The 53,569-nt window shown below is 35.0% G+C and carries 59 protein-coding genes; 3 read left to right on the plus strand and 56 right to left on the minus strand.

The window, feature by feature from the left end; genetic code table 11:
* Positions 1-364 precede the first annotated feature (364 nt).
* From DVW83_RS07845 to DVW83_RS08015, 35 genes are all read right to left on the minus strand, one after another.
* The gene (locus DVW83_RS07845; protein ID WP_104662118.1) at positions 365-1,981 is read right to left on the minus strand and encodes a hypothetical protein; all 1,617 of its coding nucleotides are present in this window, start codon (positions 1,979-1,981) and stop codon (positions 365-367) included.
* Between the two features lie 398 nt (positions 1,982-2,379).
* Positions 2,380-2,559, minus strand: coding sequence for a hypothetical protein (locus DVW83_RS07850; protein ID WP_104662116.1), 180 nt, complete (start codon positions 2,557-2,559; stop codon positions 2,380-2,382).
* A gap of 15 nt (positions 2,560-2,574) precedes the next feature.
* Entirely contained in the window at positions 2,575-2,775 is a 201-nt protein-coding gene (locus DVW83_RS15965; RefSeq protein ID WP_002338055.1) for a hypothetical protein, read from the minus strand.
* A gap of 163 nt (positions 2,776-2,938) precedes the next feature.
* The gene (locus DVW83_RS07860) at positions 2,939-3,646 is read right to left on the minus strand and encodes a hypothetical protein (RefSeq protein WP_137239233.1); all 708 of its coding nucleotides are present in this window, start codon (positions 3,644-3,646) and stop codon (positions 2,939-2,941) included.
* Positions 3,639-4,076: a hypothetical protein gene (locus DVW83_RS07865; RefSeq protein ID WP_002332738.1), complete on the minus strand. Its 438-nt coding sequence runs from the start codon at positions 4,074-4,076 to the stop codon at positions 3,639-3,641. The genes DVW83_RS07860 and DVW83_RS07865 overlap by 8 nt, the downstream gene beginning before the upstream one ends.
* A gap of 15 nt (positions 4,077-4,091) precedes the next feature.
* On the minus strand, positions 4,092-4,295 hold the full coding sequence (locus DVW83_RS07870; protein ID WP_104662115.1) for a hypothetical protein: 204 nt from the start codon (positions 4,293-4,295) through the stop codon (positions 4,092-4,094).
* Positions 4,296-4,315: 20 nt separating this feature from the next.
* A complete protein-coding gene (locus DVW83_RS07875; RefSeq protein WP_002325537.1) occupies positions 4,316-4,522 on the minus strand; it encodes a hypothetical protein in 207 nt (68 codons plus the stop codon).
* Between the two features lie 444 nt (positions 4,523-4,966).
* On the minus strand, positions 4,967-5,227 hold the full coding sequence (locus DVW83_RS07880; protein WP_002296240.1) for a hypothetical protein: 261 nt from the start codon (positions 5,225-5,227) through the stop codon (positions 4,967-4,969).
* Between the two features lie 365 nt (positions 5,228-5,592).
* Positions 5,593-6,090: a single-stranded DNA-binding protein gene (gene ssb, locus DVW83_RS07885; protein ID WP_137239235.1), complete on the minus strand. Its 498-nt coding sequence runs from the start codon at positions 6,088-6,090 to the stop codon at positions 5,593-5,595.
* A gap of 2 nt (positions 6,091-6,092) precedes the next feature.
* Positions 6,093-6,992 (minus strand): nucleotidyl transferase AbiEii/AbiGii toxin family protein, encoded by a 900-nt coding sequence (locus DVW83_RS07890; protein WP_002326884.1) that lies wholly within the window; start codon positions 6,990-6,992, stop codon positions 6,093-6,095.
* 12 nt (positions 6,993-7,004) lie between these two features.
* Positions 7,005-7,598 carry a type IV toxin-antitoxin system AbiEi family antitoxin domain-containing protein gene (locus DVW83_RS07895; RefSeq protein WP_002326883.1) on the minus strand — a complete coding sequence of 198 codons (594 nt, stop codon included), beginning with the start codon at positions 7,596-7,598 and terminating at the stop codon, positions 7,005-7,007.
* 75 nt (positions 7,599-7,673) lie between these two features.
* On the minus strand, positions 7,674-7,823 hold the full coding sequence (locus tag DVW83_RS15225) for a hypothetical protein (protein ID WP_002295632.1): 150 nt from the start codon (positions 7,821-7,823) through the stop codon (positions 7,674-7,676).
* Positions 7,824-7,838: 15 nt separating this feature from the next.
* Complete coding sequence (locus DVW83_RS07900) at positions 7,839-10,043, minus strand: type IA DNA topoisomerase (RefSeq protein ID WP_002326882.1); 2,205 nt, start codon at positions 10,041-10,043, stop codon at positions 7,839-7,841.
* 10 nt (positions 10,044-10,053) lie between these two features.
* A complete protein-coding gene (locus DVW83_RS07905; protein WP_010729212.1) occupies positions 10,054-11,514 on the minus strand; it encodes a toprim domain-containing protein in 1,461 nt (486 codons plus the stop codon).
* Positions 11,515-11,574: 60 nt separating this feature from the next.
* The gene (locus DVW83_RS07915; RefSeq protein ID WP_174784268.1) at positions 11,575-14,265 is read right to left on the minus strand and encodes an ArdC-like ssDNA-binding domain-containing protein; all 2,691 of its coding nucleotides are present in this window, start codon (positions 14,263-14,265) and stop codon (positions 11,575-11,577) included.
* Between the two features lie 12 nt (positions 14,266-14,277).
* Entirely contained in the window at positions 14,278-14,472 is a 195-nt protein-coding gene (locus tag DVW83_RS07920) for a hypothetical protein (protein WP_010729215.1), read from the minus strand.
* Positions 14,473-14,652: 180 nt separating this feature from the next.
* Complete coding sequence (locus tag DVW83_RS07925; RefSeq protein WP_002351395.1) at positions 14,653-15,048, minus strand: hypothetical protein; 396 nt, start codon at positions 15,046-15,048, stop codon at positions 14,653-14,655.
* Entirely contained in the window at positions 15,049-15,384 is a 336-nt protein-coding gene (locus tag DVW83_RS07930; RefSeq protein WP_137239238.1) for a hypothetical protein, read from the minus strand.
* 11 nt (positions 15,385-15,395) lie between these two features.
* Positions 15,396-16,988 carry a MobP2 family relaxase gene (gene mobP2, locus DVW83_RS07935; RefSeq protein ID WP_081129242.1) on the minus strand — a complete coding sequence of 531 codons (1,593 nt, stop codon included), beginning with the start codon at positions 16,986-16,988 and terminating at the stop codon, positions 15,396-15,398.
* 19 nt (positions 16,989-17,007) lie between these two features.
* Positions 17,008-17,430 (minus strand): hypothetical protein, encoded by a 423-nt coding sequence (locus DVW83_RS07940; protein ID WP_002332779.1) that lies wholly within the window; start codon positions 17,428-17,430, stop codon positions 17,008-17,010.
* A 17-nt stretch (positions 17,431-17,447) separates the two neighbouring features.
* Positions 17,448-17,726: a hypothetical protein gene (locus tag DVW83_RS07945; RefSeq protein ID WP_002332780.1), complete on the minus strand. Its 279-nt coding sequence runs from the start codon at positions 17,724-17,726 to the stop codon at positions 17,448-17,450.
* A gap of 256 nt (positions 17,727-17,982) precedes the next feature.
* Positions 17,983-19,044: a hypothetical protein gene (locus DVW83_RS07950; RefSeq protein ID WP_174784269.1), complete on the minus strand. Its 1,062-nt coding sequence runs from the start codon at positions 19,042-19,044 to the stop codon at positions 17,983-17,985.
* A gap of 17 nt (positions 19,045-19,061) precedes the next feature.
* Entirely contained in the window at positions 19,062-19,292 is a 231-nt protein-coding gene (locus DVW83_RS07955) for a hypothetical protein (protein WP_063627757.1), read from the minus strand.
* 22 nt (positions 19,293-19,314) lie between these two features.
* On the minus strand, positions 19,315-20,121 hold the full coding sequence (locus DVW83_RS07960; protein ID WP_137239240.1) for a hypothetical protein: 807 nt from the start codon (positions 20,119-20,121) through the stop codon (positions 19,315-19,317).
* Positions 20,122-20,131: 10 nt separating this feature from the next.
* Positions 20,132-20,776 carry a hypothetical protein gene (locus DVW83_RS07965; protein ID WP_098379753.1) on the minus strand — a complete coding sequence of 215 codons (645 nt, stop codon included), beginning with the start codon at positions 20,774-20,776 and terminating at the stop codon, positions 20,132-20,134.
* A 16-nt stretch (positions 20,777-20,792) separates the two neighbouring features.
* Positions 20,793-21,998, minus strand: coding sequence for a glucosaminidase domain-containing protein (locus DVW83_RS07970; RefSeq protein WP_098379752.1), 1,206 nt, complete (start codon positions 21,996-21,998; stop codon positions 20,793-20,795).
* On the minus strand, positions 21,998-24,022 hold the full coding sequence (locus tag DVW83_RS07975) for a VirB4 family type IV secretion system protein (protein WP_137239242.1): 2,025 nt from the start codon (positions 24,020-24,022) through the stop codon (positions 21,998-22,000). The genes DVW83_RS07970 and DVW83_RS07975 overlap by 1 nt, the downstream gene beginning before the upstream one ends.
* A gap of 21 nt (positions 24,023-24,043) precedes the next feature.
* Complete coding sequence (locus tag DVW83_RS07980; protein WP_137239244.1) at positions 24,044-24,637, minus strand: hypothetical protein; 594 nt, start codon at positions 24,635-24,637, stop codon at positions 24,044-24,046.
* Positions 24,638-24,970, minus strand: a complete 333-nt coding sequence (locus DVW83_RS07985; RefSeq protein ID WP_137239246.1) for a hypothetical protein — start codon at positions 24,968-24,970, stop codon at positions 24,638-24,640. It lies immediately after the preceding gene.
* Between the two features lie 50 nt (positions 24,971-25,020).
* A complete protein-coding gene (locus tag DVW83_RS07990) occupies positions 25,021-27,402 on the minus strand; it encodes a pLS20_p028 family conjugation system transmembrane protein (protein WP_137239248.1) in 2,382 nt (793 codons plus the stop codon).
* The gene (locus DVW83_RS07995) at positions 27,399-30,014 is read right to left on the minus strand and encodes a VirD4-like conjugal transfer protein, CD1115 family (RefSeq protein ID WP_137239250.1); all 2,616 of its coding nucleotides are present in this window, start codon (positions 30,012-30,014) and stop codon (positions 27,399-27,401) included. Before DVW83_RS07995 ends, DVW83_RS07990 begins: the two co-directional genes overlap by 4 nt.
* Entirely contained in the window at positions 30,014-32,077 is a 2,064-nt protein-coding gene (locus DVW83_RS08000; protein WP_137239252.1) for a hypothetical protein, read from the minus strand. Before DVW83_RS08000 ends, DVW83_RS07995 begins: the two co-directional genes overlap by 1 nt.
* A gap of 70 nt (positions 32,078-32,147) precedes the next feature.
* On the minus strand, positions 32,148-32,450 hold the full coding sequence (locus DVW83_RS08005) for a hypothetical protein (RefSeq protein ID WP_137239255.1): 303 nt from the start codon (positions 32,448-32,450) through the stop codon (positions 32,148-32,150).
* Between the two features lie 17 nt (positions 32,451-32,467).
* Positions 32,468-32,710 (minus strand): DUF5415 family protein, encoded by a 243-nt coding sequence (locus DVW83_RS08010; RefSeq protein WP_137239257.1) that lies wholly within the window; start codon positions 32,708-32,710, stop codon positions 32,468-32,470.
* The gene (locus DVW83_RS08015; protein WP_137239259.1) at positions 32,707-33,171 is read right to left on the minus strand and encodes a hypothetical protein; all 465 of its coding nucleotides are present in this window, start codon (positions 33,169-33,171) and stop codon (positions 32,707-32,709) included. Before DVW83_RS08015 ends, DVW83_RS08010 begins: the two co-directional genes overlap by 4 nt.
* A gap of 186 nt (positions 33,172-33,357) precedes the next feature.
* Here DVW83_RS08015 and DVW83_RS08020 point away from each other — a divergent pair, with 186 nt between their 5' ends.
* Positions 33,358-33,564: a hypothetical protein gene (locus tag DVW83_RS08020; protein WP_137239261.1), complete on the plus strand. Its 207-nt coding sequence runs from the start codon at positions 33,358-33,360 to the stop codon at positions 33,562-33,564.
* A 139-nt stretch (positions 33,565-33,703) separates the two neighbouring features.
* Positions 33,704-35,761 (plus strand): CAP domain-containing protein, encoded by a 2,058-nt coding sequence (locus DVW83_RS08025; RefSeq protein ID WP_137239263.1) that lies wholly within the window; start codon positions 33,704-33,706, stop codon positions 35,759-35,761.
* Positions 35,762-35,799: 38 nt separating this feature from the next.
* On the opposite strand, the gene DVW83_RS08030 is transcribed toward DVW83_RS08025, so the two are convergent.
* The 20 genes from DVW83_RS08030 to DVW83_RS08125 form a co-directional block, all read right to left on the minus strand.
* Positions 35,800-36,108, minus strand: coding sequence for a hypothetical protein (locus DVW83_RS08030; RefSeq protein WP_137239265.1), 309 nt, complete (start codon positions 36,106-36,108; stop codon positions 35,800-35,802).
* 189 nt (positions 36,109-36,297) lie between these two features.
* Positions 36,298-38,361, minus strand: coding sequence for an isopeptide-forming domain-containing fimbrial protein (locus DVW83_RS08035; protein WP_137239267.1), 2,064 nt, complete (start codon positions 38,359-38,361; stop codon positions 36,298-36,300).
* Positions 38,358-38,618 carry a hypothetical protein gene (locus DVW83_RS08040; protein WP_113842329.1) on the minus strand — a complete coding sequence of 87 codons (261 nt, stop codon included), beginning with the start codon at positions 38,616-38,618 and terminating at the stop codon, positions 38,358-38,360. Before DVW83_RS08040 ends, DVW83_RS08035 begins: the two co-directional genes overlap by 4 nt.
* Before the next feature lie 12 nt (positions 38,619-38,630).
* Entirely contained in the window at positions 38,631-39,392 is a 762-nt protein-coding gene (locus tag DVW83_RS08045; RefSeq protein WP_137239269.1) for a pilin N-terminal domain-containing protein, read from the minus strand.
* Positions 39,393-39,407: 15 nt separating this feature from the next.
* Positions 39,408-40,160: a class C sortase gene (locus DVW83_RS08050; RefSeq protein ID WP_113842327.1), complete on the minus strand. Its 753-nt coding sequence runs from the start codon at positions 40,158-40,160 to the stop codon at positions 39,408-39,410.
* Between the two features lie 14 nt (positions 40,161-40,174).
* Positions 40,175-42,151: a pilin N-terminal domain-containing protein gene (locus tag DVW83_RS08055; protein WP_113842326.1), complete on the minus strand. Its 1,977-nt coding sequence runs from the start codon at positions 42,149-42,151 to the stop codon at positions 40,175-40,177.
* A gap of 52 nt (positions 42,152-42,203) precedes the next feature.
* On the minus strand, positions 42,204-42,875 hold the full coding sequence (locus DVW83_RS08060) for a class A sortase (RefSeq protein WP_113842325.1): 672 nt from the start codon (positions 42,873-42,875) through the stop codon (positions 42,204-42,206).
* A gap of 85 nt (positions 42,876-42,960) precedes the next feature.
* Entirely contained in the window at positions 42,961-43,143 is a 183-nt protein-coding gene (locus DVW83_RS08065) for a hypothetical protein (RefSeq protein ID WP_113842324.1), read from the minus strand.
* 36 nt (positions 43,144-43,179) lie between these two features.
* Positions 43,180-43,419 carry a hypothetical protein gene (locus tag DVW83_RS08070; protein ID WP_113842323.1) on the minus strand — a complete coding sequence of 80 codons (240 nt, stop codon included), beginning with the start codon at positions 43,417-43,419 and terminating at the stop codon, positions 43,180-43,182.
* Between the two features lie 208 nt (positions 43,420-43,627).
* Complete coding sequence (locus DVW83_RS08075) at positions 43,628-43,918, minus strand: hypothetical protein (RefSeq protein ID WP_113842322.1); 291 nt, start codon at positions 43,916-43,918, stop codon at positions 43,628-43,630.
* 18 nt (positions 43,919-43,936) lie between these two features.
* Positions 43,937-44,278, minus strand: a complete 342-nt coding sequence (locus tag DVW83_RS08080; RefSeq protein ID WP_113842321.1) for a DUF5406 family protein — start codon at positions 44,276-44,278, stop codon at positions 43,937-43,939.
* Between the two features lie 617 nt (positions 44,279-44,895).
* Positions 44,896-45,228 carry a type IV conjugative transfer system protein TraE gene (gene traE / locus DVW83_RS08085; protein WP_113842320.1) on the minus strand — a complete coding sequence of 111 codons (333 nt, stop codon included), beginning with the start codon at positions 45,226-45,228 and terminating at the stop codon, positions 44,896-44,898.
* 852 nt (positions 45,229-46,080) lie between these two features.
* The gene (locus tag DVW83_RS08090) at positions 46,081-47,124 is read right to left on the minus strand and encodes a replication initiator protein A (RefSeq protein ID WP_137239271.1); all 1,044 of its coding nucleotides are present in this window, start codon (positions 47,122-47,124) and stop codon (positions 46,081-46,083) included.
* Positions 47,125-47,474: 350 nt separating this feature from the next.
* Entirely contained in the window at positions 47,475-47,801 is a 327-nt protein-coding gene (locus tag DVW83_RS08095) for a hypothetical protein (RefSeq protein ID WP_113842318.1), read from the minus strand.
* Positions 47,788-48,576, minus strand: a complete 789-nt coding sequence (locus DVW83_RS08100) for a ParA family protein (protein ID WP_113842317.1) — start codon at positions 48,574-48,576, stop codon at positions 47,788-47,790. The genes DVW83_RS08095 and DVW83_RS08100 overlap by 14 nt, the downstream gene beginning before the upstream one ends.
* Positions 48,577-48,946: 370 nt before the next feature.
* On the minus strand, positions 48,947-49,237 hold the full coding sequence (locus DVW83_RS08105; protein WP_000026576.1) for a hypothetical protein: 291 nt from the start codon (positions 49,235-49,237) through the stop codon (positions 48,947-48,949).
* A 135-nt stretch (positions 49,238-49,372) separates the two neighbouring features.
* Positions 49,373-49,552 carry a hypothetical protein gene (locus DVW83_RS08110; protein ID WP_002300101.1) on the minus strand — a complete coding sequence of 60 codons (180 nt, stop codon included), beginning with the start codon at positions 49,550-49,552 and terminating at the stop codon, positions 49,373-49,375.
* On the minus strand, positions 49,549-49,899 hold the full coding sequence (locus DVW83_RS08115) for a hypothetical protein (RefSeq protein ID WP_002303114.1): 351 nt from the start codon (positions 49,897-49,899) through the stop codon (positions 49,549-49,551). Before DVW83_RS08115 ends, DVW83_RS08110 begins: the two co-directional genes overlap by 4 nt.
* Entirely contained in the window at positions 49,892-51,217 is a 1,326-nt protein-coding gene (locus tag DVW83_RS08120) for a Y-family DNA polymerase (protein ID WP_113842332.1), read from the minus strand. The genes DVW83_RS08115 and DVW83_RS08120 overlap by 8 nt, the downstream gene beginning before the upstream one ends.
* A gap of 461 nt (positions 51,218-51,678) precedes the next feature.
* Positions 51,679-52,110 carry a helix-turn-helix domain-containing protein gene (locus tag DVW83_RS08125; RefSeq protein ID WP_231437208.1) on the minus strand — a complete coding sequence of 144 codons (432 nt, stop codon included), beginning with the start codon at positions 52,108-52,110 and terminating at the stop codon, positions 51,679-51,681.
* 177 nt (positions 52,111-52,287) lie between these two features.
* Here DVW83_RS08125 and DVW83_RS08130 point away from each other — a divergent pair, with 177 nt between their 5' ends.
* The gene (locus DVW83_RS08130) at positions 52,288-52,890 is read left to right on the plus strand and encodes a recombinase family protein (RefSeq protein ID WP_113842333.1); all 603 of its coding nucleotides are present in this window, start codon (positions 52,288-52,290) and stop codon (positions 52,888-52,890) included.
* Here DVW83_RS08130 and DVW83_RS08135 read toward each other — a convergent pair.
* Positions 52,887-53,453: a hypothetical protein gene (locus DVW83_RS08135; RefSeq protein WP_137239274.1), complete on the minus strand. Its 567-nt coding sequence runs from the start codon at positions 53,451-53,453 to the stop codon at positions 52,887-52,889. The genes DVW83_RS08130 and DVW83_RS08135 overlap by 4 nt on opposite strands.
* Positions 53,454-53,569: the final 116 nt, after the last annotated feature.

Here is a 53,569-nt window from a genome sequence, read left to right on the forward strand (position 1 = left end):
TTGTGGTTAAAAACATTGTACCGTAAAAGGGCTGTTACATGGCCTTTTATCTTTTACACAATTATATGGACTTTATCCTTTATTTTCTGTCCATCTGTAAACTTAATCATTTTTCTACCTCTTTTTTATAAAATTATAATACCCGCTCTGAAATGATATTCAATAAATGTTGGTTTGTAACTCTTATTTATTCTTTTGTATTTAATTTCTGTATTTAGTAGATCATTTTTCTTAATTAAGAATACTCTGTTGCATTAACTAGTTGACCTTGTAACTTTGTTTAATATCATATCATAAAAAAAGTCCAACAGGGTATACCCTGTTGGGATTTAAAAATCAGATTTCTATTTACTGAGTTAGTAATTTATTTTTTATTTTTTTCATAAAGCACATATTTTAAAGTATTCCCTTCACGATCTTGGACATGAACAGCGATCGGGTGATAGTTCCAGTGCAACCATGGTGTTCCAAATTTGTTTACATCTTCATTCAGCTTGAGCCCAGCAACTATATAATCCGTTTTCTTTTCTTCTACATATTTATTTTGTTGATCCATACTCTCTTGATAAACGTTGTATGGGATATTTATGTTCATAAAATACTTAACATTTGGAACAATATTTGGGATTACTGAAAATCCATAATCAACAAACTGATAATTCAACAGAGTTACATTTTTCTTTCCTTTCAAATACTTAGCAAACTCCAGCTGGGCAGGGACTTTAGCATTTGGATTTGTATTTTCAGCATTTTTTATTTGGATACTTGGTCGATCAGTAAAAAATCTCATATCTCTAAAAGTATCATTTGAATTAAACATTAATACAATTCCCAAAATAATAACACCTGATAATAGAAAATTAGTTACAATAGGCCTTCGAATTTTATATCGAATCATTAAGTCTCTTAACAAAACACAAAATCCTAAAAATCCAACCATCAATACGACTAAATCTAACAAAATATAGTAGTTCAATGGTATACCACCATAGAAAATAAAATAATTAGTGCATATAAATATAAATATCCATAATACTTTAAAAATAATTTGCTTAAAGACTACCTTGGTAAATAAAAGATAGACAGATCCTATAATTAAAATAGACATAATAATTTTGTTTGGCCACATTAATGTAGCAAATATCTTCAATGTGTTAAAAAAACGACTAAATATATTTATATTATTCCCTTGATCAACTAATTGTGGATATAACATCATGTTAAACTTAAAATAAACAAAATACATTTCATGTAAAGCATGGTTAATTATAAAATACAAAAGAATTGGGATACTCACTAACAAAAATCCTAGTAGACTACAAATCACTGCTTTAATTACTTGTTGATAGTCTTTCTTTAATAGATAATATATTCCGAAAAAAATAAAAAAACCTATCCACGGACTAATCAACGTATACTTTATCCAAAATACACACCCCATAAGCAATCCTTGAATAAAAAATTGTTTACCTTTTATTTTTCCGCCAGTATTAGAGATAGATATAATTAAATACAATAACCCAAGCACAAAAGGAAAAACAAATTCTTCTGCACTATCTCCTGCACGGAAATAGTCCTTATTTAACAAAATTAGTGGAGTCAAACAAGTGGTAACACAGGATATTTTTTCTGAAAAATAATAATTGCAAATTTTAAAAAATAAAATCATCGAAAACGCAAATGAAATACTTTCTAACAAGTAGACACCAAAAAAGGAAGTTGCACTCATTTTATAAGCAATTGCATGAATGAAATACAAAAGTATACCTTTTTGTTCAAATAAATCTTTATACGGTACCTGACCGTGTACTATTCCTTTTCCAACTGAGAAAAAAGCATTAGCATCTACCCAATCGTTTATGAAATAAAGTGGAGAAGACTTAGAAAATATTAATATGATAAAAAAACTAAACAAGGTAAGGAACATATAGTACTTTTTTTTCCACAATTTATGATTGTTTATTTTGTATAAGATCTCCATAATTCTCCTTTCAAATTTATTTTTAGAACACAAATTTGATTATTTTCTTTTTATAAACTGTAATTAGCAAAATACATCAGTAATAAACCAAACACTAAAAAAGCAATGCAACCTAACAATAAGAAAATTGGTATAAATACTGAAACCCAACTGATATTCACTTTACCTTTAATTTTTAATAATGCTGACACTATGCTTATTACAAAAGGAACAGCTATAACTAGGAATATTATGGTAAAAAATATTGACATTAACAAAACCTACTTTTCTATTTTTATAGATATAATGGCGTTACTATAATTATACCATCATTATTATTGTAGAAACTTTTTCTTTGAATAACATTGTATAAAATAATAAAGTGATGTCACTTTGATCAATGTGGAAGAAAAGTGATATCACTTTCTTAATACTGGAATCTCAAAGCCTGCTTTTTCTTGCTCAACAAGCATGTCTAAAGCTATACACATAATTTTTGACTCACTTTTATTATATTTCTTCTTGAGTCGTTGTAATTCTTTTTGTCTCTTTTCATCTAATGTCACGGGTAACCGTTTATTTCCTATTGCAATTGGCATTAGTACTCTCTCCTTTCATCGAAATAACCCTATGAAAAATATGGCTGCAATCAACTTGAATATTAGACTCACAAGGGCTAACACAAAGCGCCAAAAGATCAAACAAAATATCAGTATTCCTAAGAATACTACGAAGTTTAAATGTACAGCTGCACCATGACGCATAAGTATCTCGCCAATACACAGTACGAACAACAGAGGAATGATTTTATTCATATGGATCTCCTTCTTTCTCTTAGGTTATCGGGCTTTGCCCGCTTATTTCGCACCACCTAAGCGGCGGGGGCGGTTGGAGCGATTGGTGCGAAATAAGAACCATTCCCTTAATTTCAAGGTTTTTGTTCTTATTTCACACATTCTCACTTTTCGGTATAAATGATTATTGCCTTTTTTTCCTTTCAAATCGTTGATATGGCATTCGTTTACGGTCAAGTTCATTTTGGATTTCTTCTGTATCGTCGTAAGTGTAGGTATCTAAAAAATCAGTTAAAGTCGTGTACCAGTCGTCGCCTGGGTTATCTACTTCTTCTACATATTCCCTCAAAAATACTTCGGGTACAGCGAGTTCATAATCCATTCCCATTAACACGATAGATTCCGTCCCACACGTCAAAAATCTAGTAAATACAAGATAATAATCGTCTATCGTCGCATTTTTGCTGTTTAGCTCTTCCATTTCTTCTTCCATTAATTCCATGCTCTCAAAAATTGAATAATATTCTGATTCTGAGTAATAGTGTTTCCTGCAAATCGTGCAGCTGACAAAGTTTTCGACCAGTTCACTCCTTTCTAGGTAAACATTCATGATGTATTTTTCTGTTTCTAGTCGTAGAAGCTCCGTTCCTTTTTTTACCGTTTCAGGACGATGTTTATACACGTCTAAATAATTATTGCTGACTGTGACCTTCGTTTGACTCGTTTCACTTTCCAAATACAATTGTTCTTCGACTCTTTGAATAAAGTACTTCATTTCTTCCATACAACTAAAGTCTTTTTGAATCCGTCTGATTACTTCATTCAAATGTTCTTTGTTTGTTAAAAAGTGTGACACATCTTCCGTTGTTAGTTGATAAATCACCTTATTCATTTTCGTTGTCCTCCTTTTTCATGGTGTAATAGGCGCCATACTTATTGATATTTTCAAAATAATCTAACCATTCACTTGAAACAGTCTTGGCTTTTTTCGTTTCGACAAATTTCCCATACGTTAGTTCTAAAGCTTGATATTCAGAAGGTTTAATAGTGCTTGGTTTGACACCTACTTCCAAGCATAGTAAGGCTTGGAAAAACCATTTTGCATTTTGTTTTTTCAGTTCTTCCAGTGTTCGATAGTACGTCGCAATGAGATTCATTTCGACACCTGATTCAATCATTTCTTCCACAGCTACCGACAATCTTTCCTTATAATGTTTTTTTGGAACACGTGTCTCATGGTATAGGAATGTCATATCCTCCATTTTTTGTGCCATTTTATCCAAAGGTAATTTGACAAATTCGTCATAGTAATTTTGAGCCATATTTTTTTCTCCTTTTTAGTTCTCTAATTTGGTTAACCAATATTCGTTTTCATAAGTTTCCATGTTTTCTTGATAATGCAGTTCATATCCTGCAATCTTCACTAGGTCTTCAAATAGCATAGTCGGTGCATCCTCTACTAAAGGGGTTTCTATCGTCCAGTACCGCGGAATAAGTAAAGCTTCTGCTACTTTTTCAGAAATGACTTCTTTTACAGTCAATAATTTATGTTATGTTTTCATCAGCGTTTCTTTCCTTTCTCATCAATCAAAATATAATCGCCATAAGACAAGGTGTATTTTTTTCCGCATGTTGGACATTGATACAAACGATAGCTTTTGATACATTTCGCTCTTTGTCCACAATCGCATTCGACAGTATGTGGTGCATGATAGTTTGGGAATAATTCGCTGAAGGGAACACCCCAATAATCAAATTTCTTTCGCATGATTGATTCTGCCTCCTCTTAGGAAAGGTTTTACTTCCTTTCGTTAGTTCTTTCTTTATTGATTTGTTGGCCAGAATGAATCAACGAAAAGCGACAAGGACAAGGGCGCGCAGCGTGCCATTTACCCTTGTCCTTGTCGCTTTTTGGTGATAAAAGGCAACTTGTTGCCGGTCTGGCAAATCAATAAAGAGATAACGAACAGGAACGAACCTTTTGGTGAGAGGAAGTTTTTTCTATTTTGTCTTGCTTTGCAAGACCCTTTATCTTAGTGAACGTGCAACGTTCACTTCCTTTCTTCTCGAACGGCGGTGGCGGTTGGAGTGAGAGAGGTTTTTCAATTGAGAAGGCGCTCGCGCCTTCCTAAAAAGGCCTTTTCATTTTTCTTGTTTCTATGTAAAACAAAAAGAGCTGCAGTCCTACATTAGGATTGCAACTCTTCTTTTTTTATATGCCCATCGATCGCGTAAAATGATCGGGATTTCTAACATACATGCTAGCAATAACTAGCTGATTTCGTTTATTGAAGTGACCTGTGACGGCAATATTGTATTTTCCATCATCCATAATTAGCAATTTATCGATAATTTCAATATCTGCAACTACACAATTAATCGATTCATGAATCGTTTGTAAAGTAAAGCGAACCAATAACGGTTGCGTTTTTATTACTCGGATTTTATCAAGCAAACCAACATATTTGTTCATCACAATCACCTCGCTAAAATTATAGCAAAAATCCAATCATTTGGATATTTCAATTATGCTATAATAGTCTTGCTGTCTGCTACCCCGGCCTAATCTGGCAAGGGGAGGAGGTTATAGGTTTGAAAATTCTTTTTGATTTTGTTTTTGCAATCATGGCAGAAGTAGCCGCGCACTATATCTGCAAATGGCTTGATTGTAAATTTGCCAAGAAAGACAGTAAGCCTACCCGTTAATTCTTATAATAGAAACGTAAAAGAAAACCACTAGCCCGCCAGCTAGTGGTTTTTGGTTATAGATTGAAAATTCTTTTTGTTGACTAAATTATAACATAAACCGTAGCAAATGCAACCAATAGAAAATGCTACTTAGAACGGTAGATCATCATCGCTAATATCGATTGATTGTCCACCAAATGGATTCCCAAATGGATTCTGTAAAGCGTTCAATCCATTGTTATTAGGCGTCGCTGTATCCCGTTGTTCAAAAGTGGTGGTGCTTGGACTGGTGGACGATTGATCAGCGTGCGCACGTCTTTCTGTCGCTGCTTTGCTTTCTAATAGTTGGAAATTATCGGCCACAACTTCTGTCACATACACACGTTGTCCTTGCTGGTTGTCATAAGTCCGCGTTTGAATCCGCCCAACTACACCAATCAAACTACCTTTTTTAGCTAATGTCGCCATTGTTTCTGCTGGTTTGCGCCAAATCACACAGTTAATAAAATCAGCTTCTCGATTGCCGTTTTGATTCGTGAAATTTCGGTTGACAGCTAGGGTAAAAGTCGCTACTGCAGTACCACTCGCGGTATAACGTAAATCTGGATCTTTGGTTAAGCGTCCTACTAAAGTTACATTATTGATCATCTTTATCTCTCCATTTCTTGATTCATTTGTTGTGATCTTTTAAACTGCCGTTTTCTTTCTTGATTTTCAATTTTGATCACACTTTTCATTAGGTGATCAATTTCGTTGACTGTATCTGTAAATGAAATGGAATTCGCAAACGTGTTAACTGAGCGATATTTTTCCCACTGCTTTTCCAAATAGTCATTTCCTCTGATCTTATCCATTTCTCTTTCATAATAAAAGGACAACGGTTTTGTATCCCCACGTTTTGTAAATGTATTTCGAACACTTTTGTATAACTCTTTCGTATCGATATTTTCTAGTTTCGGAATGGTAAATAAGTCGTAGTAATCTTTTGCTCTCGAATTATCTGTGCCAAAGCTGAACGTAGCACTTAGCTTTTCTGCAATAATTTGTGCTGTTGGATAAGCTGGAATCTCCACTTTTTTATCTTCAAACATTAATTGGTGATAGTGTGTATCTACTTCAGGATAAATAGAATCTCCTGTTGTCACGTCCATTTTAAATGGCACACGTACTTTCTCTAAATTAGCCACCAATTTAATTTGAAATCCAGGATAAAAATCGGCTTCTCTTGTTTCCTTCATTCCTTGAATAGAGAAAACAATACCTTCTTTCGTGGGTTTCCTAGTTAAATCATTAAAAATACTCTTCAATTTTTCTTCAGTTAATTTGCTATTTCTAAATGTCGTGTCGATATCAATTGTCGTCCTTCTATCGATTCCATATTTTGATCCTAATAAAAAGCCACCTTTCAAAATGAAATCATTTTTATACTTAGATTCAGAAATTTGTTCAATTAAACGATCCATCATAAAATGCCGTTGTACTAACTGTGCATTTAATCCTGTCCTCTTTGCTAAATTTCTTGTTTTTGCTGCAAATTGTGTCGGTGTCATCTTTTTCCTCCATCAATATAAGCTTTGCATATGGTATTTCATTTCTTTTTCTACATGTAGTTTTGTCATATAATCTCTTAATTTGCTTGGATCTCTCAATGGATCTCCCATGTACTCCTTTAATGCTTCTAATTTCATTTCGTATTCAATTTCATATCTCGGATTCCAAATATCACAAAGTGTACGCTCTTTATCATACATAGTGATAGGATTTCCTTGAAAGGAAGTTCCCTCCACTTTTCCTAGCTCGTAAACTTCTTTCTTCACGAAATGAAATTGTAACTGCTGCTCTTTTGTAATTGAACGATCAACGTTATATCCATGGGGAAAAGTTAAGTGAATGAATTTCGGCATATTCGTAGAAAGCTGGTAAATATCTAAAGTCGTTTCATGAGAGAAGATTCCCCTGGAAAATCGTTGCTGAAGCCAAAATAAATCATCTATTCCATGACCATCCTCTACATAGTAACCACGATCAACTTTGATCAATTTTCCTTGATTCACCAATCTTTGTACAGTGGTTGCTGCGATTCCAAATTTTCTGGCTTCCTTCATAGATAAATTTCCATCGCGAATAGCCAACAACTCTTTCAGTTTATCTTGCATTTACTTCCCCTCCTTTCGTTACAAATACACTACATTAAATATATCATGATAGTGTATTTGTAACAAGGTTAATGTCTATCGATCTAATTCAATTTCTTTTTGAATCCGCTGCTGGTTCTTTAATTGCTGCAGTCTTCGTTTGCTGGCACGCATTTTTTCCTGTTCTGAACGAATTTTGGCTTTTTGATTTTCGATTTCTTGTTGTTTGTGTGTTGTATTACGCATAAGATTAACCCTCCATTATTTTGTAGTGCGTCGTGTTCTTTTCTTGAAGTTCGTTTTTTTCTTTTCAGAAAATTCAAAGCCTGTAGTGAAGTCTTCTTTTAAAACGATCGTTGCTTCAAACGAACCCTTCTGACCTTTTAACCCTTTCACTGGTTGGCTTGTTCGGCCATTTTGAATGATCTCCTTCAGCTGTGTCGCTGTGAGTTTTTTTTTCGCAATCGTTGTCCAACATTTAAAATCACAGGCTTCAGACGTACAAGCTGCCACCTTTTGATAGAGTAAGACTTCTTGTTCCTGGCATTTTGGACAAATTCCTAAATGACGCGCGGCTTCTTGCTTTTCACTGGCTGCTTTCACTTCTTGTAACGTCGATCCAAAATCAATGGATTGGATTTGTCCTGGGACGACTTCCAATAAGTGAGAGACAAATTTTTGGATATTGGCTAGAAAAGTGGTTTGTGTTCCTTTTCGTTCACCGATCTTTAACAAGTAGCTTTCCCATTTGGCGGTCATTTCGGCACTCGTAAGCAGCGGCTCTTTTTCCACGGCTTGGCAAAGCAAAACCCCTTTATTCGTCACCACGAGCTTATTTTTCTCTACCTTGATATATTCCTTTTGTTTCAAGGTTTCAATAATATTCGCCCGTGTCGCTTCTGTACCGATTCCTTCCACTTCTTTCAATATGGATTGCGCTTCTTCACTATCCACGGTTTTCCCAGCTGTTTTCATCGCAGTGATCAACGTACCTTCGGTATAAGGTTGTGGTGGCTTGGTTTCTTTCTCAAGGACTTGTAAATCTACCGTCACCATTTCTCCTTTTGTCACTTTAGGAAGTAGCGGCTCTTCTTCCTTCTCTTTTCCGTCGCTCTCTTTGCCAAATAACTTCTTCCAACCTAGATCTATCGGTACTTTTCCGATTGCCTTTAACTGAAGCTGCTGAACTTGCGTCAAGATTGTTGTTTCTTCATAGGTATATTTTTCCGCAAACATCGCCACGGTTGTTTTTAACACTTGTTCATAAATAGCCTGCTGCAGTGGACTTAGTTGTTCAAAAGCCGCTGCTGTCATAACTGTTTTTGTAGGAATGATTGCGTAATGTTCCTGGACTTTCTTATCGTTCACATACCGACTATTCGGCGTATGAATAGGGGTTGGAATTTCTTCAGCCCTCAAAAAATGCTTGTATTCGTCTAAGTGATCCAACAGATACGCATATTCCCCTTCCGTAATATAAGGGGTATCCGTTCGCGGATAGCTTAGATATTTCCCTTCATACAAGCCTTGCATGGCTTCCAAAGTGTCTTTGGCACTAGCTTTCATGAGTTGATTCATTTTAGACTGAAGGCTAGATAGAGAAAAAAGACGTGGACTTGCCGCGCTTTTTTTCTCGGTTTCAACTTGGCGAATCATGCCTGGCTGTTTTCCCAATTGAACCCCCTTTTCTTTTAAATAATCTTCAAATGCTTCTTGCGTCGCTTGGGTTTCATTCGGATCAAGCTTCGCATCAAATGCGCCATTTTGAGCGATTACTTCGGCTTTTCCTTCAAAATAAGGTTCTTTCTTGAAATTTCTAATCTTTTCCTGCAATTGATAAATCATGTAAAGCGTTGGGGTTTGGACTCTGCCTAAGGAAAAACTTCCTGGTATGCCTTTTTGCTGCAAGAGTAAACTATACAGTGGGCTGCCGTTCATGCCGATCAACCAATCAGCGATCTGGCGTGCTTGTGCTTCTTCAAATTTCGGATAGGTTTCTCCTGCGTCTCTTAACTGCTGAAATCCTTGATAAATAGCTTCTTTTTCTAAGGAGTTGATCCAAAGTCTTTTAAAGGTCTTTCCCTGCTCTGCGCCTGCTTGTTGAATGATCGTCCAAGCGATCAGTTCCCCTTCACGATCGCTATCTGTCGCAATAATAATGGTGTCGGCCGATTGAAGTTGCTGTTTCACCACCTTGAATTGCTTTTTCTTATCTTTAGGAACATGATAGTGATAATGTGTAGGGAAAATAGGCAAATGTTCTAATGACCATTGTTTCCAATTTTCATCGTACATATCGGGCGAATCTAATTCGACTAAATGACCAAAACCATACGTGATCACAGTTTCACCAGGAAACAATCGATCTTGGATTTCAAAATACCCGTCTTTTCGAGTGGCTTTAGAGAAGCTATCGGCATAAGCTTTCGCTTGTGACGGCTTTTCTGCTAAAATAACGGTTTTCATCATGACGATTTCACTCCCTTTCTTGTTGTCTGCCTTGTTGAAACAACATGGCACGTTTTTGCTTTCTGATTTCTTGTTGCTGGATCTCATGCTTCAATTGATCGTTCCAGTCCTTTTTTACTTCAGGTACAAATTCATGTTCATGATTTTTATAGCCTTTGTAGTATTGTTCTGCTTTATAAGAGAAAAGAATCTGCGCATTAATATCCCCTTTTTCTTGATAAAAACGATCAAAATCGTACGTACCATCCACGCGTTCACAAACTTTTAATTCTTTTGCGACTTCTCTACAAATATCTTTCAAATTAATGGCTTCTATTGAATCGTTAACAGAAAGCTGCTGGCCAAAAGACGCATTTACTTTGTGAGCGGAAACCAGTTGATTCGTTAATTGCAGATTGTTTTCTGTCTTGTGTATGGCCATAATAGCTTCTGGTGTGACCTTTTCTTCTTTTGCGACTTCTTCATAAATGATTTTGTATTCTTTTGGCACTTGCCAATCATTAGCGATTCCTCGTTCACAACGTACTTTCTGATTCGTAAATGGATCGACTGCGCCCATTAATTGTTCTTTTTCGTAGAAAATATGTCCTGCACGGTCATTATCCACACAAATCTCGATGGATTGAGGAAAGGCTTGTTTCTTTCTCAATTCAGATACTGCCTCACCAAAATAATGACTAATCACATGGTGTTTTAACCCTTCCATAGAGACTAACCACGTATCGTTTAACTGATCACGATTCAGTGCAGCATAGCTAAGTAAATCAATACTACTCTCAAAAAATTTTAACTGTTTAGGGTTACCGATCTTTAGGTTAAATCCATGATTCGCTGTCGAATTTTTATCTATATGCTTATATGTGCCTCTCTCACCAAAACGTTCATAATCAATGAACGTTCCTTGATAACTAGCCCCTACTGTCTCTTTTGTCTGTGGATCTTTCCATAAAAAGGCGACCGCATGATCTAAACGATCGTCTCGAACTAAGAAATTTTGCCGTTCATGTTTTGGCTTTAGTTCGGCAATCAATCCTTCTTTTTCTGCATAATCAATCAACCAATCGGGCAGTTTTCGTTCTTCCTTCAGATAATTCCTTCCTTTTTCTGTGAGTGGTTGATAATCAACGGGGTGATCTTTGTACTTTTCTGTCTCAAAATGAAGATTTTCCACTCGTTCTGTTTTGTCTTCATTCTTTAGAATAAAATCAGTAGCTGCTTTAAATTGTTGCTTAGGATCTTGAATCTCTTTGTCTATGAAAAAAAGTTTAGCTAATTCAATAATGTCGCCACTAATATTTTGACTGTTCCAATAAAAACGTTGTTTTCTTCGATCAAAAACAAATGAATCATGGTCTTCTAAGCGATAGTCTCGTCCTTTATTGACTACAGCCATTCCATTGTTTCGAGCAAAATCCACTATATCGATCTGTTTACATCGATCAATGAGACTCATTTTTTTCTCGGTCATTTTCAAACCTCCCAAAAGAAAAAAGACTATCCGTTTTTCAGATAGTCTTTTTTACTTGTTTTATACGCGTTCTTTTTGTGACAATTGTTGTTCATAATAGATTTCATTTTTTCGTTTGGCCACTTCTGACACTGTTTCAAGTGAAAATCGGAATGGATTTCCTAGCGCAAACTCTTCTGAAGATAACGCCGTTTGGATCTCTTTTCCATAACTTTTTCCTTTTAAAATCACTTGATTATGCTGAGGATCTTCAATAAACGCCGCTTCCTTCAGGTGTAATGTTCGACCTGTATTTTCTTCCATGACTTTTCCATCTTTTTTATCAATCCATAGAGTACCTATTTTGACTATTTTCTCCTTCTCTATTTCTGATCTATCTTTAAGTTTCTCAAATACAGGAACTTCCATTCTATTTCTAAAATAGTATTGACTTATATTATCACTTACTACATATAAAGCATCTTCCGAAGAATGATTGTCGTAATGGTTTAATTGTTCTGTAATTGCTAAAGCTTCCTTTTTCTCTCCTAAGTTTTCTTTTGTCAGTACCTGTTGATTCTCTTTATAGACCGTCAATAGTTTTTCAAACTCTTTTATTAAAATCGGACGTGTTTCTTCATGATCTGAAAACCAATGTCGGTAAGTTGAGACAACCACTCCTGCTTGTTTTTGTAGTTCTTTTGTTGCATTATCCAGTTCTATATTACCGCTTTGTGGTCGTTTTTTTTCTTGGTCATATTCTTTTTCTCTGTATTGATTGATTTCCGTAGAAATGGTTTGAATGAATTCATTTGCGACACGGCTGACATCATTCATGATTTTCCCACGTTCCGCGGCTTCCTTATCATCCAAAGTCTGACCATTCTTCGTCCATGCTGCAATGTAAGGAATAGCCTTTTCCGACGTGTCCATTCCAAAATGTTTGCATACAATATAAGAAGTCATTTCTGCCTGCAGTTCTTTGGTTGCGGTGTCTAATTCTGAAAATTTGTGCATTCTAGCATGTGCTAATTCGTGAATACTTGTCGCTAAATGCTGCGTAGGAGTATTTCGAGTATTCATGACGATTTCTTCTTCGCCAGTAAATTCGTTACGAACGTACGCCCCACGTGCTTGTCCTAATTCTCTTTGATAGATTTCACTCTCTGACATGTCTCGAATTTGTATCCCAATATTGTTGGCTACCGCTTGAATCCCAGCTTGAAGTTCTGACTGTCCTTTAGTATCTAATTGAAAGTCAAAGACACGGTTCGGGAAGATTTTCGGATAGTCTTCAGGTTTCAACTGTGTTTGTGTGATATCAAACACTTTTTCAATCGTGTAGTAAGGTTTTTTGATCACTTCGATTTGACCACTTTCGATTCGTTTTTTATCTTCTGGTGTAGCCTCTGTTTCTCGAACAAAGCCGCGTCCTTTCTCATAAAATCCTTTGACCGTTTTTCTGACAAAGATCTTGTTTCCTTGTTCCCCTTTTTTGATATAGATTCCTTCTTTTTTCAACGCGGCACGACCTAAACAAGCCGTTGCACCTGGAAATTGTTCCTCAATCAATAATTGATTTCTAAAGGATCGTTCTGGAAAACGAGACATAAAGTTCAGAAGTTCTTTGACGTCTTCAGGAGAATGAGTGTGCTTTTTCACCGCATCCAGTGCCTGTTGCGAAAGGGATTTAACTTCTTGTTTAATCTCTTCTGCCGTTCGTTTTTGATAGCCCTTTTGTTTTGTTTTTGTTTCTTTCGACTGCATTTGTTCTTTCGTAATAGGTTCATTTTTAACCGTTTGTTTTTGTTCCTTCTCAGGTACTTGTTCGCACAATTTTGCTAACTCTAAATAGATCGGTTGATTACTGTTGACGCCATCCCCTAGATCCATTCGGATCTGATCTACTACTTCTCCGTTCTTCACTTCTTCAAAATAGAATTTATAATAACCTGCTTCTGCACCGTATTGGTTATCCAACGTTTTAAGTTGATCGATCAATTCGAATGTTACGATCTCCCCACCATAACTTTTCAATCCTTTTTCTGGATCATTTTCGTTGAATTCTACTCGATAGAAATGATCGTTTTCTTTCTCCTTCAGAGAATCAGTTGGCGCAGCCTCTTCAAGTAATTCACGAATAGCTGCTTTTTCCTCTTCCGACGTGGCTTGGTATTTTTTTGATTCCTCAAATTCCCCGTTTTCATTCAGTTCTAAAGCGACTTTTCGATAGCCTTTCAGAAAATAAATGGTCGGATTTTTTTTCCATTGCGTTACTCGTCCGCTGTCAATGATCGCTTGTACTTCAGGGAGGATATTTTCTTTTCCTTTTACTGATTTTTCTTTCAGCTGTTCTAATGTTTCCAACTTCCGTTGATATTTTCGGATCGTGGCGGCTGAAAAAGACGATTCACCTTTTTCAAAGCGTTCGATTTCTTCTCTGATTCTTGGAATATTCTCGATCGTCATATCCAGTCCGCCGTACTTGTTATAGCCCATTTCCTTTAGCTCTTCTTGTCTTTCAAGTTTTTCTACCTGTTTTTCTTGTTGCTTGATCTCTTCTCTCAGACTATGCACTTTATTTTCGATTCGCTCTTGTTGCCTAAACCAAGAACGCCCATTTCTCTTATCGTTCATTGGTTGACCGTTGGTCTTTCTTTGGTGTTCAACCATCTTTTCGATTTGTTCGTTTAATTCATTTTGCAATCGTACTAATTTTCTTTTGGATTTTCCCAATCGACTATTGTCTAGTGGTTCTTTTTCTTCTGCCATGTCCGTTTCCTCCTAAACAAATGGATAATCTTCTGCCGCATCGACGAACGTCTTCGTAGTCAGATTTAACGTTAAAATATCGCCACTTTGATACGCTTTTGCAGCTTTGTCTGTGACTACAAAAGCTCTATCTGTTTGAATTTCTGTCACAAAAACGAGATTGTCTCTGCTTTTTTCAACAACGACACCAATAGTTGAATGAGTCATTTCTTCTTCCTCCCTTCCCTTTGGAATCTCACTTCCATTTGATATAATAAAATTGGAAACCGCACCACTCAGTGAACTGGCGGAAAACAATTCACTGAAAAAAGAGTCCTAGACAAATTATGTTCAGGACTCTTTACTTCTTTTATTCAATTAACATTCCGTAAGTAGAACAATTTTCTTTTACTTTAGTAGATTCCCTCTGACCCAGTCGATTAAGATATGTGCTAAGGTTAAGCCGATATATCCTATAATGAAAGCGAGTAGAAATAGCGCGATCCACATAACAAAATAAAGCGGACTGTGAGTTAACATTTGGAAATAGTGTTGCAGCTCTTTTGATTCTTGAATTTGTTTTTGGTAACCTCCAAAGCTTTTAAACACTGAAAAGAATTCCACAATAAAAAAGAGAATTGCCCCAATGCTCCCTTTTAAAAAGTATTTCCCTTTTGTCTTAGGAAACAAATATTTTTCAGTGACAAAATAAAATTTGTCTATAAATTTTTCTTGTTTTTCTGTTAATTTGTTTTCAATCATTACTTTTCCTCCATCTATTTCAAGCCTCTTCTTTTTATCCAATTAGCATTCCGTGAATGACATAGATTCTTTAATGCTTTTACATGGGAAGTTATTGATCCCCTCTTCATTCATTTCCCAGGTGGTATAATAAGGAACTAATTTTTCCTCATATTCTTGAATGATAAAATATTTTTCACCATTTACATGATTACAACAGTACACGCCAGTAGCTGGGTACTCAACAACTAAAAATTGATTTGGATCAAACTGTTCGTTTCTCAACATTTCTCTTATCTGAAACAAATGCTCTTTTTCCAAACAATCGGGAAGTTGTTCGATTCGTTCTTTTTTTAGTGATCCTTCTATGACTTTCCATTGATTCAAATATTGTTTCATTGCTATTCCTCCTACTGTCTTTCTTGTTCCATTTGAATTCTTCGTTGTTGCTCTTCGTATGCTTTACTTGCATGGTATTTTTCTTCATGGGCATTAATCGTTCGATTTAATTGACGCAAACTCCGCTGCGTGACAACTCTTTGTTGGAATTGTTTCCTGCGCTTCATGAATTCTTCGTAACTATATTTGTATTCATTCGTTGGCAATTGTTTAAGCGTTCGAAAGGATCGTTCATTGTAAATAGATTGCATCTGATTGACACCTTCTATTAATGGTTTTATTTGACTATCCTGTCTCTTCAGTTCTGTTAGGATGGCATTTCCTGTGCGCTTTTTTAAATCAAAGAGGGCGTTTTTTTCTGCATCCTTTGATTCTCTCTTGCTTTCCCCATAAAGACTTTTTGCTTCTTCTTTCAATGCTTTTGAAATCTGTATATATTCTTGGTATTCAGGTTCTTTTGTTAACACATATTGGGTTAACTCATCGAGTTTCTCTCTTGTGTATGGTGAAAGTTTGGTTCGTTTTTCATCCCCGTAATTCCATTCCGAACGTTTGTCAGGTAGGGTTTTATATACTTCATTTAATAAGTTCATTGCGTGTCGATCGTAACGCGCTGGCTCTTTTACCACTTTTGTTAAGGTGTTACGCAAATCACTTTTCCGCGTCAATAAATTTCGTTTCTCCATACCAATCATTCGATCCTTTTCATAAGAAAAACGTTCTAACTCATGTACATAATTGGTCTTCATTGCGTCTAATGTTGCTTGTCTTCTCTTACCCTTCGGTACGATATAACTCACACCATTTTCAACCTCCGTGTAAGGTTTACGCGTATTTTCTTTTTCAACAACTGCAAAATGAATATGGATATGTTTGGTATTACGGTGAATCGTTGCCATCCAGTAGCCTGTTTCGTTCAGTTGCTCTTTCTCGAATAATGTCTCCATCATTTTTCTTCCAGCTACTTTTAATCCTTCTTCATCTAAAGTATCTGTTTTGGGATCGTACAATCCTATTTTTTCAAGATACGAATTATCATGAGAGACAACATCTTGATAAATGATTGAGCCTTTTTGTTGTCCTCTTTGGAAGATTTGCTTAATCTCCTTCAGATCACTTCCTTTCACTTCGTCTGAAGCCATAGAAAAAACTCCAGGAAGGTTTCCTGAAGCCTTTTTGTGTGGCTCTGTTTGATATTTTTTTATTGCTTGGTTCAAGCGTTGGTATTCTTTTTGTTCACTTTGCGTCAGTTCTTTCTTTTGTTCTAACGCATAGTGACGGGTCATATAAGAAAGATATTTGGTAAAATCTTGTTCCTCTAACTTGTCAAAGTTGATTCCATTTTCCATCAACGATTGAGCTTCATTCGACGTTTCGCTGAATTCTTTATCCGTCTTACTCTCCGAAAAAGTTTCTCCTTCAGGAATATAAAAATCCTCTAAAGCATTCTTGATTCGTTGCAGTTCCTGTTCTTCGTCGGGCGTGCGTCGTTCCTTTTCTTCCAGCGCTTTTTCTCTTGTCATATAATCAATGTATGTTGAAAAAGATTTTTTATTGGGCAAGGTAAATTGACAAGTGAGAATGACTGCAGGCGATTTATTCATCATGTTCCCCTTCTACTTTTTATCTTTTTAAAAACTTTGTTGGATCAAACGGGTCTACTCTGGCATGAACAGATTCATTTATTGGTTTCTTGATCTTAGGAGAATACTTTTTCGTTTGATTCGCTTTTATTTTCCCTTCCACACGCTCTTTTGCTTCTTGATAGACAGTTGAATTTGTACCAATTAGTATTCCTGTATCTTTCAAATGAAGATCCGCAAACTCTGAAACCATTTCGGTTAAAATAGAAATTTCCTTTCCCATTGCATTCAACTTTGCGTTCGTCATATTATTATTTTTTTCAATTTCTGGATCGTAATTCATACATAAAAATCGAATGGCTTCAGAATAATTTTTTACCGTAGGTTGAGTTTCCATAATATGTTTTAAAACTTCATCGTGCGCTTCATAAAATGTAATATGCTTTTCTATCGCTTTAACCATAGAACATTATCTCCTTCCTAATGTGTGATTAATATTTCAATTAAGTTCTTGACCTCGTTCGTGTATGCTTCCAAAACTTTTGTATTATGCAGCTGAACATCTGTAAATTTTTCCAATAAACGATCAAATTGATCTTTCTTGTAGTCCATTAAAGGACGCTCAAAGTCGTTTTCAATCAATAATTTTAAGTAGTCATTTCTGCTCCATTTTGAGTCTGTTTTTGTCCTTAACTCTTCACAACGTTTATCAATTTCATTAATGTACTTGGTATTAATATCTCTGATAATGATATCCATATGATTCTCCTTTTTACATTATGGATAGTCTATGGATGGTATCCATAAGCTATCCATAATATGGTTTTTTGCTATCCATAGACTATCCATGAAACTCAATTTTTGATATCAGATTTTTCCCTTAGAAACGTGGTAGGCACAGCCTACCTAGCACCTTTCGTAAGAAAGTGATATCACGTTTCCTTATGCTCTTTAAAAAATAAGAAAAACTTGCTGTTAAATCATTTGTAAGGAATAGCTGCTACAATTTTTCTGATTACCTGAAGTTCTTGTTCATCTGGTTTTGTAGAATATGACTTCCATCTAGCCACACTTTTCCGATACCATACCGTAGGAACGCTTCGACTTCATAAAAATTGTAGACCTCTTTTCTTCGGTCAATAAACTTCCTTTTTTGCTCTCCTTGAATAGAGTCTTTGATTTCCTTATTCGTAAATTCTTGAATACTCGTGTGAACAGTATTCGTATGAAGCAACCCATCATACTTCCCATAGTCAACATAGTACTCATAACCAAAAAGTGTTGGTATCAAATCAATATCTATTTCTTTTTCAATTGAACGTTTAATGAATTTTGTAGAAACATACCCGATTAATGCAAGAACACAACCAAACACAAATAAATACATATATTCATTAATAAATTGAATGAACGTTGTCAGAAAGTCCTTCAATCCCTCTATCGTTCTTCCTGAGTGATCTATACATTCTATTAGAGCCGTTAGAATACTTCCTAAAACAATGAAGTCAAATAAACTTTTAAAAAGTTTGCTCATTGTTAATTTTTGTTTGATAATTTGTAGAAGTAAGTGACTTAAAATAAACGCGAATACTATAACAATCGATGTCATTAGCACTGTAAAAATATCTGACGGCGAAATCCAATTTGGATCTCTTATCAGGTAATAGGTTGTTCCAAATATCCCAAACAAGTAAATAGCTAAATCGAAAACAAGACGAGCAACATAACTACAAATTTTTCCAAATGGCCATAATTGTAATGTCCAAAATTCTTTTCGCTTGATATTCGATTTCAATGAAAACCAAGTGTGTTCCATCCAGTCATTGGATCGTATTTCAATTTCTTCTTTAAATTCCTTCTTCATTTCTTGCCAATGTGACGGCATAAATTTGCGGATCTTTAAACATGAAATCATCAACACAATGCACGATAGGAAACTCATAAACAAAAATGATAAATCTTTATTGATAAACCAAAAGAAAATTGGAACGACAATCACAGCGAGACTAAAGAAAAAACCAGCTATACCTACGGTGATATAGCTGATCCATAAACATTTTTGATATACTTTTTTCACATAAAATCCTCCTGTTTTTATTTACTGTCAGCTGTAAAATATTTTTTTGCAGCTAAATATAGAGTTTCAAATGATCTGAATTTTAATGTGTCTAAACTCTTTCTACCATTCTTCAACTCAGATATTGTTGTGTTAGATAAATTCACTTCTTGACAAATGTCTTTAGCTTTTACAACTTTTAGATAGGCTTTAATCAACACTTTCTGCTCAGCGAAAGTATCTTTTCCGACCAAATTCACTCGCTTCATTTCTTTCACTCCACCTGTTTTACTAAATATTTTCTTTTATCATACGATCAATTTTTTCTTGAAGTTTTTGAATGATCTCTTCTTGATCTTTCATTTGCGTTTTCGATGTTTCAATTTCTTGCTGATAACCATTAATCTTGTTTTCAGTATTTTCCTGATCCTCTGCGATTTGATAAGTCAATTGATCTTTTAATTTCTTCACTAATTCTTCATTTAAATCAATGGTTGCTTGGAAGGATTCAATTTGTTTTTTTGCTGCTTGTTGTTCTTTCTTGTATCCTTTCACTTTGTAATTGATCGCATGTTGTTCATAATCCTCATCTTTCACTCGATCTTTGACCTTATCTTCGTGAACATAATAAATCAGATCTTGCGGTTCCTGCATATCTACTTTTGGATCAATTTTCTCAGGAATAATGGTTAAACGCATAGCGATATATTCTTCTGGTACATGCGTTAACTTCACAACAAAATAATCATCAGACACCTTTATTACTTTTACTTTTATTGCTTGATAATCGCCTTTTGCTGTCTTTACTTCTACCTGATAATTAAGATTAGCCAGTTCTTTTAACAAGCTTTGATCTTCATCATCGATCGCAAATTCAAAAACTAATTGCTGGTTCGCTCCTTTTTCTTTCGATACCATTGTCAGTTCTTTCGTGTTTAAAAATGCGTTCGTGCTTACCTCATCTGGTATGTCTACCTTCTTGTGCGTATAAATCGGACTAGCAAGAATCAAAAAGCCGAGAATCATAAAGATTCCCAGCCATTTAAGATAACTTTTCCGTTTTTTGAAACGTTGTCTTGCTCCTTTTTTCTTACTCATTTTCTTCCTCCTAACGAGTGAAATAACTAAAGTCTGTGACTTTCCATTGATCATCTATTTGTTTTTCAGTGACAGTTAATCCACCTTTTATTTTTTGTGGTTTGACATCTTTGAATTGAGGATTGCCGATTGTATAATCAACAAATACAACAAAATTTTGTTCCTCTTTTACACTGCTTGTTTGAGCGTAAGTTTGCACGTCACCTAATGTAAAGGAGTAACTTCCGTAATCATCATGTTGGTGATCATCGTCTGCAGGACTTAATTTGTCGATCACTTCTTGAGTTGCGACATCTTTTAGTTTTTCCGTTAATTCATTTCTACTTAATGATTTATCAATGGCCAATTGACCAAACTCTTCTGCCATCTTTCTTTGTGATTCAGTTACTTCCTCTTTTGCTTTTGTGCCATCTTGTTGCTTCAGCTGATCGATTTCTTGGTTTTTCTCATTGATGGTTTGATTTAACTTGTCGATCTTTGCCTGTGCCTCAGAGGAATTTTTTTTGAGCTTCTCAGACGCGTTTTTAGCCACTTCTTCAATTTTATAGGTATTTGTTGTCTGTTCTTCTTTAAGCTGCCAAAACAATGCGATATTGCCGATTAAACTAATACTAATTGCACTTATTAAGATGATTTTTAACGTTTTATTTTCCATTGTTTTTTCTCCTGATCTATTTTTTACTTCTATTCAAAAATGGTAATGGATCAATCCACGTACCATCATCAATGAATGCGTGACCTTGTGCTTGACGCCAATCCATTCGCGTAAATCCTAAATGCAAGTGTTCCGTATCTCTAACTGCAATTACTTGACCAACTTTCACTTGATCTCCAACCTTCACACGAGAATTTCCTGTACTATTCGCAAATTCTTGATACACCATATTTAAACCGTCATAATTAATCACAATCACACAGGCCCCTAAACCTGAAATACCAGGATTGCCAACGTACACGACTTTTCCTCCATGCACCGCGTGAATTTCACTTCCTGGATGATCGACTGAACCAAAATCTAATCCATCATGGAAACCATTTGGTCGGAACTCTCCCCCTGGATTCGTTCCAAATAATTGACCACCGCTAAAGGAACTTTTATCTAAACTGCTGCCAGGGAATGGATTCGTCCATTCACCAGTAATTGTTCCGTTACTATTACCACCTTCACCCCAATGTTTGATGGCGAATTCATCATATTCAGTTAGTTTATTGGTATTAATAATAGACATACAATTTTTATAATACGCACTGTCTTCTGTAATTCCTGCGGCGGCATAACCCCCTCGTCCTAAGATCAACAAGCTTGCACCAGGACTTTTATTTCCTACGCAGGCATTAAAATTGGACTGTGTGGCTACCATGAATCCATAGTACGAAAATGCTGCTTTTGAGTTGGGAAACTTCATGTACCAGCCGCCTTCAATCCCACCAACTCCACGTGCAGTTCCCTTTGGGAACAAGCAACCATCAAACCAGGTGATCCCGAAAAAATTTAAGTCGTTTTTAGCAGATAATGACGTTCCAAATGCCGACTCATACCCGTATTGGGAAAGGATTACACTTGGTAATAATTTATATTTCACTGCTGCTCCTACGGCATATTGCGCAATCTCATCAGAAAAAGGGCCTCTTCCTTTGATTTCTTTATAAATGGGTAATCCTTCCGAATATTCTCCTGTAAAAGCTTCGCCACCAGTACTTGAATCTGAATCAGAATTATCAATCGACCCCGCCGCAAGTATTAGAAAAAGGGTCACAAACACAGTGATCAAAATAGTCATCAGACCTGCAGAAGTACCAAACAACCATAAAAATAAGCGCCGCTTTGCACGACGCTTGACATACTGCTTGATTAAACTTTCATTTTGGTTTTCCATTATTTTCCTCCATCAAACAATTTTAATTGACGTTTATTCGGACTAAAATGAACACGAATGGTTTCTTTTGATCCAAAATTGATCACAGCGTCTCCTTGATTTTGTTGAGGAATCGATTCTAATTCTGAGTTCGTCATTGATTTACCAACTAACCCTTCTATATGACGTAAAATAGATTCATCCATACGCATAAAGATCTTCGTAGAAGAAAATTCAAAGACTTTCTTCAGTTTCGAGAAGTTATCGGAAGACATGTTTTCTGGTACCATCTCTTGTGGGGATTGTGTAGCTAAAACAGTCATTGCTTCTACTTTACGCATTTCTCGTTGAAAGTTTGTGACATAGTTTACCGTCTCAATGAAATCTGGATTAATCGCATTATGGCACTCATCAATCATCGCCAAGAAGCGTTTGAAGTCTTGTTCTTCCATTTGTTTTTCTTTAATTAAGCGTCGTTGTCTTCGTCCTTGAATCAATGCCTGATTCCAAATCAACGTCATCGCCATGTACATTTGACATTGTTGTACCCCACGATCTAAGCCTGTAATAGAGTCAATGTCAAAAAAGACCAACTGTTGTTGGTCAAGGTGTTGAATCGTACTATGACCATCAAAAATCATGCCATACGTCTCACATAAGGATTCTACGATGGATTCCATTTCTTCTTTTCGATTCTTTTTCTCTTGGGAAGCACCTGGTAATTCCAGTTGTCCTAAAAAGTCTAAAAATTCTTTGAACGTCGGATAATCTTCTGGATCCTTACCTGTTACTTGCGTCTCAGTATTTGAACGCGCATTCGAAGAAGTAAAGCCGCGTGGTACTGTTCCATACTCTTCATAAAAACGATTTAAGTAGGTCTTAAATTCTGCTTTCATCGTTCCTTTTAGCTGAGGACTCACTAACTGTACCTGATAGACCACTTTGTCTAAGTGCGTTTGATAGGACGCTGCTTCATTGATCTTCAAATCTTTGACTGATCCATCGTCATATAAACTGGATGCTTCATCATACGTCCGTGTGGCAAATATCTCTAAAGGATTGATCATCCCGTCAGATCCGTCTAAACGCACCATAATGCCATTATATTCCTTTAAGAAAGGAATAAAGTCTTTTCCCTTTTCAAAGCCCCAAATAAAGTCTCCTGCAGCTAAATGGGCTTCCGCGATCATTTTAAGAACGGTCGATTTACCAGCTCCCATCATTCCTAGAAGCAAGGTATTAGTAGACAACCGTACACTATTTTTATACGTCGCATTCCAGACAAATGGGCCGCCTGTCATGGTTTCCCCATATTGTGTACCTCCTGGATCTTTTAACGTTTGGTGGTGGAACGGGAAACCTCCGCCAATGTTTAACGATGGTAGTGATTGTCCTTTGATATTTCCGAACCATTCAGCTTGTTCATCGAACATGGTAAACATCGATTGCCAATCTCGTTTGGTTTTATGCAGATAAGTCACCGCACGATAATCCATCCCTTTGAGATTTTCGATCAGTTCCTGCGCTCGTTCATCTACTTCTTGAATCGTGTTTCCGTAAACATGTACTCTCACTTTGACTTGTTTAGAAATTTCACCATTAGAAGTCAATTTTCGAGCATATTCCGCTAGTTCCAGGTATTCTTCTGCGCTTTTATTTCGGTCAGTCGCTTTTCGTTCATTATCTGATCGATCATTTAATTCATCTAATGCGCGGTTAATTTGATCAATCACTTTTTGCTTTTCATCTGTGCTAACATCTAGTGTCGCCACGGTATGAGGATTGTTCATGAGATTCGCCAGCCAAAAGAGGGTTGGGTTTTTCGTGTAATGGTAAACTGTCACGCATCGTGAGTATCCATTGCCATACGTCACGTATTCCTCATCAAAATTTAAACCACCTTGTGGCATCACTTGTTTTAAAAAATCTAAATCATAACCTTTAGATTTTAGAATTTCTATTTCACGATTTCCTAGTTGCTTTAATGGATCAATCACCTTTTGATTACTTTGCGGTGAAAAAGCTGTTTTTATCACATCTAGCATGAATCATTTCCTCCATCTTTTTTATTCGTCATTCATGTTGTTCATTCGATAAAGAATTTTGATCAATTCTTTTTTGTAGAGCGGTTTTAATCCTAGAACGCCACTAGATCGCATTAACTGACGATTTCTGGTTTGTAAATCCTTGATTGTCTTACCTTCAATAACGAAAAAGAAGCTTAGGTCAGGGCGTTCTTGTTCGGCGCGTTTCAATTCTTGAATTTCTTCTACTAATTTCTTTTCATATTTTCTTAACCGCTGTAGATTTCTTCCTAATGATTGTTCCATACGATTTTTGTCTAATAACTGTCTCTTTGATACAATTTGTTCCGTTAAATCCGTCTCCGTGGTCAAACTAACTAATTTAATCGTTGGCACATACGTACGCATGACAGTGGTTAACTGATTCATTCGTTCCAGTTTCTCTTGTTCATTTAATCCTTCCACATCAGTGGAAACCACACGATAATAACGCTGAAAACGATCTTCTTTAGTAATTAAGACGCCCTCTTCTGTACAAGATTTATAAGGAAATAAGTCCAAGATAGATCGTTCCTCTGGCTTTCCAAACTGCAAGATGGATTTCTTATCAACTAAATTTTGTCCTTTGACTCGCATTTATTCGTCCTCCTTATGCGTACCATGATAATTTCTGTTAGGATCTAAGGCATGGTAATGATTTTTATCCGTAAAAAAAATGGATTCTATAATCGCAAAAATCTGTCTTTGACCCGGATTGTTATAGGGACGCCAAACAATCACTAAGCCTATTGCAAGCCATAATCCATAATTCAAAAGGGCAAAAAAGAGTGGTAAATGGACAAGATTATTGACCATTTTTGCCCAAAAAAAGCAACCACCAAGTGTTAATAGATCGATAAAGAAAAATGCGAAAAACTTCCATTCTCCACTAAATCTTGGAGGATTTTTCATATTAATATATTTATCCATAAATTTTTCTCCTTTTCATACATAGAAAAAAAGCCTAACTCGTAGGCCTTTTATGGTTTGATATCCTTCAATAGCTGTTCTTTCAATTCATTGTTTCTATTTTTTGTTTCTCTTGTTACATTTATTTTTGTTGGTGCAGTAAATGCCACGTTTGCTGGTTTGTAACCCGTATGAACTTTTTGAATAGGTTGTGGTGCAGCATCTCCTGAAACGATATTTTGAACGGACGGATTTCCTGCCTCAGTGCTATCAGATAAATTATAAGAAACAGTTGTTAGATTCCCGTTTTCAGGTAATCGACTTGGTTTCATTTGAACATTACCTGCAGTTGATTGGTGAACAAAACTTCGATCATTCTCATTAAATTGATTCAAACGACTATCTTTCGTTGGTAAATTTTGTGTCTTAGGCAAATCAAATTTCGTTGATTTGCCAGATCCAACTTCGATTCCGTTATCATTTGGCAGATCGATCGAATCCTCATCCGTTTGTAATTCTTGATTTCGTTTTGGTAAATCTGAAATTCGTTTTTCGTTTTCAGGCTTAACAGATTTATAGCGATATTGCTCTGGATCTGTTTTAGGTAACAAGCCATTTTCCCCTTCTTCTGAATGTTTTTCTTCTAGTGAATTTCCATTAGAATGCAACGCTTCTTGGTGATCTTTGACTGAAGGAATCGCTACACCTTCTTTATTTTCTTTTTCGGTTGTTGTATTAGCTTTTACTGCTGCATTGACTTGTCCTTCACCATACGCATCTTTCAATCCTTCTTTGATTTCTGAAGCTTTTTCTTTTTGTTTCTCTAGTGCTTCGGATGGATTTTTCACAGTTTCAGCCAATTCTTTGGCTCTCGTGCCGTCTAATTTCTCTTCTAAGGTGTCTTTGGCTTTTTCTGTAAGATCTTCAGCTGTTCCTTTTAACCCACGTTCATTGACGTAACCAAGACCTTCTGCGGCTTTAGAAACACCATTCTTCGCTTTCCCGAACATTTCGGAAACTGTCTTTTTACTATTAGGCACTGTTGTAGCTTTATCGTCTGGTTGTTCTTCCCCGTTATCAGCTGTAACATCTTTTCGATTACTAAATCCATTTTTACGAATATCATTTAAATTGCTTAAACCACTCTTACCAGCACTTGAAAGGTTTTTAGCCCCGCTACCCACATTTTTCGCAATGTTTCCTAAGGCAAACATGCTAAGAAGAGAATTGCTACCATTTTTCAGACTCGTATCAACACCGAAAATCTTCGTAACAGATTGAGATCCTTTGAATAGCGCAATGGTTAATACAATTAGGGCAACTACATACAAGAATCCGTTGATTTTTCCTGCCGCATGTAAATCTCCGACACCGGATAGCATTAAGGTATAGATGCGTAATTCTAAAATAGTGAATGCCAATAATAAGAAGGATTCGGAAATATCATATATCGCCGTTTTCATCCGTTGCCCCGTCTCAAAGTCCGTTGAGGCGGCAATCACTAAATAGAATTTTTTAAATACCAGCTCAATAATGCAAGTAACAATCGTAAATAAGATAAATAAATAGGCCACCGTCAAAGAAGATTCACCAGCTAAAATAATTCCTGGTTTACTAATATATCGACGATAACCTGATGTATACACATGTTTTGCTAACCCTTCATCACTAATCTCCACAGGTATTTCTTTCCCATTATCATCTAGTTCCAGTCGATATTGTAATGCCTTTAGTCGATCTCTTTGTATGTCTGATAACCCACTTTTATCATTCCCAGCCATCTCAGCGACTTTCTTAGGAATAATCACTGAATTAATATTCGCTGTTTTAAAATTTTTAGCAGTCAAGGCATTTCTTTTGTCTGTTGGTAGGGATTCTACTTTATTGGGATCAGTTGCTAGTAATGTACTTACATCGATCACATTATTTTGAATAATTTGAAAAGCGGGTGAGCTAGTTTTATCTGCTTTATTTGCTGCAGTTACGTCTCCATAAAAGCTTTTACTAATATTTAATCCTTCATCGATTAAAGAACTACCACCAAAAATCAAAATCATGGCCATGACTAAATTCACCAAAATATTTTTAGGCTTTGGTGGATGTTTACTCATAAAAAATTTTAGGCCTAAATAGATTAATGTGACAACACAAAAAAGCCCCAAAACCTTACTAATCAAACTTTGAAACAGTTCATTCACACCAGCAGCGTTCAATAAGCCTTTTAAATCGAAACTTTGATAAATCGTTTTTTCTAGTAAAATATTTAGATTATATAACCCTTTAATCAATCCCCATAAAAAAGTGTTACAGATCCAACTAAATACATCTTGATATTGCAGATAGTTTCCGTAATCTTGCAGGACTTTAGTGACAGTTTTTGGACTGGCATCACCTTCTCCAAATAAGCCTGACCACCAATCAGAAACGTCGGAAAAAATTCCTCCAATAATCATCCTTCCACCGCCTTTTCAGCTTCCAATAACAATCGTTTCCCAATCATTTCTGAAATTTCTTGATTCTTGATCAACTTTTCAACATATTCTTGAAGACGATCCGTCTCTTGTTCTTCATAAAATTGAATTAACAATTTTTTGGACGTCTCATTCTCAAGAGACTGAACGATTTTATAAAACATATTTTCTTCGTTTTTTTCTTCCAATTGTTCATGTAGTCCATGATAAAGATCTTTAGCATATTCATCTGGTAAAAAATAATCATAATCAATCTGCAATTCATTCAAATCTAGATCTGCGTGAGTACAATAAATATCGATATCATGAATGGTTCGTCCTAAGGTATCGAAATCTTCAAGATACTGATAAGCATAAGGACTATTTGTTTTTTCAGAATTAAAAATAGGATAGGGTCTTATTTTGTTCCCTTTCAAATCTTTTCTCTTCAATGGAGCTAGTACAATCGTTTCCCCTTCTAAGAAGGTTGAAATACGTTCAGGTGTTAAAATACGATCAGAATCAACATTGCGATTGATATGAGTATTCATACCTAACGCATTAATCGTACTATTTTCCTGTTCAACAGTTTTATTTCCAACCTTCTTAGAAAATTCTTCAATGGTATTATCGTCTGTCGACATAATGTAGAGATGTGTCTGACAGTTTTCCTTGATAATCGCTGCATTTTGTTCCCCATATTTTGCAGTTAACTGTTGATAGGATTGAATAAACAGATCCCACAACATGTTTCGCCCAGCTGTAACCGTCATGATTCCTTCCATATTATCCATTGGTGGCATATTCCCAAATTCATCTAAAATAAAGTGAATTCTACGGTGACATTCGTCTCCTTTAGTTTTGACACATTGCGTGGACAATTCTTTATATAACTGACTAAGAAAAATACTAACAATGATATGGTTAGATGGATCATAATCAGGAGTTAACATAAAAATAGCCATTGGTTTATCGGTATAATGCATCCGAATTGATTCTACTAGTAAGTTACTTTTGCTTTCATCCAGTGTGAGAACCGCTTCTTTTTCCCATTCTGGCAAATGAGTTTCTCCTCGTTTTTTCCGATAGACGATTCTTCCAGTTTCATCTTTCAATACTTTTTGAGAGAACTCATACCAGGCCACATATTCTTTTCCTTGATGATTATATTTTAAGCAAACTTGATCCCCTTGCTCTAAATGACAATCAAAATTGATTTCACAAAATCCTTTATAACCTACCTTGACACGTTCTTCATGAAATTTCGTACCCTTATGATAAAACTCTATGCTAATTCGTTGATTTAATAGACTTTCATGTAATTTAAGATCCAAATATTTTGGAAAGCCGACTGACTTATAGTCGATAGTTGATTGTGAAGTCATTTTCGCAATTTTTGTTAGGGTAAATGGATTCAATCCTGTGATAGCTGTCGATAAAATATTCCCTTTCGCTTTATCAGATCCAATTTTCGTCGCTCCATATTGTTTTTTTGCTAAATTTCCAGGTGGCAACTGGTTCATAAATTCATCTAAGGCATTTAACTGTTTGAATTCATTGTCTGGATCTGGATAATAATTAAAACCGCCAATCTCAGAAAGAAGCTCAACGAGATTATTGGGGGTTAATTTGGAATAATCCCCTGTCTGATCTGCTTGTTCTAACAGCGCAAAAATAAGCGCATTGACAGCCTTCTGCGCGTTTTCATTAAAGTATTTGTTGTCTGAAGCATTGGCGTCATAGTAAATTGTATTGGTAAATGTATTGGCTAGCTGCGTTGCGGTATCTACGTCACCTCGTTGCCAATATTTCACAATTAGAGCCAACGGATTATCACTCATTGACTGTAACGGTTCAGTCAGATTATAAGCATACACATCATAGCCTCTCGCTTCCAATTCATCTTTGCTGGCTACATACAACTCATTTTTAGGATCATTGACAACCATTGAACTTTGTCTTTCTGCACGAGACAAATTATCAATAGTCGCTAAAACTTCAATCTGTCCTTTACCTGATCGAGAAGTACCAACAATACAAGTGTTAACAGTATCTGTTTGGATATACCAGTACTTTTTATAGTGAGTGATAGGAATGCCACCATAGCCAGGAAAAGAACCTTTCGTATCCGGTATCTGAGGATAGATCTGTTGGATTTCTTTTAGTGTCATTAATCGATTATCCCCTTTTTGTCCATCTGCTAACGGGCGAAACCACATGTCCATTTTCAATCCCATAAGTACAGCTGGAACAACACAAATAGTGGAAACAACTAATCGTGTTCCTAAACTTGTTGTTGGCGTCAAAGGATTCCAAAAACCAGCTGAATCAAAATGAAAGATCTGCGGCATTTCCTGTAACTGAAAAATATTCATGCCTTGTAGGCTTCCTTGAATAATCTCAAATCGATTGAAAGCTTCAGGTATTCTTGTCACTAAGTAATCTAAAGGAAGATAGATTAAACCACTATACATTAGTTTTTGTTTGACTCGCTTATCATGCTTACCGGGTAATCTTTCACCTGCTGGTGCATATCGATAAAAATGTGATAGATATTTCTTTTTTTCTAGATTAAAAGGTTTGTCTTTTCGTTTCGTTGTTTCTCTAACACGCATTATTTCACCTCATTTGTTTTTGAACTCTCGGAAGTGTTTGATTGTACAGTTGAATTGCTTGATCTTTCTTTGGTCTTACTAGAGTCACTTTCTTTGCTGCTTTCCATGCTTGACTCTGTTGTTGACTGATTGGTACGATTCAATAATTCTTTTAATTGTTGTTCATACTCTTTTCTTGCTTGTTCCTGAGCTTCTTCCTTGATTGACGCCGTTGTGGCTACAGAATCAGCCTGTGAAGATTGATTGATATGATTAAAAGCAAATACTGTTCCTCCACCTAAAAGCAAGCTTAAACTTGCAATACATCCCACCATCCATCCGTTAAAGGAACGCTGTGATGAAAAAGTTGGATTTGTTTGGTTGTTCACTGGCGTTTGAACAGTAGCTACTGAAGGCGTAGGTTGAGGTTGTGATAGATAATTTAACTGTGCTTGTCGCAATATATCCATTTGTTCTTGACGTTCCTTACGAGCAGCTGCTTCTTTTTCCTTTTCTTGCTCTAACCGTTGTTTTTCTATTGCTATTTTTTGTTCAGCAAGATCCTGTTCACGTTTTTTTAGTTCTAATTGTTCGCGTTCTTTTTCTTTTTGCCGTTCTTTTTCTTCTTGTTCTTTCAATTCTTGTTGATGGATTTCATACTCTTTTTTCCATTTTGGAATTTGTGTTTGTAATTCTTGCTGGATCTGCTCGTGTCTTTCCATAAGAACTTCAATTGTTGTTTGATAGAGTTTATTCAATTGCTCATTTAATTCTTTGCTAATCTTTAGCTTATCTGTACGCAAGCCTCGGTAAAATTCTTCTTTTCGTTCTCTTATACGTTCTTTTAATAAGTTTTCTTTTTCTTTCGATAATGCTTCTTGATTCGTCTGAGTAAAATTATTAATTTTTTCGACACACAAGGCATACGCATTATCGCGTTTCTTTTCATAACGTTCTTTAATTTTTTGTACTTCTTCTTCAATCACTCGCTGTTCTTCTTTGTTTAGTTCTTCTTTTGCTTTCTCCCAATTAGACGACTGTTCCGTCGCATACTCATTAATTTCTTGATCCGTTTCCTGTTGACGTTCTTCAAAGATGGCTAATAAATCTTCTTGTGCAAGCTCATGCCAATTTGTTGATTGGACAGACTCTAACTGTTCTAAAAGCGTGCCTTTCCCTTGTGAGATTAATTCTTCTTTACTCTCTAGAAAAGCTTGATAGGTTTGAGGTAATTGATACTTCGAATAAAGCTCATTCAAAAATAATTTATTTTTTTCTTTCATCCATTCATGTTCTGGTGGATATTGATCCAAAATATAATCAAACACAGTAGCCTTTTGTATCTCTGTTTCGTTTTTCTCTACTTCTTTACTAATAAGTGGTTCAATATACTCCTGAGAATCTCCTTCAGTCCATGTTGGCTCCTCAATAGCTTCAACTGGATCAATTTCTACTTTGGCCGTCTCTTCATCCTGCATTGTTTCTTCAAAGGGATCGTCATCCAACTGATTCATCACATCGATTTCTTCTTCAAATATCGATTCCTGAATCGGAATGTCAGCTTGTTCGCCATCATTTACTGGCTCTTTTTCTTTTGGTTCATCTTTTGGAAAGATTGGCCGTTCCCATGGTGCTTCTTCATTTACCTCGCTTTTACTTACTTGACTATCTTTCAGTTGGTCTCTCTCTAACTCTTCTTCTAAAACTTGTAGAAGTTTTTCATTTCGATAAGATTCTTCTACACTCATGGTTTCATCTGTTTCTTTAAACACATCAAGACGGATTAAATCCATCAATGTAGGATAGAAACCTTCTGAAATTTGATAATCCATTGGGCCAAAAACATATTCTGTACCAGCTTTCTCTATTTTTCCTTCTGTATCATGTAACGTGAGGCTCAAATTAACAGAAGACTGATTTTCTTGTTCCAGTACTTTCCCTAACACATGTAGCTGTTCTTCCGTTTCAATAACAGAATATTTAATAGTTTTCGGTAAAAAAGAAGTACGCTTTCCTACTTCCTTCGTGGCTTTTTTTATTAGCTCCTTATCCATTTTGGTATTGCCTACAATCGTAAAGTACATGAATATTCTCCTTTCATAAAAGAAGGAGTAAAAAGTAGGATTGTACTTTTTACTCCTTTGATTTGTTTTTTTACAGTCCTTGTGGAGTTTGTCCAAACATCCCAAATAATGAAACCACTATAGAAGCAGCAGCTAAAATAACTCCTACCCCCATCAAGACATACCCGACGTGCATCTTCCCATTTTCAGCTCCTCTTCGCCCAAAGAAGAAGAAAATACCCCCAAGAACAATAGAGGCAACGGCCGCAACAGCCGCAAAGATCATCAGATTGTTTTTTAAACTAGTTGCTGCACTTTGTAATGCTCTAAAAATATCAACCGCAGCTACTACTTTCGGTTGAGTTAAAAAATTCATTGTGATTGATTCAAACATAAGATTGTTCGCTCCTTTTAATGTTTAATAATTTCATCGAATACAAGTTTTTCACGTTCACGTTGATAGATATATCCTTCTAGTTCCTTATCTTTTCCTCGCAACAGATCAAATTGTACTTTTTCAAGAACTTCTTGTTTCCACTGTGTTTCAGAGATACCACGACGCTCTAAGATTTTAGACGCAGCTTTTTCAAATGGTGTTTTAGCTTTAGCCACTATGACTCCTCCTTTAGGGTAAATAAAAAGACCAGCAATCACTCGCTAGTCTTTTGTAACTTATATTTATTTAACTCTGATCCATCATGAATTAACTTCTCTTTTGTTCGCTTTTCATCCTTGCTAGATCCAAGCAAAATCATTTTTTGTACGCCATCTTTCTCATAAGGAACAACAATAAAAAGATAATCTGGTTTATTGATAAATTCGCTGACACCTCCAGAATCTACCACTTTGTATCTCTCTAATCCTTGATAATCTTTTTGTTTTTCTACGCTTACCTGTACAGGTTCAGGATTCATTTCTTCAGAATATTCCCAAGTAGTATCATCTATTATTTTTAGCTTATACCAAAATCCACCTATTTTTCTTTTCCAAACAGTTCCTGGTTGCAATAAACTATTATCTTCTTTAGCTTCAGAATTCTTGTTACTTGAACATCCACTTAAAATAATAAAAAATATTGCAAACATAGAGACAAACCATAGTTGCTTTTTCTTCATTTCATTCCTTCTTTCGTTGTTTATTTTTAGTATATCAAATAACGAAAGTAGCAACAAACCACATTTTTGCACACGGGGAACGGATACTCATAATTTTCCACCTTTCTATAGAAATTTTTTCTCTTGATATTGTGGTTTATTACAAAAAAGAGCTATAATAAAGAAAAATCAAGAGGGAGGATTGCAATGTACGCTGATAAAAATGAAATCGAATGGTTATTATTTGAAAGTGGAATCTCCGTTAAAGATATATATACAGAATCAGGTGTCGCGCGCACTACAGTTATTGACTTGATTAATAAAACCTCCTCAATCGATAAAATGCGTTTTGATAATGCAATCAAACTCACTAAAATGGCGATAATACGAAAAAAATTATATGAAAATCAATAATAAAAAACCAATACTGTTAAATAAGTATTGGTTTTTTATTGCATTTTAATCGGTACACCGTCATTTTTTGTTGACTTTGTCGGTATACCGTCATACAATTAGCTTGTAAAAACATTTAATTTATTTAGGAGTTGAAAATATGAAACTATTAAACCTAAAAACCGTTATAGCTATTGGAACATTTGCTGCCACACTTGGTCTTGCTGGATCTGTTGACGCTGCTTCAACTAACGTCATGTATCGACTTTATAATCCAAATAACCATGAACATTTTTACACCTCTAGCACAAAAGAACGTGATCACCTAGTGAAAATTAAGTGGGGTAATTATGAAGGCCCCGCTTGGGAAGCACCGACTAGCGGTGGCTACCTTGTCTATCGTTTATACAATAATGGCCTTCGTGATCATCACTACACAGCTAGTTGGGATGAAGTGAAATGGTTGACCAAAAATTACGGCTGGACTTATGAAGGGCCTGCATGGCGTTCTGCCGAAAAAAATAATAAACCGATCTACCGCCTTTTCCTTCCTGGCGTAAAATCTGGTTCACATCATTACACAGCCAGTTGGAAAGAAGTACAATGGTTAACCAAAGACTACGGTTGGAAATACGAAGGAATCGGTTGGTATGGCGCTGACACCTCTACACCCAAAGTGAATAAATCAGCTTTAGAAGCCCTTTATACGAGCGTTAAGGGAACTAAAAAAGGTGAGTATACCGACAATACCTGGAACGTATTTCAAAACGCTTTAAACAACGCTAAGAAAGTATTAAATGACTCTAAAGCGACTCAAAAGCAAGTGGATAGTGCCAAAAATACATTAGATTCTGCTTACAAGGAATTAAAGAAAAAACCAGCTCCTACAGTGAACAAAGCGGAATTACAAACCTTGTACAACCAAGTAAAATCAACTGCTAAAGGTGATTTTACAGAAGGATCTTGGAATAATTTTCAGACTGCTTTATCCAATGCTAAAAAAGTACTAGACGATTCTAAGGCTTCTCAAACCCAAGTAAATAATGCTAAAAATAGTCTTGATTCTGCATTTAAAGGATTACAACACAAACCTAAACCTTCAGAATATGCGGTAACCGTCCGTCATATGAATCGACAAACTGGAACGCTGCTAAAAGAAGAACATGTCTCAGTAAAAGCTGGTACAAGTTACACTGCAAAAGCTAGAACCGACTTGACTAACTTTGAAGCACCACAGTACCAAGTAAATGGGAATGAAACACAAACACAAACGATTAACACAAATACCACATTTACTTTTTACTATGACGAAGTCTTTCTAGTTGAAGTGAAAGCTCGTCCAAATAAAGTGTCAGATACTGATCCAAATATCCAAGAACTCTATAATTACAGTAAGAGTTATCCCGTCGTTTATGGACAAAACATCACAATTGAAGCACCTACGTTCACTAATTTTGTTCTTGACCCTAGAGAAAGCTCTAGCAACACTGTGACTTTAAACAACGTTACAAGCAACCAAGGAATCAATTTTTCCTATACTCATCAATATAACGTCACTGTGAACCATATAAACATTGACACCAACGCTGTTTTATCTACTGAAACACAAACGGTTTACGAGGGAGACAATTTCTCAACTCCTTGGAAAAATATGACCGATCAAAACTACTTCTTGTGTAGAAATGACGATTCATCTGTTACCGTTGATAAAAATGGACAACGTGTAATCAATAATGTTGACCAAAATCGAACAATCACTTTCAAATACAAAAATATCTCATTAAGTGATTTAAACAATTATGTGCGTCAAAAAGAACTTGCTTGGTTAAATAGCTACCGTCAACAAAACGGTGTTGCTCCAATGCAATTTAACGACGTCGTACAAAAAGCTGCTGATATACGTGCAAAAGAATTGCAAGTAAGCTTCAGTCACTATCGACCTGGTGGTGGTACATTCCAAGATCTACTTGAAAGCCTAGGTTGTTATGGCGGTAAAGGTGAAAATATCAATAGTTTCTACCTTTACGTTGACGATATCCTTTCAGATACGGGAGCACTGAATGCCATGATTATGTGGAAAGACAGCCCTGCTCATAACGCAAACTTGCTTTACAACAATCAAAGCATCGTTGGTTTATCCCATGCTTATGAAGTTTCTGCAGACGGATCACTTTCTTCAGACAACGTATTTATTAGTGCCAACCCAATTTTCAAATAGAAAAACAAGGCTGATTTTCAGCCTTGTTTTTTGCTTAATTAAATAAAAATTTTATTTTTTATAGTAAAAGGACAGGCTCTATAAAACAATTCTTGTGCCAAAAATTGATATTCTGTCTTAATATTTTTTCTAAATTCATCAAAAAGTTCTGAAATACTTTTATGAGGATCAAAAAAAGTTTTTTCTATATCTTTAAAAAACGGGTCAACAACGATTCCTCTATAAACAAAGAAACTAGCTTGATTGACCTCTCTTAAATACTGAATCATCATGTCTTCGTCATAAAAGATAATATGATCTTCAAGATATTCATTATCAAAAAATTTTTGAACAATATATAATCGCATGTTATTCCTCCTAAAAAAACAGCCCTATTCCTTAGAATAAGACTGTTTTTGGATCATTATAATCATGTTCCTTCAAAAAATGATTCAAATGAAAAAAATTCAAATACTCTAAATCTGAAGAAATAGTTTCTGATTTATCAAGTATAAATGGTTTTTCTCCCAGAAAAACTTCTAAAACTGAAAAGGAAGCTACTTAAGAACCACATAACTAAAAGTAGCTAACACAAGTAATAGTAAGCTGACCACTAAAGTTGTTACTAAATGTGTAGAACCTGTTTTAGGAACAATAACTTGTGGCAAGTTAGGATCAACACCAATTGTCACAACGTTTGTTTTATTAGAAACATTATCTACTGCTACTACGGCTTGGTTATCAATATTTTTTTCTGATTGTAGTGGGGTTCTAGCTGTAAATATCAGTTGAATTTCTCGTCCGTCTAAAAGATTGTTACTTAAGAAATCAGCAGAAGCTTCCCACTTTAGTGTTCTTGAATTGCTATCATAGGTTAGTGTGCCTTCAGAAGTAATATCTTTACCTGTACTCTTATCTATTACTTGCGCAGATCCTTCTTTATACGTCAAACGAGCTTCAATCGGATCTTGAATACTAAATTGCTTGTAGTGATCTGACGCAGCGTCTACGCCTTTTGTATGCCATTTTTGTGTGACTAAATATTGTACTTCAGACCCTGCATTTAAAGGAGCTGTCGGTGTACCCTTCTTACCGTCATTTCGTCCGTTTACGTCTTTTCCATCTTGTTGCACTTCTTTCACTGGAATTTTAGGGAAATAAACGGTAATGATATTTGTATCCTTTTCTACTTTATTAATGATCGACGTTCCCTGATTTTTAGCCACACTATTTTGATTGGCCAATTCATTGACTTTTACATTGATCACCAATTCGTAAGTTTCGCCGTTATACTTAATTCGATTTTTTAATGTATCAGCATTCGCTACATATTTTACCTGGTGTTTTGTTTTGTCATAGGTTACTTCACCAGAGATATCGAACTTTTTATTTGAATCACTTTCTACATGTGCATCGATGTAATCTACCTCTTTTGGTAAATTATCAATTAATTCAAATCGATCATAAACTTCTAGTAAGTCCACTCCCAATCGATTCACCTTCTGTTTGATTCGATATTGAATCGTGTCTCCTACTTGTAACATCTTTTCATTTACATTGTTTCCATCTTTATCAATCCCTGTTTTTTCAGGTTGATCAGGAACAACACTAAAAAGAGTTGCAGATGATAAACTTGACCATGTAGCAAAATTTCCACCTACAACAAATAAAGGATTCGATCCTTTTATTCGGAAAGATACTGTCGCTTGATTGAACTTTTCACTTCCTAATTCATCATAATGATCATTCCAATAAAGCCCTTTATCAAATGGAGCCTTGTTATTTCCACCAACTACAGTCAAATTATTGTAATAGGATTTCTGTTCAGTTAACACGGTATCTTTCGTTACATACCAATCAGAATTATTCATACCATGATAGTAAGCGTATTCCCCTCTTTGAGTATTATTTGAATTTTTCGCAATTGGATTTAAAGAATTAAAGCTAATAAACGTATCTCCATCAAATATTACTGGTGAACCGTCATCATGTGTAACTACTAGTTGTACGTTCATTTGTGAAGCATGATAATGAAACCCACTATATAGATTATCTGAGATATAGAATAGTAGTCTTTTTTTGCTTTTACTAATCGAACTATTCGCATTATTAAACGCTGCTTTATAAGGATTACCTAAAGTGGCAAAAGGAAATTCATCAGATAACAGTTTAATATCAGAAAAAACAAGCTTTACATTAACCTTTTCTCCTTTATATGTTGCAATTTTTCCGTAATCTGCTTCAATTCGAGTTTTTGAGGTCACATTATCAATAATTAATGAAGTTTGTCCATAATTCTTTTGAAAAGAAGGATAACGCGTGTTTAGAGCAACATTATTATCAGTTAAATAGTTGATATTACCCCAAGCATTGCCCTGATTTGCTGCTAAATGCTTTTTCTGAACAGATCCTGAATCATAGACTTTGATTGTTGTGTTAGTATTCGGTACATCTTTTGGAATAATAAAATTATTCTTTACGTTCTGAATTGGATTTGACGGATCGACAATAACTTTTTCAGCAAAGACATTGGCTGTTTTTAACCCAAACAATGTACCTAACATCATCATTATGGGAAATATATATTTTAACCGTCTGGTCCACAAGTGTTTAAAATTCATCTCCTCATCTCCTCTTTTTTATAAATGACTAGTGAAATTCCGATAACAACGATCAAATTGATCGTAGTAAATAATGGATTCCTAATGAGCTTTCCCATAATATCTAGCGGCATAGAAGCCGCTGGTATGTTTAACATCCTCATTAGGTAGGGTTGATAACTTGGTAAAATAGATAGTTGAGAAAACAATAAACCGCAGTACAATAAGACTGCGGTTAAACAAGAAAGATTGAATAATAATAATTTAATCAGTTTCATCTTATTTCTTCCTTAATCTCTAGAAAACAAGTGAGTAACAAAATCCCAACAATTCTCAAAGAAGTTTTTCTTTACGCCAGTAGAAACGATTTTTTTTACTTCTTCTTTAGGTTGCGAAGCTTCTGATTTAGGATAGATCCACACATCCTTTAAGAATTCACCGTTTTTATCAGAAACAGGTGTTAATAGCAAAATATCCTCGCTATTAGAAATGTTTTCAGGACTTGATTCATTGACAATATAATAAGCTTGTTTCTGATTAGCCTGTACTTCTACCGAGAATTCAAAGACACCAGCTTGTTGATCAATTGTTTTTGTTTCTCCATTAGAAACTAGCTTCAATTGATCACTGGATAGTTTTTTCACTCGATCTTTTAATTGGGATTCAATTTGATCAGTTGAGAGATCCTTAACATCCATCTTTTGTAAAATGTCCGATACATCATAAACAGAAAACTTCGCGCCATTTACTCCTTCTTGTTTTTCAAGCTTTTGCCCCTGGTTGTCTAATTGTTCTGAAGAAATAATCTTTTGAACGTGAATGGTCTGTTTGACTATTTGATCGTCTTCAGCAATTTTAGGTTCTTCTGAAGAATCAACTGTTGACGAATCGACGGTTTCATCGCTGCTTTGAATAGTGCTGCTATCTGACATTTGGATTGTTTGTTCTGTGCTATCCGTGCTTTCTTGACTGTCTGCAACCGTGAACTGTGTGTAGGCAGTGGAAGAAAAAAGAGCGGCTGCACAAACAAATAGCCATTTTCGTTTTCTCATGTTGGTTCCCCTCCTTTATTTTTTCTTTTTATAAACAAATAACGAACCAATAATCATGACTGAAAGAAAAACAGTACTTCCTAAAAGCCATTTCCAAGATAATTTTTGTTTCTTATTTTCTTCATCTTTTAATTCTGATTTTGTAAAGGTTACTCGTTTCCCATACACTAGGAAACGGTGTGTGTTGATTCCTTTAGGTGTACATGTCATTAGCGTTACTCGATCTTCATTGGGATTTGGTTCTAAGTAAGTGACAAAGTTTCTTTGTAGTTCGTCTTTTTGCACTTCCTCAATCCGATCGATTTGATAAGCGTGTTGCTCACCATCAACTTTTATATAAAACTTTTCTCCTTTTTTTACTGAAGGTAAATCATCAAAAAGATTATCTTTATACAATCCGCTATGTCCTGCGATTAAAGGATTTTTACCGTTTCCTCCTGTAATATCACCCGTTCCTTCCGTAATACCTACACCATTTTCTAAAATTTTGTCAGACGTTCCGTCATAAATTGGTAGTTTTAAAGAAATACTTGGAATGGTAAGAATACCAACGGGATCGCCTAACTCAATCTTAGCAACATCCAAAGAAGAATCCGTGTCTGCTGCCGTTCCTGTTCGATCGATTGCGGCAATCTGCTGATTTTGCTGGTATTTCGCTACGCTCGCTTCAGCAGGCATCAAAAGTAAGACACCTGCAGCTGAAAGTAACCAGAAAGCAATGATCCATTTACCCATGATTCGCTTTTTCTTAGGCTTCCTGATAATCATTGGTTTTGATCCTTCTAAGCTTTCTTCTTAAAGTAAACAACTGCAGAAAGTGCCCCTGCTCCTAGCAACAAGCAAGAGACCAATACATACGTTTGAAAACCGTTGCTACCAGTCATTGGTACGGAAGCTTTTTGATTGTTTTTGATCGTGATTCGGTTTTCTTCTTTGTATGAATCTTTGTCTACTTTGAAAGAGATCTCTTTCGTTAATTTTTGATAGTTTTCAGGCGCTTTTGTTTCTTCCAGTGAATATTCACCCTCAGTTAAACCAGTGATTTCAAAGTGACCTTCTTTATCTGATTTTAGGATCGCTGCATTTGCTACATCGTCCACCCATACTGCTTCTTTGACACCGTCTTTATCCGTATCAACTAATCCACCATAATATTTTCCTTCTGCGTTTTTAGCAGCAAATTCTGCGCCTTCAAGCGGTGTTGCTTTGATTCCTGTTCCAAATAGTCCGCTATCGACTTTTAAGAATTTTGCACCATAAGTCACAACGTCAGCTTTCGTTTTTTCGTGGTGTTCTTCCTGATTAAATGGATTGTTGTTATAAACGAAATCCACGCTATTTGTTAATGGATTGGCAACAGCTGCGCTGTCATTTACATACATGTTATAAGTCATTTGAAGATCTTGTCCGTGTAAACTTGCGACAGTATCACTTACTTGGCCATTATTCACGATAAAATCGATCACAAAGCTATTTTCTGAATTTTGGATCTTATAATCTGTATTTTCTTTTAATACCACTGATCCATCTTTATTTGTTACTTTGATATTTGCTTTAGCAGCGACATAAGAAAGTCCTTGTCCTGCTGTATCCCCCCATTTAAATACACTGTAAGGAGAAGTTTCGCTTTTCACGCCGTTTACTGTGATACCGTCTGCTCCGCCTGCAATGTCTGTTGGGATATGAATCGTTCCTTGATAATTTACTGCGTCACCAATTTGGAAAGAATGTTCTTGTCCTGTTCCATTTGTTACTGTTTTATCGATCACTGGTGCTTTATAGTTTACGTATGAAGCTTTTAAGTCACTTGTCACGCCATCATTCGTAATTTCAAAGGTTAATTTATTGTGCGCATCGTTGCGAGCGTCTGCGCCTAATAAATATTGATCTGCTGTTGGTTCTTTATCTGATCCCACTACAACTTCTGAAGGAACTTCTACAAAATAGTATTTTCCTAACGTCAAATCATTAGCAGTCAGCTTTCCTTGATCATCCGATACAAGATCTCCTAATTTTGTTCCTTTTCCAGGTTCGCCCTTGTATAACTCAAATTTTGCCCCTTTTAAAGGTGTTTGTTTGCTTTGAGCTGTGCCATCGTCACCAAATTTCGTTAATTCAAAACTCAACTTAGAAACAATATTTTTAGGATATAAGTGAATGTCTTTTAAAAAACCTGAACCTGTATTATCAGTCATTGGCGCAATCACAACCATTGGTTTTGCTTTTTGTGTGACTAATCCAGCAGCGGATTTACTTTCATAAACCACATATACATTCCCTTTGGAATTGACATAGGCTGGTTGATCAGCAAAAGTGATCTCACCATTTTCATCTACAGCTGAAGTAATTTTGTTGGTTGCATTCTTGACGTATTCACTGTTAGATCCCTTGTCTTCTACATCTTTAACGATTTCGTCCACTTTCGCGTTGGTTAGATCAGAATCTTCAGTCGGTAATACTTGATCCGTAATATTTCCTAACGTAAACTCAACATCACCATAATCTGCCTTGTTGTATTTCGTTACACCTGTAGGATATTGATCGTGCGTATAACCATCGTTTTTGATCCCGTCAATATCAACATTCAATTGCGTTCCTTGATCGTACATTAATTTATGAACCGTGATATTGACCTTCTCTGGTGGCGTTTTTTGCGTGACATCTTCTGCATGTGCTTGATACCCCTGAAAGCAGCTTGCAATGATTCCTAACATTCCAACAAGCATTCCAGCTTTTTTTACATACCGATTTATTGCCATTTTTTTATCTCCTCATTTCATATTTCAACGACTCGCGTTGATTAAAACCTTGTTATTGTAGCTCTCCCTGTACCACGTATCTTTCTTTTCCTTGTGACGTATAAACACAAGTAAACAACGTTAATAAGGGTTTCTCTCCTTTCTTTGGCAAAGACAAGAAAGAGTTCTCTTCAGGAACGCCATCGATTAATTTAAAGTACTCAGGTACGATAAATTTACGCGTTACCTTGTAACGATAGACGCCATCGTTACTAACTAAGTCCATCACCTCCCCTAATGACAACTTTTGAATATCAGAAAATAAAACACCTGGCATTTCCATGTTATGACCTGCTAGGACATAGTTTCCTTTGCCCATTTCAGCATCTTCATAAAAATAAGTAGCCGCTCCAAGACTCAAAGTGTATTGATTTGCCCCTTTAAAAATTGGCAATGCTAAACCAAGTGCAGGAATCTGAATTTGTGCAAATACTTGTTTATTGACGCCCATGTTGATTGCTTCTTGTTGTATGGACAACATTTGCCCCAAAGACATATCATTATTGACGTTCGTTGCATCCTCCTTATAACTCTTTGCATGTGTATTGATTTGATCTACGGGAATCTTTTTTTCGATATTTTGTTTAAACACCTCTCCTTCATGTTTTTGATAGCTAATATAGCCAAACACACTGCAAGCAGCGATTAAAGCAACTCCTAATAAACCGATCAACCATTTTTTCATTCCTCTACCTCCTTTCAGACAAAACAAAAAATCTTTTTCTCATTTCCATAGAAAAAGATTTAAAAATGAATTCTATTAATGAATGTCATGAGACTTCTAACAATAGTTGACAATTAGAACTTGTTTTCACATAAGTTCGACTCAACTGTTCAAAGTTTTTCATTGAACCTAACAAACAAGCTTTCTCTTTTCCTGTTATCTGCATATCATTGATATATTGCATGACAGATAATCTTTTAAGGTGTTTTTGTTTCATCGTTTTTAGCAAAAATAAAAAAGCCTATGATCACATACGCTCTACACTTCAGTCTTCAGTTATCTTTTTCTTTCGTTTAATTACTGGCCGTGCTGGTTTCAAATCCTTGATTCCATTATGGGTTCTCCAATAATCGAATTCTTTTCGTAATCTTTCTTTTTCCATATCCGTTCCTTTAGATAGGGATTTGAATACATCTTTAGGTGAATAACCACGAGCTAACAGCTGTACATACCTTTCTTTTGTCAAAGTATCCATATCCATCGCCTCTAAAACTGGTCGCGCCATCTATTTTGCCTCCTAAATAAATTCCTTACTCAATGTCTAAGGTAATACTACCTTTTTATTAATCGTCGTGATTCCTTCTAAGCCTTTATCTGTAAAATCGAATTTGTAAAAAGATAAATGTTCATTGGCTATTTTCTAAGTAATTGGCCTGAGAGTCATTACCAAATTTCTTTTTACTTTGAAACACAATCATCGAATCTTGGATCTATTAAACCAATGTAGAATCAATGCTTAATACACAAGATTTTTGTTCATCAATAATTGTAAAAATGTCTCTTGTAGCTTCCTCCATACCGATTGGTTGTAACGTTTCTTCACTAATTGTTTTCGCATTCTTTTGTATTGCTTCATTTCGATTTAACTCATGCAAACATCGAATAAATTCTTCGTGATCCTCGATATCTGCTACTACTTGTTCATACAATTCTGCACAGTCTTCTTCATTCTTTGCTGCGATTAACGCATAATAGTATGGTGATTTTACTTCGAAAAATTTCATAATTTATTCCTCCAGTTTTTATTCTTCTTTATCCGCTACAAAGTCAATGATTTCAACGCTGACAATATAATCACTCAAATATGACCAAATATCTTCAACAGATAATTCGTCTCCATTATCATTCATAAGCGTCATTTTAAACCATTCATTACCTTCATCATCTTCAGGTAGCAAGCCGAATCCAATTGGATTATCAGTCAATTTTTGATCGTATAAATCATCCTCGTCTAATGCTAAAACATCTAATCCTTTACAATTTCCGCCTCTTCTAAACGTCACAAATCCTTTGTAATCCCAACGTTGGAAAGAAACCTTAATAGTATGTGTGCCAAATCGTATATTCGGATCATAATTTTTCATTTGTCATTCCTCCATTACGTAAATTTCATTTTCTCTATGTTTTATATCAATTTTTTCACTTTATTCAGGACTCGTTCATATTTTATCGTTTTTCGTTTACTTAAAAATACATAAAAAATATCGACTCGTTTATGGCGTCCGAAACGAGAAACCCTAGTAGAAATCGGTAAATGCTCGATTGATCCAATGACCAACGTCCTCGCAAGTATCTACATGTACTGCAGCACACGACACAATTTCTTGTGCGTCCTCCCCATTACGAGAAGACCTACTCCTTATTCCATGAGTTTGCGTCAAAGCCTAGATCCCTTAGTAGCTGCTCATGATTAATCTAGGCGCTATTCTAACTTGTCTAACTTCTAAATTCCCTCTTGTTTACTCTGTGCATATTATTTACACAAATTCATTTCACCACTATCCAAACAAGGGCATTTACTCGATTGACCAATTTTTTACGTTACCAATCGTAAAAACCTACCCCGTCCCCCCCGAAAGGAATTGTTGATAGATCAAGTCTACTCCTTATTTTTCTAGTGATTCTAAGTTCTTTTAGAAGTCTCGACAATATTTTCAAGCAAGCGAAAAACGATAAAATACAAGTTATGAGAATGATCAATTCAGCTGATTAAACGCCCCATCCCTTTTGCGGTACAACGCAAGACTCCATTTTTTCTTCGACCAATCAGTACACCGTTTTGGTCATAAACATGTTTGATGGTTGGATATAGCTCTTTTAAAGGGATAGAATCTTTTAAAATTATTTGCTTGCGTTTCCCAATGTAATAAATCATTTCTTCTGAGACTTTGTCTTTCTGGATTATATATTTCTTACACTGCACAACGGTTTTACTTTGGCCTGTTGATAGTTTCTTCGTGATTTTCTCTGTAGCGGTACACCGTTTACCGTAGTGACAAATATCTTCGAGACTCAAAATTCCTGTATATGACATAGAATACTTCTCTCACTTTCTTTAAATATTCTTAACAAGTTTTTTTGTTATTTTTCTAAAATAGTGAATTGATTTCCGTTCTTGACAAACAAAAAAGAGGGAACGCATGTTTGTATGCGTTCCCTCATATTTCAGTGTTTATCACACGGCAAAGAGCCACACAGACTTTTATCTAACACTATGCTTGGCATAGATTCATTGTAATATCACGTATTTTTAACTTTTACAAGTTCAAAAAAAGTGGTATCACTTTTGAATATCTGTTATACTAAAGTCCGTTGCGGGTCATACCGTAACACTGAAAGGTAAACGCATTAAGGGATTAAAGGGTTTCTTAATGCCACCTGTGGACGTCGACGAAGGTTACCAGCCTTCCGAGTCTCACAGGGCCTTTCTTTTTTTGTATTTTCAATTGTCCAAATTTATCGTCCAAAAGTGCAGAACGAAAATCAATTCATCACAAGCATAGCAGACAATTAAATTTAAAACAACTAAAATTATACAAAAAAATGTAAATGAATATTAGCAACACTGCCTGAAAAGAAGTAATATCAGGCTTTTCAGCTTAGGTAAATAAATGAATTACCTCTTTTCACGAATTATTATAACTCAAAAAAACGTAAATGCAAACACTTGTTCCCTTTTTTTGAGGTGAAAATAACCATTTAAGTTTACGATTATGACTTTAAAATCTACGATTGTGATTCTTTTCGTAATTTTTTAATCTAAAAACTACGTAATAACAATTAATTTATTGTAACATTTGTAATAAAATTAAAATTATAAAAAAAATCTAATTTGGTGTTATATTTTTTGAATATACTTCAACTAAAAAATTACCTTAACGCATATTTAGACTACATCGGTTGTCCAATCGTTTAAAGAGACTTTCGGTAATTCTTGGCTTGATTCAGCTTGTTGTTTTGCAGCAATCGGGTTTTCCATAAACCAGTTCTTAACATAAACAAAGATTAAATTTTGAATGTTTTCGACTTTTTCTGTCTTCTGTTTTTGATAGGCTTTTAAAAGTGTTTGATATAATTCTTGTTCAGCATGAATACCGTAAATATCAATCTCTTCAAAAATAATTTTAGTTTGAGTATCTTTTTCTGCTTTTACTTTTGCGTTATGAATTGTCTGAACTGTCTTTTGAGCTTCACTATAACTAGCCGAAAATGTTTTAATCAAACTTAGTACTCGTTCAGGAACAAAGGTAGCAATGCTATTGTCTTTCATAATTGTTTCAAAATTATCTAGTAATACTTGTTCCTGTAACTGATCTTTTTCAGTGTCTATATTGTGTCTATTAGTGTCTAAAGAATTAGAAGAATAGAATAGATTGTCTGCGATTTTCGCAATTACGGTTGAGTCCTTGTTATGACTGGCTTTTACCGTATTTGCGATTTCCGCAATTACGGTGGGATCATTGATTTCTTGCGGTTTCACCGTATTTGCGATTTTCGCAATTACGGTAAGATCATTATTGTCTTCATCTTCTATGATTTTAAAAACGTCTTGAGTCGTAACTTCTGGCTTGCCTAAGTACAATAAATTAGGCATAGATTCAATCTTACCGTCACGTTTATTTACTCTTCCTCTTTTCTGTTTCAGAAGACCTGCTTTTTCTAACTCCTTTTTGATTTTAGATACTTTACCTTCACGGCATTGTAACAATTTCATTAATTCTTCAACTGTGAATATGAAGAATATATTATCATCAGAATCTACCCAGTTATTTTTAACTGAATAATCAAAGCGATCTTTAAGTAGCATATATGCAATTTTTGCATCATTTGATAGATCCATGTATTTTTCGTTAGTAAAAAATACCTTAGGCATTTGATAATATTTTTCACGATAAATTTCTTTTGATTTGTAATAATTAAAATCATTCATAGCTAATCCTCTTTCTGTAGGATAGCGTTTTGTTTAAAACTGTGGTACAATGAATTAAACAAATATATCTATCCACTATATATTTTTCTACTGCTGATAAGTCGCCAAACTTTGTTAAAGCAGTAGTATTTTTTTTATCTTTTTTTTAGTTTACCTTAAAAAATAAATTAAAGCAAACCGCTCTAATTCAAGGTTTATCCTTGTATTTATTATATCACGATATTATAATTATATTATATCATGATATTGTGATATTACAATATGCAGATAAGCGACTTATCAGCTTTGATACTACTGATTTTTGTAAAAAAAATATCACGATATTATAATATCGTGATATTGGATTACAATTAAATTTTATTTTGTTTCTTTGCTAGTTTGTATCCTTCAATTAAGTATTCTTCAGGTATAGATTTTAATAGCGCATCTTCTATAACGTCTGGTTTGCTTTTGTCCGATTCAGCAATAGTCGTCCAATATTTGAGTGCTGACATTAGTATTGGATTTATGCGAATACTATCTGCTGTTCTTACACTACTTCCTTGATCTTTTATGACCTTACTTATATTTTTCTTAGTTAATTCGATTTCTTCTACTTCTTTTGATTTAAAATTCTTTTTATTTTTATTTCCTAATAGTCTACTTACTGCAGCTTGACTGCGATTATCTTCCACCATCAAAATCACCAACTTCTTTTAAATATTCTTCTGTAAATGCTTTGTAATCATCTTCGGCTGTTGAGGGTTTATTAAAATTAATTAGATCTGATCCAGCAGCTTGTGCTTCGTCAACGGTTATTGTTCTACGAATATACGTTTTAAAAATTTTTGCACCAATGACTGTAGAAATTTCAGTTGCTGCAGACGTCATTTCTTTAGAAATGTTATAACGCTTATTATACTTAGTAAATAGGACTCCTCGTACTTCAAGCTTGTCGTTCGTATATTCTTTTACCGTTTCAATAGTTTCACTTAACTTTATTAGTCCTTTTAATGAGAAATACGCAGCTTCAACTGGAATGATAATTTCATCAGAAACAGTAAATGCGTTGACTGTAAGCATTCCTAAACTTGGTGGACAATCAATTATAATATAATCATAGTTGTCCTTGATTGGTTGAAGTACTCTTTTAAGCCTGTGTTCACTTCCTACTTGAGTAAATTCCCTTTCTGCGGAAGAAAGGGCTATGTCGGCTGGCAAAACATCAATTCCTTTATAGTCCAGAATAGCATCTGTAATGTCAGCCTCCCCTTTTAATACTTCATAAATTGTAGGTTGGTTTGTTCCATCTATATCGAAACCTACATTATCTGTAGCATTTCCCTGAGGATCAATGTCTACTAAAAGTACATTTTTACCGTAAACAAATTTCAAACATGCTGCTAAATTAACGCTAGTCGTAGTTTTAGAAACTCCACCTTTTTGATTGGCTACTGACAATATTCTTGCCATTAAAATATCCCCCATTCATCTTATATTATAATATAATTATATCATAATATTGTGATGTTGCAATATCGTATTTGCATTATATTGTAATATTGTGTAATTATTTTGTTTTAAAGATATATATATCGGTTCGGATATAAAGATCATTCATATGTTATTCGAAATTAAAATAATCACTTTTTTTTACTTTAAAATTTTTTACTAATGATAAGAAATATGTTTTGTGAGCAGCAACTAGAATAATTTAAACATTACTAAACTGTCTATATTGTTACTAATAATTCCCTTCTTATAGTACATTTTCTTAGAAAAAAAGCAATATTACGATATCATGATATTAAGATATCGTAATATTATACAATTGTGATTGATATTATATATGTTTTTTTATTTTTTTATCATGTTTAATCTTGAAGGAATCATATTCTTTTTCTAAAGACAGGAGCTTTTCATAAACATCAGACATGTTCAAACTAGAGGCCAGGCTTAAATCATAAACGAATGAAGCAGGTAATGATTTTATTCTACGTTGTCGGGTTATCCAGCTTGCAACCGTTCCTTGTGGGTAGGCATATAACTCACAAAATTGTTCTACAGTGATTCCTAAATTCTTGATAATGTAAACATTGATCGGGTGCGAGTAAACAAATGTATTGATAGACATGGTGCGTAAGCCTACTTTCCTTTATTATTGCGTTTGCAATAATAGTTTAACACACGCATTATTCTAGTATCTACTCCTATTTGTAAAAACAAAAAAGGATTCATAGAGATAACTCTATAGAATCCGTAAAATACCTTATATAAATAACGGGAAAATATAAAACCTAAAATTATGATAACCTGCTGCAGCTTCTACATAGAAAGAGAAGCGCTCAACACCAACCTCATTTATCAAACGTTGGCCATAACCCCAAATCTCTTCTGATAGCTGATCAAAGGTTATATACTTTAGCTCATATTGCTGGATAATGTTCATTCTAATCGACTCCATTTATTATCCTGGTAAAATTCGATATGACGTATTTCGTCGTAGTGAATTTTGTCTTTTCCAACGTAGATCCCCAGCTCATCACTACCTAATATCTTGCCAACAATATCTTCTGGATAGTATCCTTCAGCGTTTCGTTCTTCTTTTTGAATAGATACTGATCTATTTTTTATGACTGCAGCGTTCAATACTTCCGCAATCTCTTCAGTCGTCATTTGTTCTTTTGCTAAATTTTGACTGGTTCGTTGTTCATTGTCGGCATCAATTTCTTCAGTATGATCAGATAAATAAAACCCTGCCCACTTTAAACGTCCACGATCATTGTAATCAATCATTTTTAATTCCCCCATTTCCGCCCGTATGACCACCAACAAGTGTGCTTCTAGTAATGCTTCTAGCGCCTTCTAACATTGAAGAAGCATGTACAATCGACGTAAAACCATATTTTTGCCGAATCTTGTCAATAATTTTATCTAAATTTTCTTCGTCAATTTGCTTTTGTGGATCACTAAATAAATCCAGCTGAAGCGAATCGGTGTACACAAGCTTGCTATAGGTTATTCCAACGTGCCTTACTTCTTGTCCTTCATAATACTTATCAAATAAGAAAAGACAATAATTCTGCAATTCCTTTGTATTATCTGTGATAGGGATTTTCATCTGGTGTGAAAACCCTGGTCTCGTTTCTAAGATCGACGTACCAATGTTTAAATGAACGCATCCTGTTTTACAATTATGCTGTCTGATACGAATGGCTACTTGTTCCGCCATTTCTTTTACCACCAGCTCGATTTCATTTCTTCTAGTATAATCTCGTGGTAACACTTGTGAATTACCATAAGATTTTTCCTTTGTCGGTTCTGGTGGGATCGCTATATCTGTTCGATCGATTCCGTTAGCATGGAAATACAGCTGTAATCCAATCACACCTAATCTATTCTTAATCGTATAAGGATTCCAGTTAGCAAGGTCTCTAATGCTCAAAATTCCCATTTGGTTGAGCCTTTTTTTCATTCGCGAACCAATTCCCCAAAAGTCCGTCATTTCGGGAATATTCCATACTTTCTCAGGAACGTTTTCGTACTTCCATTCCGCAATAAATCCTTCATTATGCTTTGCTTCATTGTCTAAGGCTAATTTAGCCAAAAGGGGATTATCGCCGACGCCTACCGTAGCAATCAAACCTAACTCTTCTTTAATACGTTCTTGGATCATTTGAGCGAGCTTCTTCCTTCGCTGACTTCGTGTTTCTTCAGTCGTAAAAAGATTCAGTGATCGGGTCACTTTTAAGATTGATTCATCGATCGAGTAAATCAGTAGATCTTCATCAGCCACATATCTTCTGAAAATATTATTTACCTGCATATTTCGCTTGATATATAGGTTCATACGTGGTGGAACAACGTGTAGTGTTTTAGGAAATGGTTGTGGTAAGTCACGTGGTCTACTCACATTTGTAATACCATACCGCTTTTTTGCTTCAGGAGAAGAAGCTAATATCAATCCTGAACCAGTATTATCAGCTCGACTCATAACAACAAGTTCTGTTGTTAATGGATCTAAATTTCTTTCTATACATTCGACACTTGCGTAAAAGCTTTTCATATCGATTAAAAAGTAATCATTTACTGGCTCTTTTGAATAATCCATCATAAATAACACTCCATTCTTTCACATTATACAAACATATGTTCGATATTGTAAAGAAGAAATAGCTAAATACATAAAAAAAGAAGCATAGGTATGCTATCACCCTGCTTCTTCTTTTGATTTGTATGATCAATTTATTCTATCACTTTACTAATTAATTTGAAAATCTAATAAAAACTCTCACTCTAAAAGAGTGAGAGACTGCAAATTAGAGTACGGACTTTTTTGGAGTTCCGTTTTTTAATATTAACAAATGAATAAAATCCTTACAACATTTGAGAATAAGTTATCAGTAGACACTTACAAAAAATTCTCATACTATTGTCACTTTTCTTTTTAAATGGCAAAAATTTTTACTAATAAATGACAATTTAGAGATTGTCTTATTCTCCTTGTTTAACCAACTATAGGGCTGATTAACTCAAAATGATCTTAAAATCGTTATATGAACATTAAATGCTATATTATTTTCTACATTCTACATAGATTCTCTTACCTGGAATAATTGATAGTCCGAATTTCTGCTTTGCTGGATCAATATATTTGAGTACGACTTGATCTAAGTTTACAAGTTCTAAATTATTTAGTATCCATTGCTTAAGTATCTCTGTTCCTTCTTCAAAAGTTCCAACTTCTTTTTGCGATTGAACAGACCAATTATCTTCTTCAATAACAAAAAAGCGTTGTATGGGTTCTTTTCTACCTGTTAAAGCTTCCATCCCCTCTCTAGTTATTACTAAAGTTTTTCCAAATAATCTGATTTCCCCTTCAGGTATTTTGTTAGGATATTTTTTCTTCATTTGTCTTACATATCCTGAATCATATCCCCATCTTAAACTAGCTTCAGTCGCAGTCATCAAATCGTTGTCATGTAAATCATATTTCTTTTTCGACATGTTACTCTCCTTTTATACACTATAAAGATTATTAATAATGATATTCTTTATAGTGTATAAAAACAAGTGTTTAATTTGAGTGTACCCTAAATAGACACTGGTGAATCATTGAAAAATCTCGATTTCTAATGTATGATTAGGGTGTATTTTAAATAGTTCGAGAAAGTAGGTAAAAAATTGAAAGTTGCTTATATTCGAGTGTCATCGATTGATCAAAATGAACAACGACAAATTACAGAAATGAAAAAGTTCGGTGCAGAAAAAATTTTCATCGAGAAACAATCTGGAGCAACGATCACCCAACGACCGATTTTTCAGGAAGCTTTAGAGTTTGTCAGAGAACAAGATATTTTTATTGTCGAAGCCATCGATCGATTAGGCAGAAATTATGACGAAATCATTGACTCAGTCAATTACCTCAAAAAGAAAAATGTACAACTAATCATCACTAGTTTACCAATCATGGCCGAAGCAATTGGAAATCCTCTCCTGGATAAATTTATTAAAGATTTGATCATTCAGATCTTGGCCATGATTGCAGAGCAAGAACGTACAGAATCAAAGCGTCGACAAACACAAGGTATTAAGATTGCGAAAGCAAATGGAGTCTATAAAGGCCGACCAAAGCTTTACAGTGCTAATGCAAAAGATCCCCAACGTCGCCTTGTTTATAAAAGCATTGTTGAAGATCTTAAAAATGGAATTGCTATTTCAAAGATTGCTAAACAATACAATATAACTAGGCAAACAGTATATAGAATAAAAAAGGATATTCTTTAAGATTCTTCAGAACTATCAATGTATTTTTTTAGTGTTAGTTCTTCGTTTATTCTTGCATAAATTATAATAAATATTTTTATCAACAGCAGATAGTTTGCCTTGTGTTGATCTGATTTAAAGTATATTGTTGATCCGTGTAAATATTTGTTTCTTATAGCTAGTGAATTATTAAATTTCTTGTTATTAAGACAATAATTCAAAAAATCTATTTCGTCCTGTGAAAAAAGAGTCGAATAACTGATACAAGAATCAATAATTTCCATCTGCTCAATGACTCTTTCATCAAATATATATCTCGATACATAACTATGAGATTTAAATAAATTCCTAATATCTATAAAATCTTGAGTTACTGGTATTTTTTCATAAGAAACTTGAATATATTTTTTTGGCAACAAAGAGTCAATTTTCTCGATATCCAGTGGTGGCATATATGAAAGATACTTTAACTCAATTTTTTCATAAGTGACAAGTAACTGATATTGTTTCAAAATTGATTCAAGTTCAATTGCTAGTAATGGTATACGGATATCATATGGTAAATGACTACTAATTTTTCTCATTGAGAAACCTTTAATTTGAAACTCCTTTTCTATTTTATTAGTGAACTACTCACCACTTAGCTAAACCTGACGGTTCTTAACGCTTGAAGTGGGAGCTTCTTGGGAATAGAGCATAC

Origin of the sequence: Enterococcus sp. VV15 (assembly GCF_005236045.1) — a bacterium.
GTDB lineage: Bacteria > Bacillota > Bacilli > Lactobacillales > Enterococcaceae > Enterococcus_B > Enterococcus_B durans.

Coding starts and splice junctions, on each gene's coding strand:
- DVW83_RS08090 (WP_137239271.1), bottom strand. CDS start 47,124: ATGAATGATTTTAATTATTACAAATCAAAAGAAATTTATCGTGAAAAA.
- DVW83_RS07875 (WP_002325537.1), bottom strand. CDS start 4,522: ATGCGAAAGAAATTTGATTATTGGGGTGTTCCCTTCAGCGAATTATTC.
- DVW83_RS08060 (WP_113842325.1), bottom strand. CDS start 42,875: ATGAAAAAATGGTTGATCGGTTTATTAGGAGTTGCTTTAATCGCTGCT.
- DVW83_RS08075 (WP_113842322.1), bottom strand. CDS start 43,918: ATGAAATTTTTCGAAGTAAAATCACCATACTATTATGCGTTAATCGCA.
- DVW83_RS07990 (WP_137239248.1), bottom strand. CDS start 27,402: ATGATTATTGGAGGAATTTTTTCCGACGTTTCTGATTGGTGGTCAGGC.
- DVW83_RS07970 (WP_098379752.1), bottom strand. CDS start 21,998: ATGGAAAACCAAAATGAAAGTTTAATCAAGCAGTATGTCAAGCGTCGT.
- DVW83_RS15965 (WP_002338055.1), bottom strand. CDS start 2,775: ATGAATAAAATCATTCCTCTGTTGTTCGTACTGTGTATTGGCGAGATA.
- DVW83_RS08000 (WP_137239252.1), bottom strand. CDS start 32,077: ATGTACTTTACGATTGTAGGCAATACCAAAATGGATAAGGAGCTAATA.
- DVW83_RS08020 (WP_137239261.1), top strand. CDS start 33,358: ATGTACGCTGATAAAAATGAAATCGAATGGTTATTATTTGAAAGTGGA.
- DVW83_RS08050 (WP_113842327.1), bottom strand. CDS start 40,160: ATGATTATCAGGAAGCCTAAGAAAAAGCGAATCATGGGTAAATGGATC.
- DVW83_RS07890 (WP_002326884.1), bottom strand. CDS start 6,992: ATGACACCGACACAATTTGCAGCAAAAACAAGAAATTTAGCAAAGAGG.
- DVW83_RS08095 (WP_113842318.1), bottom strand. CDS start 47,801: ATGGTGGAAGATAATCGCAGTCAAGCTGCAGTAAGTAGACTATTAGGA.
- DVW83_RS08120 (WP_113842332.1), bottom strand. CDS start 51,217: ATGATGGATTATTCAAAAGAGCCAGTAAATGATTACTTTTTAATCGAT.
- DVW83_RS07955 (WP_063627757.1), bottom strand. CDS start 19,292: ATGAAGCGAGTGAATTTGGTCGGAAAAGATACTTTCGCTGAGCAGAAA.
- DVW83_RS07920 (WP_010729215.1), bottom strand. CDS start 14,472: ATGACTCATTCAACTATTGGTGTCGTTGTTGAAAAAAGCAGAGACAAT.
- DVW83_RS08040 (WP_113842329.1), bottom strand. CDS start 38,618: ATGAAACTGATTAAATTATTATTATTCAATCTTTCTTGTTTAACCGCA.
- DVW83_RS07985 (WP_137239246.1), bottom strand. CDS start 24,970: ATGGATAAATATATTAATATGAAAAATCCTCCAAGATTTAGTGGAGAA.
- DVW83_RS08070 (WP_113842323.1), bottom strand. CDS start 43,419: ATGGCGCGACCAGTTTTAGAGGCGATGGATATGGATACTTTGACAAAA.
- DVW83_RS07850 (WP_104662116.1), bottom strand. CDS start 2,559: ATGCCAATTGCAATAGGAAATAAACGGTTACCCGTGACATTAGATGAA.
- DVW83_RS08135 (WP_137239274.1), bottom strand. CDS start 53,453: ATGAGAAAAATTAGTAGTCATTTACCATATGATATCCGTATACCATTA.
- DVW83_RS08025 (WP_137239263.1), top strand. CDS start 33,704: ATGAAACTATTAAACCTAAAAACCGTTATAGCTATTGGAACATTTGCT.
- DVW83_RS08125 (WP_231437208.1), bottom strand. CDS start 52,110: ATGTCGAAAAAGAAATATGATTTACATGACAACGATTTGATGACTGCG.
- DVW83_RS08110 (WP_002300101.1), bottom strand. CDS start 49,552: ATGAACATTATCCAGCAATATGAGCTAAAGTATATAACCTTTGATCAG.
- DVW83_RS07980 (WP_137239244.1), bottom strand. CDS start 24,637: ATGCGAGTCAAAGGACAAAATTTAGTTGATAAGAAATCCATCTTGCAG.
- DVW83_RS07975 (WP_137239242.1), bottom strand. CDS start 24,022: ATGCTAGATGTGATAAAAACAGCTTTTTCACCGCAAAGTAATCAAAAG.
- traE (WP_113842320.1), bottom strand. CDS start 45,228: ATGTCATATACAGGAATTTTGAGTCTCGAAGATATTTGTCACTACGGT.
- DVW83_RS07930 (WP_137239238.1), bottom strand. CDS start 15,384: ATGAAACAATATTTGAATCAATGGAAAGTCATAGAAGGATCACTAAAA.
- DVW83_RS07915 (WP_174784268.1), bottom strand. CDS start 14,265: ATGGCAGAAGAAAAAGAACCACTAGACAATAGTCGATTGGGAAAATCC.
- DVW83_RS08115 (WP_002303114.1), bottom strand. CDS start 49,899: ATGATTGATTACAATGATCGTGGACGTTTAAAGTGGGCAGGGTTTTAT.
- DVW83_RS07860 (WP_137239233.1), bottom strand. CDS start 3,646: ATGAATAAGGTGATTTATCAACTAACAACGGAAGATGTGTCACACTTT.
- mobP2 (WP_081129242.1), bottom strand. CDS start 16,988: ATGAATAAATCGCCTGCAGTCATTCTCACTTGTCAATTTACCTTGCCC.
- DVW83_RS07880 (WP_002296240.1), bottom strand. CDS start 5,227: ATGAACAAATATGTTGGTTTGCTTGATAAAATCCGAGTAATAAAAACG.
- DVW83_RS08030 (WP_137239265.1), bottom strand. CDS start 36,108: ATGCGATTATATATTGTTCAAAAATTTTTTGATAATGAATATCTTGAA.
- DVW83_RS08105 (WP_000026576.1), bottom strand. CDS start 49,237: ATGTCTATCAATACATTTGTTTACTCGCACCCGATCAATGTTTACATT.
- ssb (WP_137239235.1), bottom strand. CDS start 6,090: ATGATCAATAATGTAACTTTAGTAGGACGCTTAACCAAAGATCCAGAT.
- DVW83_RS15225 (WP_002295632.1), bottom strand. CDS start 7,823: ATGCGTAATACAACACACAAACAACAAGAAATCGAAAATCAAAAAGCC.
- DVW83_RS08015 (WP_137239259.1), bottom strand. CDS start 33,171: ATGAAGAAAAAGCAACTATGGTTTGTCTCTATGTTTGCAATATTTTTT.
- DVW83_RS07940 (WP_002332779.1), bottom strand. CDS start 17,430: ATGGTTAAAGCGATAGAAAAGCATATTACATTTTATGAAGCGCACGAT.
- DVW83_RS07960 (WP_137239240.1), bottom strand. CDS start 20,121: ATGAGTAAGAAAAAAGGAGCAAGACAACGTTTCAAAAAACGGAAAAGT.
- DVW83_RS07995 (WP_137239250.1), bottom strand. CDS start 30,014: ATGCGTGTTAGAGAAACAACGAAACGAAAAGACAAACCTTTTAATCTA.
- DVW83_RS07845 (WP_104662118.1), bottom strand. CDS start 1,981: ATGGAGATCTTATACAAAATAAACAATCATAAATTGTGGAAAAAAAAG.
- DVW83_RS08035 (WP_137239267.1), bottom strand. CDS start 38,361: ATGAATTTTAAACACTTGTGGACCAGACGGTTAAAATATATATTTCCC.
- DVW83_RS08055 (WP_113842326.1), bottom strand. CDS start 42,151: ATGGCAATAAATCGGTATGTAAAAAAAGCTGGAATGCTTGTTGGAATG.
- DVW83_RS07965 (WP_098379753.1), bottom strand. CDS start 20,776: ATGGAAAATAAAACGTTAAAAATCATCTTAATAAGTGCAATTAGTATT.
- DVW83_RS08045 (WP_137239269.1), bottom strand. CDS start 39,392: ATGAGAAAACGAAAATGGCTATTTGTTTGTGCAGCCGCTCTTTTTTCT.
- DVW83_RS08100 (WP_113842317.1), bottom strand. CDS start 48,576: ATGGCAAGAATATTGTCAGTAGCCAATCAAAAAGGTGGAGTTTCTAAA.
- DVW83_RS07905 (WP_010729212.1), bottom strand. CDS start 11,514: ATGACCGAGAAAAAAATGAGTCTCATTGATCGATGTAAACAGATCGAT.
- DVW83_RS07945 (WP_002332780.1), bottom strand. CDS start 17,726: ATGGATATCATTATCAGAGATATTAATACCAAGTACATTAATGAAATT.
- DVW83_RS07865 (WP_002332738.1), bottom strand. CDS start 4,076: ATGGCTCAAAATTACTATGACGAATTTGTCAAATTACCTTTGGATAAA.
- DVW83_RS07895 (WP_002326883.1), bottom strand. CDS start 7,598: ATGCAAGATAAACTGAAAGAGTTGTTGGCTATTCGCGATGGAAATTTA.
- DVW83_RS07900 (WP_002326882.1), bottom strand. CDS start 10,043: ATGAAAACCGTTATTTTAGCAGAAAAGCCGTCACAAGCGAAAGCTTAT.
- DVW83_RS08080 (WP_113842321.1), bottom strand. CDS start 44,278: ATGAAAAATTATGATCCGAATATACGATTTGGCACACATACTATTAAG.
- DVW83_RS08005 (WP_137239255.1), bottom strand. CDS start 32,450: ATGTTTGAATCAATCACAATGAATTTTTTAACTCAACCGAAAGTAGTA.